This window comes from Pseudomonas sp. TNT3, assembly GCF_010095445.2.
Classification (GTDB): Bacteria; Pseudomonadota; Gammaproteobacteria; order Pseudomonadales; family Pseudomonadaceae; genus Aquipseudomonas.
This window is the reverse complement of the sequence record NZ_WFGV02000002.1, coordinates 55,676-111,901: the sequence shown is the minus strand read 5'-3', so window position 1 is coordinate 111,901 and position 56,226 is coordinate 55,676. Positions and strand designations below refer to the sequence as shown.

53 protein-coding genes and 1 pseudogene (2 of these 54 only partly in view) are annotated in these 56,226 nt (G+C 58.6%); 22 read left to right on the top strand and 32 right to left on the bottom strand.

What is annotated here, in order from left to right; translation table 11 throughout:
- The 4 genes from GBC55_RS02095 to GBC55_RS02080 form a co-directional block, all read right to left on the bottom strand.
- On the bottom strand, positions 1-78 hold the start of the coding sequence (locus tag GBC55_RS02095; protein ID WP_162436638.1) for a GAD-like domain-containing protein. Its footprint begins 540 nt before the window's first position; the window shows 78 of its 618 coding nt (coding positions 1-78); the start codon lies at positions 76-78; the stop codon falls past the left edge of the window.
- An 86-nt stretch (positions 79-164) separates the two neighbouring features.
- Positions 165-782 carry a GAD-like domain-containing protein gene (locus tag GBC55_RS02090; protein ID WP_162436639.1) on the bottom strand — a complete coding sequence of 206 codons (618 nt, stop codon included), beginning with the start codon at positions 780-782 and terminating at the stop codon, positions 165-167.
- 11 nt (positions 783-793) lie between these two features.
- Positions 794-2,143 (bottom strand): DUF6861 domain-containing protein, encoded by a 1,350-nt coding sequence (locus GBC55_RS02085; protein ID WP_162436640.1) that lies wholly within the window; start codon positions 2,141-2,143, stop codon positions 794-796.
- Between the two features lie 210 nt (positions 2,144-2,353).
- On the bottom strand, positions 2,354-2,635 hold the full coding sequence (locus GBC55_RS02080; RefSeq protein ID WP_162436641.1) for a DUF6124 family protein: 282 nt from the start codon (positions 2,633-2,635) through the stop codon (positions 2,354-2,356).
- A gap of 520 nt (positions 2,636-3,155) precedes the next feature.
- On the opposite strand from GBC55_RS02080, the gene GBC55_RS02075 reads away from it, so the two are divergent.
- Positions 3,156-3,539 carry a helicase gene (locus tag GBC55_RS02075; protein ID WP_162436642.1) on the top strand — a complete coding sequence of 128 codons (384 nt, stop codon included), beginning with the start codon at positions 3,156-3,158 and terminating at the stop codon, positions 3,537-3,539.
- Between the two features lie 193 nt (positions 3,540-3,732).
- Here the strand turns inward: GBC55_RS02075 and GBC55_RS02070 are convergent, their stop codons facing one another.
- The 6 genes from GBC55_RS02070 to exbB all read right to left on the bottom strand — a co-directional run bounded on the left by GBC55_RS02070 (position 3,733) and on the right by exbB (position 10,653).
- Positions 3,733-5,133 (bottom strand): aminoacyl-tRNA deacylase and HDOD domain-containing protein, encoded by a 1,401-nt coding sequence (locus GBC55_RS02070; RefSeq protein ID WP_162436643.1) that lies wholly within the window; start codon positions 5,131-5,133, stop codon positions 3,733-3,735.
- 78 nt (positions 5,134-5,211) lie between these two features.
- Entirely contained in the window at positions 5,212-7,287 is a 2,076-nt protein-coding gene (recG, locus tag GBC55_RS02065; protein ID WP_162436644.1) for an ATP-dependent DNA helicase RecG, read from the bottom strand.
- Between the two features lie 9 nt (positions 7,288-7,296).
- Entirely contained in the window at positions 7,297-8,226 is a 930-nt protein-coding gene (locus GBC55_RS02060) for a hydrogen peroxide-inducible genes activator (RefSeq protein WP_162436645.1), read from the bottom strand.
- Between the two features lie 271 nt (positions 8,227-8,497).
- Positions 8,498-9,247 (bottom strand): energy transducer TonB, encoded by a 750-nt coding sequence (locus GBC55_RS02055; protein ID WP_162436646.1) that lies wholly within the window; start codon positions 9,245-9,247, stop codon positions 8,498-8,500.
- Entirely contained in the window at positions 9,244-9,672 is a 429-nt protein-coding gene (gene exbD, locus GBC55_RS02050) for a TonB system transport protein ExbD (protein ID WP_162436647.1), read from the bottom strand. The genes GBC55_RS02055 and exbD overlap by 4 nt, the downstream gene beginning before the upstream one ends.
- A 6-nt stretch (positions 9,673-9,678) precedes the next feature.
- The gene (gene exbB, locus GBC55_RS02045; protein ID WP_162436648.1) at positions 9,679-10,653 is read right to left on the bottom strand and encodes a tonB-system energizer ExbB; all 975 of its coding nucleotides are present in this window, start codon (positions 10,651-10,653) and stop codon (positions 9,679-9,681) included.
- A 189-nt stretch (positions 10,654-10,842) separates the two neighbouring features.
- Between exbB and GBC55_RS02040 the strand changes: the two genes are divergently transcribed.
- Positions 10,843-11,700, top strand: a complete 858-nt coding sequence (locus tag GBC55_RS02040) for an SDR family oxidoreductase (RefSeq protein ID WP_162436649.1) — start codon at positions 10,843-10,845, stop codon at positions 11,698-11,700.
- A 141-nt stretch (positions 11,701-11,841) separates the two neighbouring features.
- Here GBC55_RS02040 and GBC55_RS02035 read toward each other — a convergent pair whose 3' ends face one another.
- The 6 genes from GBC55_RS02035 to GBC55_RS02010 form a co-directional block, all read right to left on the bottom strand.
- Complete coding sequence (locus GBC55_RS02035) at positions 11,842-12,582, bottom strand: hypothetical protein (protein ID WP_162436650.1); 741 nt, start codon at positions 12,580-12,582, stop codon at positions 11,842-11,844.
- Between the two features lie 55 nt (positions 12,583-12,637).
- Positions 12,638-13,018, bottom strand: coding sequence for a RidA family protein (locus GBC55_RS02030; RefSeq protein ID WP_025130815.1), 381 nt, complete (start codon positions 13,016-13,018; stop codon positions 12,638-12,640).
- 24 nt (positions 13,019-13,042) lie between these two features.
- Complete coding sequence (gene spoT, locus GBC55_RS02025; protein ID WP_162436651.1) at positions 13,043-15,148, bottom strand: bifunctional GTP diphosphokinase/guanosine-3',5'-bis pyrophosphate 3'-pyrophosphohydrolase; 2,106 nt, start codon at positions 15,146-15,148, stop codon at positions 13,043-13,045.
- A 57-nt stretch (positions 15,149-15,205) separates the two neighbouring features.
- A complete protein-coding gene (gene rpoZ, locus GBC55_RS02020) occupies positions 15,206-15,469 on the bottom strand; it encodes a DNA-directed RNA polymerase subunit omega (RefSeq protein ID WP_007894670.1) in 264 nt (87 codons plus the stop codon).
- A 167-nt stretch (positions 15,470-15,636) separates the two neighbouring features.
- Entirely contained in the window at positions 15,637-16,257 is a 621-nt protein-coding gene (gene gmk, locus GBC55_RS02015) for a guanylate kinase (protein ID WP_162436652.1), read from the bottom strand.
- Positions 16,258-16,269: 12 nt separating this feature from the next.
- A complete protein-coding gene (locus GBC55_RS02010) occupies positions 16,270-17,133 on the bottom strand; it encodes a YicC/YloC family endoribonuclease (RefSeq protein ID WP_162436653.1) in 864 nt (287 codons plus the stop codon).
- 260 nt (positions 17,134-17,393) lie between these two features.
- Here GBC55_RS02010 and rph point away from each other — a divergent pair, with 260 nt between their 5' ends.
- The 3 genes from rph (at position 17,394) to gltS (ending at position 20,158) form a co-directional block, all read left to right on the top strand.
- Positions 17,394-18,116 carry a ribonuclease PH gene (rph, locus tag GBC55_RS02005; RefSeq protein WP_162436654.1) on the top strand — a complete coding sequence of 241 codons (723 nt, stop codon included), beginning with the start codon at positions 17,394-17,396 and terminating at the stop codon, positions 18,114-18,116.
- A gap of 28 nt (positions 18,117-18,144) precedes the next feature.
- The gene (locus GBC55_RS02000; protein ID WP_162436655.1) at positions 18,145-18,513 is read left to right on the top strand and encodes a DUF4870 domain-containing protein; all 369 of its coding nucleotides are present in this window, start codon (positions 18,145-18,147) and stop codon (positions 18,511-18,513) included.
- Between the two features lie 439 nt (positions 18,514-18,952).
- Entirely contained in the window at positions 18,953-20,158 is a 1,206-nt protein-coding gene (gene gltS, locus GBC55_RS01995) for a sodium/glutamate symporter (RefSeq protein WP_162436656.1), read from the top strand.
- Between the two features lie 165 nt (positions 20,159-20,323).
- Here the strand turns inward: gltS and GBC55_RS01990 are convergent, their stop codons facing one another.
- Positions 20,324-21,103, bottom strand: a complete 780-nt coding sequence (locus GBC55_RS01990; protein WP_007934608.1) for an exodeoxyribonuclease III — start codon at positions 21,101-21,103, stop codon at positions 20,324-20,326.
- 82 nt (positions 21,104-21,185) lie between these two features.
- Between GBC55_RS01990 and pyrE the strand changes: the two genes are divergently transcribed.
- Positions 21,186-21,830 (top strand): orotate phosphoribosyltransferase, encoded by a 645-nt coding sequence (gene pyrE / locus GBC55_RS01985; protein ID WP_162436657.1) that lies wholly within the window; start codon positions 21,186-21,188, stop codon positions 21,828-21,830.
- A gap of 204 nt (positions 21,831-22,034) precedes the next feature.
- Here pyrE and argB read toward each other — a convergent pair whose 3' ends face one another.
- The 4 genes and pseudogenes from argB to coaBC form a co-directional block, all read right to left on the bottom strand.
- Positions 22,035-22,940: an acetylglutamate kinase gene (argB, locus tag GBC55_RS01980; RefSeq protein ID WP_045059191.1), complete on the bottom strand. Its 906-nt coding sequence runs from the start codon at positions 22,938-22,940 to the stop codon at positions 22,035-22,037.
- A gap of 38 nt (positions 22,941-22,978) precedes the next feature.
- Positions 22,979-24,343: pseudogene (locus tag GBC55_RS01975) on the bottom strand (phosphomannomutase/phosphoglucomutase); the annotation flags it as partial.
- 371 nt (positions 24,344-24,714) lie between these two features.
- Positions 24,715-25,170, bottom strand: coding sequence for a dUTP diphosphatase (gene dut, locus GBC55_RS01970; RefSeq protein ID WP_028622393.1), 456 nt, complete (start codon positions 25,168-25,170; stop codon positions 24,715-24,717).
- Between the two features lie 5 nt (positions 25,171-25,175).
- On the bottom strand, positions 25,176-26,384 hold the full coding sequence (gene coaBC, locus GBC55_RS01965) for a bifunctional phosphopantothenoylcysteine decarboxylase/phosphopantothenate--cysteine ligase CoaBC (RefSeq protein ID WP_162436659.1): 1,209 nt from the start codon (positions 26,382-26,384) through the stop codon (positions 25,176-25,178).
- 134 nt (positions 26,385-26,518) lie between these two features.
- Between coaBC and radC the strand changes: the two genes are divergently transcribed.
- The gene (gene radC / locus GBC55_RS01960) at positions 26,519-27,193 is read left to right on the top strand and encodes a DNA repair protein RadC (RefSeq protein ID WP_162436660.1); all 675 of its coding nucleotides are present in this window, start codon (positions 26,519-26,521) and stop codon (positions 27,191-27,193) included.
- A gap of 66 nt (positions 27,194-27,259) precedes the next feature.
- Here radC and GBC55_RS01955 read toward each other — a convergent pair whose 3' ends face one another.
- On the bottom strand, positions 27,260-28,846 hold the full coding sequence (locus GBC55_RS01955) for an ABC transporter substrate-binding protein (protein WP_162436661.1): 1,587 nt from the start codon (positions 28,844-28,846) through the stop codon (positions 27,260-27,262).
- A 446-nt stretch (positions 28,847-29,292) separates the two neighbouring features.
- Between GBC55_RS01955 and rpmB the strand changes: the two genes are divergently transcribed.
- Together rpmB and rpmG are read left to right on the top strand one after the other, a co-directional pair.
- Positions 29,293-29,526, top strand: a complete 234-nt coding sequence (rpmB, locus tag GBC55_RS01950) for a 50S ribosomal protein L28 (protein ID WP_007894701.1) — start codon at positions 29,293-29,295, stop codon at positions 29,524-29,526.
- Between the two features lie 11 nt (positions 29,527-29,537).
- Positions 29,538-29,693: a 50S ribosomal protein L33 gene (gene rpmG, locus GBC55_RS01945; protein WP_007894709.1), complete on the top strand. Its 156-nt coding sequence runs from the start codon at positions 29,538-29,540 to the stop codon at positions 29,691-29,693.
- A gap of 82 nt (positions 29,694-29,775) precedes the next feature.
- Here the strand turns inward: rpmG and GBC55_RS01940 are convergent, their stop codons facing one another.
- Together GBC55_RS01940 and GBC55_RS01935 are read right to left on the bottom strand one after the other, a co-directional pair.
- The gene (locus GBC55_RS01940) at positions 29,776-30,054 is read right to left on the bottom strand and encodes a peptidase inhibitor (RefSeq protein ID WP_162436662.1); all 279 of its coding nucleotides are present in this window, start codon (positions 30,052-30,054) and stop codon (positions 29,776-29,778) included.
- 193 nt (positions 30,055-30,247) lie between these two features.
- Positions 30,248-30,610 carry a cupin domain-containing protein gene (locus GBC55_RS01935; protein ID WP_162436663.1) on the bottom strand — a complete coding sequence of 121 codons (363 nt, stop codon included), beginning with the start codon at positions 30,608-30,610 and terminating at the stop codon, positions 30,248-30,250.
- Between the two features lie 228 nt (positions 30,611-30,838).
- Here GBC55_RS01935 and GBC55_RS01930 point away from each other — a divergent pair, with 228 nt between their 5' ends.
- Both GBC55_RS01930 and GBC55_RS01925 read left to right on the top strand, forming a co-directional pair.
- Positions 30,839-32,332, top strand: coding sequence for an aldehyde dehydrogenase (locus GBC55_RS01930; RefSeq protein ID WP_162436664.1), 1,494 nt, complete (start codon positions 30,839-30,841; stop codon positions 32,330-32,332).
- Positions 32,333-32,592: 260 nt separating this feature from the next.
- Positions 32,593-33,735, top strand: coding sequence for an MFS transporter (locus GBC55_RS01925; protein WP_162436665.1), 1,143 nt, complete (start codon positions 32,593-32,595; stop codon positions 33,733-33,735).
- Between the two features lie 156 nt (positions 33,736-33,891).
- Here GBC55_RS01925 and GBC55_RS01920 read toward each other — a convergent pair whose 3' ends face one another.
- Complete coding sequence (locus GBC55_RS01920; protein ID WP_162436666.1) at positions 33,892-35,463, bottom strand: phospholipase D family protein; 1,572 nt, start codon at positions 35,461-35,463, stop codon at positions 33,892-33,894.
- 60 nt (positions 35,464-35,523) lie between these two features.
- Complete coding sequence (locus GBC55_RS01915; RefSeq protein ID WP_162436667.1) at positions 35,524-36,957, bottom strand: PLP-dependent aminotransferase family protein; 1,434 nt, start codon at positions 36,955-36,957, stop codon at positions 35,524-35,526.
- 179 nt (positions 36,958-37,136) lie between these two features.
- Here GBC55_RS01915 and GBC55_RS01910 point away from each other — a divergent pair, with 179 nt between their 5' ends.
- Entirely contained in the window at positions 37,137-37,382 is a 246-nt protein-coding gene (locus tag GBC55_RS01910; protein WP_162436668.1) for a DUF1127 domain-containing protein, read from the top strand.
- Between the two features lie 142 nt (positions 37,383-37,524).
- Here GBC55_RS01910 and GBC55_RS01905 read toward each other — a convergent pair whose 3' ends face one another.
- A complete protein-coding gene (locus GBC55_RS01905) occupies positions 37,525-38,838 on the bottom strand; it encodes an FAD-binding oxidoreductase (protein ID WP_162436669.1) in 1,314 nt (437 codons plus the stop codon).
- Between the two features lie 147 nt (positions 38,839-38,985).
- Between GBC55_RS01905 and GBC55_RS01900 the strand changes: the two genes are divergently transcribed.
- Positions 38,986-39,339: a YkgJ family cysteine cluster protein gene (locus GBC55_RS01900; protein WP_007947437.1), complete on the top strand. Its 354-nt coding sequence runs from the start codon at positions 38,986-38,988 to the stop codon at positions 39,337-39,339.
- Positions 39,340-39,384: 45 nt separating this feature from the next.
- Here GBC55_RS01900 and GBC55_RS01895 read toward each other — a convergent pair whose 3' ends face one another.
- Complete coding sequence (locus GBC55_RS01895) at positions 39,385-39,873, bottom strand: Lrp/AsnC ligand binding domain-containing protein (protein ID WP_003177284.1); 489 nt, start codon at positions 39,871-39,873, stop codon at positions 39,385-39,387.
- Positions 39,874-40,029: 156 nt separating this feature from the next.
- On the opposite strand from GBC55_RS01895, the gene dadA reads away from it, so the two are divergent.
- From dadA to GBC55_RS01865, 6 genes are all read left to right on the top strand, one after another.
- Positions 40,030-41,334 (top strand): D-amino acid dehydrogenase, encoded by a 1,305-nt coding sequence (gene dadA, locus GBC55_RS01890; RefSeq protein ID WP_162436670.1) that lies wholly within the window; start codon positions 40,030-40,032, stop codon positions 41,332-41,334.
- Positions 41,306-41,659 (top strand): RidA family protein, encoded by a 354-nt coding sequence (locus tag GBC55_RS01885; RefSeq protein ID WP_162436671.1) that lies wholly within the window; start codon positions 41,306-41,308, stop codon positions 41,657-41,659. Before dadA ends, GBC55_RS01885 begins: the two co-directional genes overlap by 29 nt.
- 88 nt (positions 41,660-41,747) lie before the next feature.
- Complete coding sequence (alr, locus tag GBC55_RS01880) at positions 41,748-42,821, top strand: alanine racemase (protein WP_162436672.1); 1,074 nt, start codon at positions 41,748-41,750, stop codon at positions 42,819-42,821.
- A gap of 126 nt (positions 42,822-42,947) precedes the next feature.
- A complete protein-coding gene (locus tag GBC55_RS01875; RefSeq protein ID WP_064680419.1) occupies positions 42,948-43,496 on the top strand; it encodes a cupin domain-containing protein in 549 nt (182 codons plus the stop codon).
- Between the two features lie 182 nt (positions 43,497-43,678).
- On the top strand, positions 43,679-44,092 hold the full coding sequence (locus GBC55_RS01870; RefSeq protein ID WP_162436673.1) for a c-type cytochrome: 414 nt from the start codon (positions 43,679-43,681) through the stop codon (positions 44,090-44,092).
- A gap of 135 nt (positions 44,093-44,227) precedes the next feature.
- Positions 44,228-46,150 carry an acetyl-CoA hydrolase/transferase C-terminal domain-containing protein gene (locus GBC55_RS01865; RefSeq protein WP_162436674.1) on the top strand — a complete coding sequence of 641 codons (1,923 nt, stop codon included), beginning with the start codon at positions 44,228-44,230 and terminating at the stop codon, positions 46,148-46,150.
- A gap of 129 nt (positions 46,151-46,279) precedes the next feature.
- On the opposite strand, the gene GBC55_RS01860 is transcribed toward GBC55_RS01865, so the two are convergent.
- Positions 46,280-46,852 (bottom strand): xanthine phosphoribosyltransferase, encoded by a 573-nt coding sequence (locus GBC55_RS01860; protein ID WP_150745167.1) that lies wholly within the window; start codon positions 46,850-46,852, stop codon positions 46,280-46,282.
- A gap of 69 nt (positions 46,853-46,921) precedes the next feature.
- Positions 46,922-48,931 (bottom strand): DNA helicase Rep, encoded by a 2,010-nt coding sequence (gene rep, locus GBC55_RS01855; protein ID WP_123367140.1) that lies wholly within the window; start codon positions 48,929-48,931, stop codon positions 46,922-46,924.
- Between the two features lie 263 nt (positions 48,932-49,194).
- Here rep and GBC55_RS01850 point away from each other — a divergent pair, with 263 nt between their 5' ends.
- Positions 49,195-50,868 carry a bifunctional diguanylate cyclase/phosphodiesterase gene (locus GBC55_RS01850; protein WP_162436675.1) on the top strand — a complete coding sequence of 558 codons (1,674 nt, stop codon included), beginning with the start codon at positions 49,195-49,197 and terminating at the stop codon, positions 50,866-50,868.
- Positions 50,869-50,976: 108 nt separating this feature from the next.
- On the opposite strand, the gene GBC55_RS01845 is transcribed toward GBC55_RS01850, so the two are convergent.
- Positions 50,977-52,374, bottom strand: coding sequence for a NorM family multidrug efflux MATE transporter (locus tag GBC55_RS01845; RefSeq protein ID WP_162436676.1), 1,398 nt, complete (start codon positions 52,372-52,374; stop codon positions 50,977-50,979).
- A gap of 158 nt (positions 52,375-52,532) precedes the next feature.
- Between GBC55_RS01845 and GBC55_RS01840 the strand changes: the two genes are divergently transcribed.
- Positions 52,533-53,453, top strand: a complete 921-nt coding sequence (locus tag GBC55_RS01840) for a LysR substrate-binding domain-containing protein (RefSeq protein WP_162436677.1) — start codon at positions 52,533-52,535, stop codon at positions 53,451-53,453.
- Positions 53,454-53,638: 185 nt separating this feature from the next.
- Positions 53,639-55,615, top strand: coding sequence for a methyl-accepting chemotaxis protein (locus GBC55_RS01835; RefSeq protein WP_162436678.1), 1,977 nt, complete (start codon positions 53,639-53,641; stop codon positions 55,613-55,615).
- Between the two features lie 129 nt (positions 55,616-55,744).
- Here the strand turns inward: GBC55_RS01835 and GBC55_RS01830 are convergent, their stop codons facing one another.
- Positions 55,745-56,226: the end of a YifB family Mg chelatase-like AAA ATPase gene (locus GBC55_RS01830; protein ID WP_162436679.1), read on the bottom strand. 1,012 nt of this gene lie beyond the right edge of the window; the window shows 482 of its 1,494 coding nt (coding positions 1,013-1,494); its start codon lies off the right edge, out of view — the gene reads right to left on this strand; the stop codon is at positions 55,745-55,747.

Below are 56,226 nucleotides of genomic sequence, written 5' to 3'. Positions count from 1 at the left end.
AATGCTTGACGGCGGCACCTCTCTTCGATCAATAGGGTCACCAATTTTCTCTATAAATCTAGCAAATACTTTATCCACGTAATGGCCCGTTGAATGTTGGAGCTTATGTGGTTAAGCCTAAAGAATTGATGCATCCCCACGCGCGAGCGAGGCAATCATCGCTTTTAAAGGTCTGAAAAACTGTAGGGCTGAAGCTCGGCGATTTGCGACAGAATTGTCAGGTGTTCTATGGCTTTTACTTTTTCCAGATGATTGAGGGTATCCGGGCCGCCAAGCATGAACGCTGGAACAAAACCATACATCTCGTCGTGGCGTAGGGTGCCGAGCTTTTTCTTCGCCGGCTTGAACAGGTTGCCGTAATCATTAGAGTCAACTTGCCTAGACAGCAGGAAAGAGCGAAGCCCCTTATCCATTTGCTCTCCCGTATATATAGATGTGTGTGTTGTAAAACGAGAAAGGATGCTGGTTATCTTGAGCGAGGCACCCGTTCGCTCGCCCCAAAGATACAAATCGCCAAAGGCACTGCGTGCAATTAAATGGTAAGTATCAAACGTCTCAAATTTCGTACCTTCAAGCCAGGACGCCACCACGCCCTCATATTCTTGCGGGTTCACTATCCAAAAAATGCCGTCAGCATAACCGCACCAACCATGCTCCTCCCAGTATTCAAGTAACTGATTGGGTAACTTTCCTCTGTAGCGTTCTATGCTGGATATCGGCACTTCTTGTCGGTCGATTGGCTTGCCAAACGTCTCCAAAAATATGGAAAATATCTCATCCATTACTTTTCCCCTTAGCACTTATGAAGTTTGACATTGAGGTATGTTCTTTTGCGTAAAGAGGCAGGTGTTGTTTCTACACTTTCTTTCAAACGTGCGATTTTTGACCGCCATTGAGGGCCGATACTAGAGTTGACCTGTCGATCACCAAAGTCCGAAATGACATCTCTGCCTCCTGCGCTCAAATCAGGATTATGAAGCCCTGCAAGGTTCGACATGGTTTCCTTAGCTTGATCTATGCTCTCTGTTCTTGCAGCTTTGGCGCTCATCGTCTGCAAAAGCTCTTCTTGAATACGTTCTTGCAACTTATTTTGTAGATCCTTTCTAGCCCGCCTAGCAGCTGCCGGACTTCGCTTCACCGGATTCGCAATATTCTCCAAATACTCATCAACCGTCAGCCGATTCAGCCCATCCTCTTGCCCTTTCAGCTGCCGCTCGAACTCTCCGATTTTAGACGCTGGCATCTTGTCTGCTTTGAAGCATTCGACTTTATGAAGCGGCATGGCGTTCGGTTTGTCACGGGTAGAGTTTTTGTCTTTGTCAGAGGGATGATGTGCCGGTGGTGCAGGCTCCTGCGTGCCGACTGCGCCTTTGCGCGGTGTTGCGGTTTGCAGGTCGGGACGTTTTTTCAGTGCGTCTTCGTGCTTGAGCATCCACTGGGCTAACTGCGCACCCTTGGGGCTCGCTCGCATTTCCTGGGCAAGGACATTTGCGTTTCCTCGACCACGGGTGATGTAAGCAACGATGGCTCCCAGCAGCAGGGCGACAACTTCCACATGCCCCTGCGCGATGTGATGGGCGGCCCTGTTCTGTGCGAATGGATCGTCCTGGCTGAACGGGTTTAACCCTTCCTCGCCACGTGGCCCTTCCCACGCGATGTTGATGCCGGTCAGGTAATACTCGCCAATGCGCGGCAAACCCTCGACGAAAAACTCGGCAATGGACGTCAGGCCGAGTATCCCCAGTATCCAGGTGCTGACTTGCAAGCCCATTGTGGCGCCAGCGGCACCCATGGGGAGGGCGCCGATTCCGCCGAAAAGCGCGCCTGTACCCGCGCCGATGGCGCCACCGACCAGTACGCTGCCGGCAACGATCATTGCCATCTGCGTGACGACTTCAATCAGTTCGTTGAGGACGCTGGCGATATCGAGGTCAGAGAACCGTTGCCTCAGTAAGCGGCCAGCTTCCCACTCGGCTTGAATGAATGCAGACCTGACACTGTTGATACGACGGATGTTGAGAGAGAGGGAAGGTGCCCGCTCATTAAAATGCGTGCGATAGGTGGCTCCTCCCTGGAAACCCATCTGATCAGTAATACGGCTTTCTATCTCGTGCCAACTGGGCACGATTCGCCCTAAAAACATTCGAGTGTCTCCCTGACAATTTCGCCCGTTAGTGCACCAAAAACGTCGGTGTCCATCGCCGGAAGACGCTAACAAGCTATTGAAAGGGGAGATGTAGGAAGGATCTCTGACTGAGGTGGGACGCTTCCGATATTTCAGAATGTTGCATCCGCGACATCCAACACGCGCTGTCTGTGGGAGCAAGCTTTGCTCCCACAGTTGGATATCTTTTTATGCTTTGACTGGAGGCACCGCTGGGTTCGGTGAGTCGATGTTGTCCAGTGCGCGTTCCACTAATAGATACACGCCGTCGGCCATTCTGCTGATACCCAAGGCCACAGACCGGTTTCGATCATCGATATCGTCGGCCAGATTGGCGGCTATGGTGCTGATGGACAGCAGGTCTTCGGAGGCGTTGGCGAGGAGGGCTTCAGTGGTGAGGTCGAGCGCGACAGTAAAGAGCTCACCGTTTCGGCGCTTGTGTTTTGGGGGATTGGGTGATGGCTTGATCATGGGCATAGCTTCCTGAGATTAAGAAGCTGACACCGTTTCGCTTGCACTTCGAAAGAGGTGGCAGCTGTGCGTTGGTGTGCAAGACCGGTCCAGGAACCCGGCAGACTCGAGAGTCTCCGACGCACAGCCGCCATAACGATTCGCGAGCATAGGAAAACCCTCGACGAATTGCCATAACCGTTGTGTGCCTGGATCGGACTTGCACGTCCGCGTCACCGATTTTTTCGGTGGCGGGCTGAGGTTATCGGCGAATGCAATGGGTGAATAGTTCATGAATGTCGCCGCGTATCGTGGGAAATTTCCGAGAACATTGAAGGGATTAAGATCAAAAGATCGCAGCCTGCGGCAGCTCCTACAGAAGCGTCTGAGTTGTTGATGAGTCAATGTGTCTCGTCAATGACTTGGTAGTCATCAGCGTCAAAAACAACGCCATCTTCCTCTAACGCTACGCGATGGTGGCGTTCCTGGATGAAGCCGCTACACTGCGCCGGCCGTTCATTTTTCTCTTGAGGCTGTGCGCATGAAATTTCGTTTTCTTCTGTGGATGCTGGGTTTGTTGATGGGTAAAGCCAGTCGGACTAATCCTGCGTTTCAGCAGCAGTTGGGTGACAAGGAGTTGGTGTTTCAGCTGCAAACCCTGGATGGGAAAGTGGCGCGGCATTTCCGGGTGAAAGATCAGCGGATCACCAGTAAGTCAGGCATGTATGCCGAGCCGGCGTTTGCGATTGCCTTTAAAGATGCCGCGTATGGCTTCGCCACAATGCAGGCGAAGAACAAGCAGTTGGCATTCATGACGGGGATTCAGGACAAGTCGATCCAGATCAAGGGCAACCCGGCGCTGGTGATCTGGTTTCAGGGTTTGACCAAGTATTTGAAGCCGAGGAAGGCCAAGCCTAAGGCTTGAAATCGGTTCTTAAATAGAAGCGCTATTGTGGCGAGGGAGCTTGCTTCCGCTGGGATGCGCAGCGTCCCCAAAGACCTTGATTATATCTCACGCACCTTGTTGGCTGATTTGCGGCTGCTGCGCAGCCGAGCGGGAGCGAGCTCCCTCGCCACAGGGTTTCGTATGTTTTTTAGTTGGCCTTATTGGAATGCTCTCAGTGCGAACTGAACTGCGAAGCCAGTTCGCGCAGCAGCACTTCGGCTTCGAGGACTTTGCTGGCGACGTCGTTGGCTTTGTCGCGGCTCAGGCCGAGGCGTTCAAGAAGAGCGTCAGGGATGTCTTCGATCGGGCCGGAGCCGATACCGCGGCTGCGCAGCAGGCGCACTGCCAGGCACACAAGGTTCGGGTACTCGGCGTAATCGCCGTCGTAGGTCGGGTCGTGCTGGAAGCGCAGGGCAGTGGCCAGTTCGTCGGGCATGTCCCAATAGCGCATCAGCCAGGAACCGATTTGCTCGCGGCTGATGCCCAGCAGGTGTTGCTCGATATAGCTGTGGCACAGGTGCGGGTTGACCTCCAGGTGGCGGCAGATCAGCGAAAAGTGCGGCGGGAATACGTGGGCCAGCAGCAGATAGCCAAAGTTGTGCAGCAGGCCGGCAAGGTAGGTCAGGCCAGCTTCGGGGCGCTGTGCGCGGGGCATGGCGCGGGTCAGGCCTTCGATGACGGCGGCGGTGTAGATCGATTGCTGCCAGTAAGGCGTCGTGTGTTGCGGGCGATCCTTGGGCAGGCTCAGGGTTTTGCCCAGTGCCAGGCCCAGCGCCAGGTTGATGACCAGGTCGAAACCCAGGACCCGGACGATGGCGTCTTCCACTGAACGAATCTTGCCCGGCGAGGCGTAATACGGCGAGGCCGCCCAGCTGACGACTTGTGCGGCCAGGGCCGGGTCGGTTTCGACGACGCCGGTGATGTCATCGATGGTGGCGTTGGGATCGACCCGCAGCTTGATGATTTTCTGGGCGGTGGCGGCCAGTGGTGGAATTTCGATGGTCGCTTCCAGACGTTGCTGAATGCGTCGCGCGGTGAAGGCCTGGACCGCCTGGGTGATTTCCTCGCGGTCATCGTCGGGGCGGTCGAGGTTCGGGCGAATGCTGGTCAGCGCTTCACCAAAGTTGGCGGCGCTGGCTTTGGTCAGCAGGGTCTTGAAGTCTTCGCGGGTAACTTCCAGCAACACCCCAGGCGTGTCTGAGTTGATCAGCAGCTTGGGCTCACGCAGCAGGCTCTCTTCGTAGAGGCAGGGTGCAGTGGTGAGCGATGGCAAACCCGGCAGCATGCTCAGATTGTGTTTGCCGAGCAGGCGCTCAAGGCGTTCCGTCGACACGGCCGTGAGGCGTCGACCGGTCAGTTCGGCGAGGCGATTGAGGTCCAGCAATTGGCTCTGCGGGAACAACACCATGAGTGAGCCGACGGCATCGTCCACCAGGACTGCCTGCACTTTGCGCGCAGCGTTTAAACCGTGGTGGTCGACGACTTCATCGAAGGCAATGCCCACCTTTTCCAGCAGCAGCCGAACGGCAGACGGAGCAGGCGTGGTTTCCGGGGCGAGGGCAGCGTCAGTCATGGGTTGGATCCGTTCTCGAACAGTTGCAGGAGTATAACCATCATGTTTAACACGGTGGTCCGGAAACTGCGACGGTGCTCACACTTGGCCGTATTGCTGCCCATGGCGAAGCCAGCGGTCGAGCAGCGGGCTGACATGATCCGGCCAGCGCTCGAGCAAGGCCTGGGCGGCGTCGCGCACGGCGGGCAACAAGTCGGCATCGCGCATCAGGTCGGCGACCTTGAATTGCAGCAGGCCGGTCTGACGGGTGCCGAGCATTTCGCCGGGGCCGCGCAGTTCAAGATCCTTTTCGGCGATGACAAAACCGTCGTTGGTTTCACGCATGATGCCCAGGCGCTGACGTCCAATCTGTGACAGTGGTGGATGGTAGAGCAGCACGCAATGACTGGCGGCACTGCCTCGGCCGACGCGACCGCGCAATTGATGGAGTTGCGCGAGCCCAAGGCGTTCGGGGTTTTCGATGATCATCAGGCTGGCGTTCGGTACGTCGACGCCCACTTCGATCACGGTGGTGGCGACCAGCAATTGCAGGTTGCCGGCTTTGAATTCGGCCATTACCGCCGCTTTCTCGACAGGCTTCATGCGGCCATGAATCAGCCCGACCTTCAGTTCACCAAGGGCGGCAGTGAGGTCTTCATAAGTGGTCTCGGCAGCCTGGCAGGTGAGCTCCTCAGACTCTTCGATCAGCGTACAAACCCAGTAGGCCTGACGACCTTCAGCGCAGGCACCGCGCACGCGTTCGATGACCTCGACGCGCCGGGTGTCGGTGATCAACACAGTGTTTACCGGTGTACGACCAGGCGGCAGTTCGTCGAGGATCGAGGTGTCGAGGTCGGCGTAGGCGCTCATGGCTAGCGTCCGGGGGATGGGGGTCGCGGTCATGATCAGTTGATGCGGACACATCCGCCCACCGACGCCTTTCTGCCTTAATGCCAGGCGCTGCTGCACACCAAAACGGTGTTGTTCGTCGATGATCACCAGCGCCAGGTTCTTGAACTTCACTTCGTCCTGAAACAGCGCGTGCGTACCCACCACCATAGGTGTACCCCCGGCGATTTGCTCCAGGGCTGCCACGCGGTTCTTGCCCTTGAGTTTGCCCGCCAGCCAGGCGACTTCGATGCCCAAGGGTTCGAGCCAGCGCTTGAAGGTGATGAAATGTTGCTCGGCGAGGATCTCGGTGGGCGCCATCAACGCAACTTGATAGCCGGCCTCCAGCGCCTGTAACGCAGCCAGGGCTGCGACCACGGTTTTGCCCGCGCCGACGTCACCCTGAATCAGCCGCAGCATGGGCTCGCGCTGACTGAGGTCGTAGGCGATTTCGTTGCCCACGCGTTGCTGGGCACCGGTCGGTGCGAAGCCGAGATTGGCCAGGTATTTCGCTGGCAGCTTTGTCGCCTTGGGCATCGCCGGCGCGCGCAAGGAGCGCATGCTCTCGCGTAAACGCTGCTGGGACAGTTGATGCGTCAACAGCTCTTCGAAGGCCAGCCGGTGTTGCGCCCAGTGATGCCCGAGGGCGAGCTCGTCAACATCGGCATCGGCTGGCGGGTGATGCAGGTAACGGATAGCATCAGCCAGCGGCGCGAGTTGATAGTCGCGGGCCAGTTCGGTCGGCAACCAGTCGGGCAGGCTGGTGGGGCCGAGCAACGTCAGGGTCTGCATGCACAACTGACGCAAGCGCTGTTGGGTCAGGCCTTCGGTAAGCGGGTATACCGGGGTCAGGGTCTCATCCACCGGCGGCGGTTCGTCGCCTGTAATGGCGCGATATTCCGGGTGATAGATCTCAAGGCCTGACGCGCCGGGCCGCGCTTCGCCGTAGCAGCGAATCCGCGTGCCGCGCTTAAGGCCTTCTTTCTGGGCGTTGCTGAAATGGTAGAAGCGCAGGCTGAGCCCGCCGGTTCCGTCCTGCAGGCGCACGACAAGGCTGCGGCGACGGCCCATGACCACGTCGGCGCCACTGACGGTGCCTTCGATCACGGCATCCTGGCCCGGTCGCAAATGACCGATCGGGACCACGCGTGTGCGGTCCTGATAACGCAACGGCAGGTGGAACAGCACGTCCTGGAGATTCTCCAGGCCGACCTTGGCCAGCTTCTCGGCCATGGCTTCGCCGACACCCTTGAGTGCCGTCACCGACACTTGCGACAACTCGGTCATGGCCGCAACTTAACCGGCAACCACCGGCGCTGGCGGCTTGGCCACCGAGCACAGGCGAATCGAGTCGGCGAGGATTTCAATGGCCTTGGGACGCGGAAAGCTGGCGCGCCAGGCGATGGCCACGGTGCGGAAGGGGACGGGCGGCGTCAGTGGGCGCACTTCGAGCACGCCGGGGGCGTAGTGGTGACTGTCCACCGCCGAGAGCGGCAGGATCGAAATTCCGAGGCCGGAGGCGACCATGTGGCGAATGGTTTCCAGCGAACTGGATTCCACCGTGGTGTGCTTGGCGCCGTCCTTGCCGTTGGCCAGGGTCGGGCAGGCTTCCAGCACCTGATCGCGGAAGCAGTGACCTTCGCCGAGCAGCAGCAGGCTCTTGTCGTTGAGCAGGCTGGCGTCGATGGACTCTTTCTGTGTCCACGAATGTTGGGCCGGCATCAGGACGTAGAACGGCTCGTCATAGAGCTGCAACGTCAGCACGTCGGCTTCGTTGAACGGCAAAGCGATGATGATCGCGTCGAGCTCGCCGTTGCGTAGCTTGTCGCGCAGGATGTGGGTGAAGTTTTCTTCGATGTACAACGGCATCTGCGGGGCAACCCGGTGCAGTTGCGGGATCAGGTGCGGGAACAAGTAAGGGCCGACGGTGTAGATCGCGCCGACTTTCAGCGGGGCGGTCAGCTGGTTCTTGCCGGCCTGGGCCAGTTCACGGATGCCTTGGGCTTGCTCCAGGACTTTTTGTGCCTGGGCAACAATGCCTTCGCCGACCGGCGTCAGGCGCACGGCGCTCTTGCTGCGCTCGAAAATCAGCACACCGAGTTCGTCTTCAAGCTTTTTCACGCCCACCGACAGGGTCGGTTGACTGACGTGGCAACGCTCGGCCGCATGGCCGAAATGCTGCTCTTGGGCGAGGGTAACGATGTAGCGTAATTCTGTGAGAGTCATAGCTAGCGTCCATGAAGTTGCGAGCCAAGCATAACGGCTGCAATCGATAGACGCACGTTATCAGACTGGGAGTGTTGAGTGACACATGGCAATGCAGTTTGCAGGCGGCGGATACGCAAAAGGCACCTTTCGGTGCCTTTATGGCTGGTGCATGACCTGTTGCATCACCTGTGGGAGCCGAGCGTGCTCGCGATAGCGGTATCACCGTCAACAAAGATGTTGAAATTGATGGCCTCATCGCGAGCAAGATCGGCTCCTGCAAGGGCAGTGTTTAACGCCGGCGTTTCTCCAGCGAGTAAACAAACGGTGCAACTATTTCGATGGAGCCGTTGTTCAGCATATCGGCCGGTGGCTTGGGCAGCGGCTGGGCGCGGCGGATCATTTCCATGGTCGCTCGGTCCAGATCGGCATTGCCGGAACCACCCACGAGTTCGAACGACAGCACGTTGCCTTCAGCATCGACCACGAAGCGCAGACGGTTCATGCCTTCCTTGCCCCGTGCCTGCGCACTGGCCGGGTACTTTTTGTACTTGGCCAAGTGAGCGAGCAGGGTGCCCTGCCAGCTGGCTTTCGCCGCCTGTTGCGCGGGCGATGGGCCGGGTGCCGGCTGAGCGGATTTATCCGTCGGTGCCTGGGTCGGTTGCGCGTCGCTTGGCTTCTCTTCCGACGGCTTCTCTTTCGGCGGCTCCGGTTTTTTCTCCACAGGCTTGGGCGGTTGAGGCTTTGGCTTGGGTTTGACCGGTTTCGGTACGGAGATCGTCGGTTTCGGCGCTTCAGCGAGTTTTGGCAACGGCAGTTCTTCCACCGGGGCCGGTGGCTGTGGCGGCGTTATCACCTTCGGCGGTGCCGGTGGTGGCGGGGCTGGAACGGGCGCCAGCTCGACCATCATTGCCTGCGGTGGCAACTCGATCGGTGGGCGCGCGGTCCAGTTCAGCGCCAGCGCAATGGCCAGCGCATGGACGCCCAGCACCACGGCCAGGCTCCCGCTGTAACGCGTCAGCTTATGGCGCGTCGTGATCATTTTTTGGCTGCCGTCTCGAGTCCGACCAGGCCAACCTTCAGGTAACCGGCAGCACGCAGAGCATCCATCACGCTCATCAGGTCGCCGTAGTCCACGCCTTTATCGGCCTGGAAGAAGATCGTCGTGTCTTTCTTGCCCTGGGTCTTGGCGTCCAGCGTGGCGCCGAGTGATTCGGCTTTCACTTCGTCGTCACCAAGGAACAGACGCTGATCGGCTTTCACGCTGAGGAACACCGGCTTCTCTGGCCGCGGCGCGGGTTTGGCGCTCGAGGCCGGCAGGTCAACCTTGATGTCCACGGTTGCCAACGGAGCGGCCACCATGAAGATGATCAGCAGTACCAACATCACGTCGATGAACGGCGTGACGTTGATTTCGTGGTTCTCGGCGAGATCGTCGTCTGCGCCTTCTTTCAAATGCAAGCCCATGGCTGATTACCCTACTTTGACCACGTGGGGTTGCGCGGAGCGCTCGGTGGTCGGCAGGTGATCGAGGTCACGGCTGACCAGCAGCAGGACTTCGGCCGAGGCATCGGACACTTGCGCCTTGTAACCGGCGATGGAGCGGGCAAAGACGTTGTAGATCACAACGGCCGGGATCGCGGCCACCAGGCCCAGGGCAGTTGCCAGCAGGGCTTCGGCGATGCCGGGTGCCACGACTGCCAGGTTGGTGGTCTGGGTTTTAGCGATGCCGATAAAGCTGTTCATGATGCCCCACACGGTACCGAACAGGCCCACGAACGGCGCGGTGGAACCGATCGTTGCGAGAACGCCGGTGCCGCTGCTCATGTTGCGACCGCAGGCTGCAACCAGGCGCTCAAGACGGAAGGCGACGCGTTCCTTGATGCCTTCTTTCTCGCGGCTGTTGACCGAAAGGCGCATTTCTTCCAGGGCGTCGTGCACCAGCACGTTGGCGAGTGTGCCTGGCTTGGTTGCCGTTGCGCTGGCTTCTTTAAGGGTTCTGGCTTTTTTCAGGTGGACGATTTCAGTGCGCAGACGACGCTTGGCGCCCATCAGCTCAAAGCCCTTGGCGATCCAGATTGTCCAGGTGATGATCGACGCGATGGCCAAACCGATCATCACGATTTTCACGATGATGTCGGCGTTCTGGTACATGCCCCAAGGCGACAGGTCATGGGCCATGCCCAGGGTGTTGTCGGCTTCGAGTGCTTCCGGCACGTCTTCGGCGTTGGTGTCGACTGCCTGGGCCGGGTCCGTTGCAACCGGCGTCACTGCAGGCGCCGCATTTTCAGCTGGTGCTGGAGCTTCAGCAGCGGCCGGTGTGGCAGGTGCCTGTGCGTCGGCGAATGCGGCGGTCGGCGCCAACATCAAGCTGAGCAGCAAGGCAGCCACAGCGCTCCAGGCGCGAGGTCGTTTGGTTGGCGAAGCGGGGGATTGATTGCGTGTCATGCTGGCCGGACCTGAGAGAAAAAGACGGTAAATGTTCTTCCAGGCCTCGCAAGGCCGAGAACAAAAGTGGCGGGCATTATTGCAAGTAATTCTTGTTAACAAAAGTAATAGAGTATCTTTTTTTCCTTCATTGCTAGCCGCTCGTCCTTTGTCGACGCTAGTCTGTGCCTTTGCGAGAGGAGTTTTCTGATGTCCGCACCTTCTGTTTTGATTGCCGGTTGCGGCGACGTCGGCAGCCGTTTGGCCAAGCAACTATTGGCAAAAGGATGGCAGGTTCATGGCCTGCGTCGGGACGTTTCACGTTTGCCTGACGGTGTGATCGGTGTTGCCGGCGACTTGTTCATTGAAGACTGCCCTGAGACATGGCCGGTGGGTGCGGTGGATTACCTGGTGTATTGCGCGGCGGCCACCGATCACGATGAAGCCGGTTACCGCGCTGCTTATGTGCAGGGTTTGCAGCATGTGCTGGAGTGGCTGAGCGACTATGGGCAGGTGCCTGATCGGCTGCTGTTTGTTTCCAGCAGCAGTGTGTATGGACAGCAGGACGGTGAGTGGGTCGACGAGACTTCGCCGACCCTTGCAACAGGCTATTCGGGTCGACTGATGCTGGAGGCAGAGCAAGTAGCGCTGCAGAGCGGTATCCCGGCCAGCATCGTGCGCCTGACCGGCATTTACGGTCCGGGTCGTGAATGGCTGCTGACTCAGGTTCGTCGCGGTTATCGTGTGGCAGTCGATCCGCCGTTGTACGGCAATCGTATTCATGCGGATGACGCTGCAGGGCTGCTGGCGTACTTGCTGGACGCGGATAGCCGTGGTGTAGCGCTGGATGATGTTTACATCGGTGTGGACGACGCGCCTGCACCGCTGGCGGAAGTGGTGGGCTGTTTGCGTGAGTATCTGGGTGTGACTGAGTGGAGTGAGGAGGAGAGCGTGCGTCGCACTGGCAGTAAGCAGTGCAGTAATGCGCGGGCTAAAGCCTTGGGGTGGGAGCCGAAGTACCCAAGTTATCGCGAAGGTTACGCCGCCATTCTTGAAGGCAGCAGCTAATCCCTCTACACCCTGAAACAACTGTGGGAGCGAGCCTGCTCGCGATGAGGCCCAAACATTCAACATCTTCGTTGACTGTTGTTCCGCCATCGCGAGCAGGCTCGCTCCCACATGGGGACCTGCTTTGCAGTTAGATCCGGGTTACTGCTTTTCCAGCAACCATTTGCGATCGCCCGGCGTGAACTGCGGCATTTCGTCCGCCTGCGCGGTATTGGCGGCCTGGAAAATCTCCAGCTCCTTGCCCTTGCGCGCAAAAATCCAGGTATTGCCCTGGCCGTTCAGTTGCAGCCACATATTGTCGTTGCCGCCACTCATTGAGGCGCAATCGCCGGCCAGACACAGGGCGTAGCGATCCGCTCCGGGCAGTCCGGCAACCTGGCCATCGGCCTGGAACTGTACGGTATTGCCTTCACCGGGGCCGCTGAGCACTTTCCAGCTACCGCCCATATAGGCCGAATACAGTGCGCGTTCGAAGCTGGCGCCCATCGGTGCGCCTTCCGGCACAGGGATCACTGCGCGGTCGAAAACCTGCTCGGGCTCATTGTCGCTGGCGGCCTGGGTCATTTGCTTGCCGTCACGCTTGAGCTCGCTGGCAGAACTGCCATAAAAGTCGACTTTCCAGGCGCCGGACTCTTCGCCCAGCAGCTTGCCTTCGACGTTTTCGAAACCGTTGGTGTAGCGGGCCTGCAGGGCCTTGGTATTGACGTCCCATTCCAGGTTCGGGCCATAGGCCTGGAGCGCTTCACGCAGGGGAGTGCCTTTGGAGGCAGCGTCGATCGCCACCTGATTGATCCAGGTGCCGCTGACGTCACGGTCGGCAGGGTTGCTGGCACATCCGCCCAAGAATAGGGCGACCAGCGAAAGAGCTAGCGCGTGGCGCATTGTGAAATCCTTTCAGAACGAAGACGGCGCAACCCTTGGGGCTGCGCCGGACGCATTACTCGATGACCAGAATGGCATCCATTTCAACCTGCGAACCCTTTGGCAGGGCGGCCACGCCGATGGCGGCGCGAGCAGGGTAAGGCTGTTCAAAGTACTTGCCCATGATCTCGTTGACCTTGGCGAAGTGGCTCAGGTCGGTGAGGAAGATGTTCAGTTTGACGATGTCCTTGAAGGAGCCGCCGGCTGCTTCAGCCACGGACTTCAGGTTCTCGAATACCTGAACGGTCTGGGCTTCGAAGCCTTCAACCAGTTCCATGGTTTTTGGGTCCAGAGGGATTTGACCGGACATGTAGACGGTGTTGCCAGCCTTGATCGCCTGGGAGTAAGTGCCGATGGCGGCCGGGGCCTTGTCGCTGGTGATAACAGTCTTGGTCATGAATGACTCCTTGTAATGGGTGGGCTATGCACGCATGCGGGTGATGCGAATCACCCCGGTTAACGCGCGCAGTTTCTTGATCACACGGGCCAGATGCACGCGGTCGTGCACGCTGACCACCAGTTGGACCACGCTGATACGACCGTCGCGTTCGTCCATGCTGATTTTTTCAATATTGCCATCGGCCGCGTTGACGCTGCTGGCGAGCAGAGCGATCAGGCCGCGCTGGTGTTCCAGCTCGACGCGCAACTCGACGTTGAATTCGCCGGTGACATCCTTGGCCCATGAGAGCTGGATGCATTTTTCCGGGTTGTGGCGGATTTCGCTGATATTGCGGCAGTTGTCCAGGTGCACAACCATGCCCTTGCCCGCGGACAGGTGACCGACAATCGGGTCGCCCGGGATCGGTGTGCAACACTTGGCGTAGCTGAGCACCAGTCCTTCGGTGCCGCGAATGGCCAGTGGGCCTTCCGCACTCGGCAACTGTTCGCCTTCGCCGAGCAAGCGTCGCGCGACCACGTAGGCCATCCGGTTGCCCAGGCCGATGTCTTCCAGAAGGTCTTCGATCAGTTCGAGGCGGTATTCGGCAAGCATTGCTTTGACGCGCTCGTCTGGAATTTTTTCCAGCGAGCTGTCGAAGCCGTTAAGGACCTTGTTCAGCAGGCGTTCGCCCAGGCTGATGGATTCTGAGCGACGTTGCAGTTTCAGCGCGTGACGAATGTGGGTACGCGCCTTGCCGGTGACCACGAAGTTGAGCCATGCCGGATTCGGTCGTGCGCCGGGAGCACTGACGATCTCGACCGTGGAGCCGCTTTGCAGCGGTTCGGACAGCGGTGCGAGGCGACGGTTGATCCGACAGGCAATGCAGCTGTTGCCGACGTCGGTGTGCACCGCGTACGCGAAGTCGACCGCCGTGGAGCCTTTTGGCAGCTCCATGATCCGGCCTTTTGGCGTGAAGACGTAGACCTCGTCCGGGAACAGGTCGATCTTGACGCTTTCGATGAATTCCAGCGAGTTGCCGGCCCGTTGCTGCATCTCCAGCACGCCTTTGACCCACTGGCGCGCGCGAGCGTGAGTGCCTTTGGGCTGCTCGTCGCCACTGGATTTGTACAGCCAGTGAGCTGCGATGCCGTTGTTGGCCATCTCTTCCATTTCACGGGTACGGATCTGAATCTCGATCGGAACACCGTGCATGCCGAACAGCGTGGTGTGCAGCGACTGATAGCCGTTGGCCTTGGGGATCGCGATGTAATCCTTGAATCGCCCTGGCAACGGTTTGTACAAATTATGCACAGCGCCTAGCACGCGGTAGCAGGTATCGACCTTGTCGACGATGATCCGGAACGCATAGACGTCCATGATCTCGTTGAAGGCCCGACGCTTGCCGCGCATTTTCTTGTAGATGCCGTAGAGGTGTTTCTGGCGACCGCTGACTTCGCCCTGAATCTCGTCGATGGCCAGGCAGTGGCTCAAGGACTCTTCGATCTTGTTGACGATTTCCTTGCGGTTGCCCCGGGCGCGCTTGACGGCCTGGTAGATTCGCGCGGAACGCATCGGGTGCATCGCTTTGAAACCCAGGTCTTCGAATTCTATGCGGATGGCGTGCATGCCCAGCCGGTTGGCAATGGGCGCATAGATTTCGAGGGTTTCTTTCGCAATCCGGCGGCGTTTTTCGCCGGACAGGACTTCCAGGGTGCGCATGTTGTGCAGGCGGTCGGCGAGTTTCACCAGGATCACGCGAATATCGCGCGCCATGGCCATCGCCATCTTCTGGAAGTTTTCAGCCTGGGCTTCGGCCTTGGTCTCGAAGTTCATCTGGGTCAGTTTGCTGACCCCATCGACCAGTTCGGCCACGGTTTCGCCGAATTGCGCTTGAAGCGCTTCCTTGGCAATACCGGTGTCTTCGATCACGTCATGCAGCATGGCCGCCATCAGGCTCTGATGGTCCATATGCATGTCGGCAAGAATATTCGCAACCGCGAGTGGGTGCGTGACATACGCCTCGCCACTGCGGCGGCGCTGGCCGTCGTGGGCTTGTTCGGCGTAGAAATACGCTCGGCGGACCAGGTTCACCTGGTCCTTGCCGAGGTAGGTCGATAAGCGATCGGCGAGGGCGTCTATGCTCGGCATGATGACTCCTGCCGTTCGCTGTGACCCCGCGCCGTGCTACGTCGACCAGGCATAGGCTTAGACGGCCTCGTTGGACTCGTCCTCGAACGCTGCGAACAGCGGTTCGTCTTCGACGATTTCAGCGTTGGCGATGAACTCGTAGCTCATCAGGCCTTCAGCGATTTCACGCAGGGCTACAACGGTAGGCTTGTCGTTTTCCCACTGGACCAGTGGCTCTTTGCCGCCGGTGGCCAGTTGACGGGCACGCTTGGTGGACAGCATGACCAGCTCAAAGCGGTTTTCCACGTGGTTCAGGCAGTCTTCAACGGTTACGCGGGCCATGGTATTCCTCGGAGCGAATGCAATATGCGCGCTGCCCGGTTGGGCGAGCGGACTCAACAGTTTAAAAAATCACCAGCGTTTAGGGAAGCGCTGATTTTTTGATCAAGCTCTTCAACGCGCTGCAAGTGCCAATGTAAAGCCCTTGCAGCTGTTTTGGGAAGAGCTGTTCAACCCAGTAATTCAGCCAGCAATTTGCCGTTACGTTGCTGCTGGCGTTTCTGCTGGAGCTGATTTGCGCGGAAAATCGCCTGCAAATCGCTCAGCGCATGGGCGAAATCGTCGTTGATGATCAGGTAGTCGTAGTCGACATAGTGGCTCATCTCGCTGACGGCTTCACGCATGCGGCCATCAATGATCTCGTCGCTGTCCTGGCCGCGATGGGTCAGGCGCTGGTGCAATGCCTGCAAAGACGGCGGCAAAATGAAGATCGAGCGGGCCTGGGGCATCAGTTTGCGTACCTGTTCGGCGCCCTGCCAGTCGATTTCCAGAATCAGGTCGTGGCCCTCATCGAGGGTCTGCTGCAGATGACTTTGCGAGGTGCCGTAGAGATTACCGAACACTTCGGCGCGCTCAAGGAAATCCCCGTGCTCGATCATCTTCACGAACTCGCTGCGTTCGACGAAGTGATAATTCACGCCGTTCGATTCGCCGGGGCGCATGGCGCGAGTCGTGTGTGAGACGGAGACGCGGATCTCCGGATCAGCGTCGGTCAGGGCTTTGACCAGGCTGCTCTTGCCCGCGCCAGAAGGCGCAGAAATGATATACAGGGTGCCGGTGCTGTGGGTCATGTCGGGTTTGCCTTACTCAATATTCTGCACTTGTTCGCGCATCTGCTCGATCAACACTTTGAGGTTGACCGCTGCTTGGGTGCTGCGTGGATCGAAAGCTTTGGAGCCTAATGTGTTGGCTTCGCGGTTGAGCTCCTGCATCAGGAAATCCAGACGCCGACCAGCAGCACCGCCGGATTTGAGCACCCGGCGAACTTCAATGATGTGCGTGCTCAGGCGATCCAGTTCTTCGGCAACGTCGCTTTTTTGGGCGAGCATGACCATTTCCTGCTCCAGACGCTGAGGGTCCATCTCGGCCTTCATATCGGCAAAGCGGTCGAGGACTTTCTGGCGCTGGGTCGCGAGCATCTGCGGAACCAGTTCACGCAGGGTGACCACGTCTGTTTCGATAGAGGTCAGGCGATCGTTGATCAATCGGGCCAGCTCTGCACCTTCGCGCTCGCGGCCGGCTTTGAGTTCTTTCAGGCCCTCGTTGAACAGCGCCAGCGCTTCGGCATTCAAGGCTTGCGGGTCGGACGCGTCGCCCACCAGTACACCGGGCCAGGCCAGAACTTCAAGCGGGTTCAGTGCCGCCGGGTTTTTGATCAGGCTGGCGATCGTCTCCGCGGCGGCGACCAATTGAGCGGCACGTGCGCGGTCGACTTGCAGGGGCTTGTCAGCGTTTTCTTCGGTGAAGCGCAGGGTGCATTCGAGCTTGCCCCGGGACAAGCCCTGGCGCAGCGCTTCGCGGACCGCGCCTTCGAGATCTCGAAAGGATTCCGGCAGGCGCAGGTGAGGCTCGAGGTAGCGGCTGTTGACCGAGCGCAGTTCCCAGCTCAGGGTGCCCTGGGTGCCGGCTTTTTCGACGCGGGCGAAGGCGGTCATGCTGTGCACCATGGAGGTACCTCGCAATGCAGATCCAGGCGTTACCCAAAATCCGCTATCTATGAATTTAAGCCCAGAGGCAGCAAAGGCGCAGGATTGTAGCTCAGTGGGGCGGATGCGCCCAAACACACGGCGTGACAAAGAGCTGCAGGCCGTCGGTAAAGCGGCTTTTAGCGGTCTCAGTCGTCGGGAGGATTTTTTAGAAGTGCCCAGTCCGGGCGTGCGGCTCTATAATGCTCGGCAGTTTTCCGTCCTCCGTACAGGTATTCCCTATGAAACGTCCAAGTGGTCGCGCTGCCGATCAGCTCCGCTCGATCCGCATTACCCGCAACTACACCAAACACGCCGAGGGATCTGTACTGGTCGAGTTCGGTGATACCAAAGTCATCTGCACCGTCAGTGTCGAAAACGGCGTGCCGCGTTTCCTCAAAGGTCAGGGCCAGGGTTGGTTGACTGCCGAATACGGCATGCTGCCGCGCGCGACCGGTGAGCGGAATCAGCGTGAAGCGAGCCGTGGCAAGCAAGGCGGGCGTACGCTGGAAATCCAGCGCCTGATCGGTCGTTCCCTGCGCGCTTCGCTGGACATGTCCAAGCTGGGCGACGTTACCCTCTACGTCGACTGCGACGTAATCCAGGCTGACGGCGGAACCCGCACCGCGTCCATCACCGGTGCCATGGTTGCGTTGGTTGATGCCTTGAAAGTGATCAAAAAGCGCGGCGGCCTCAAAGGCGGCGACCCGCTCAAGCAAATGATCGCTGCTGTCTCCGTTGGCATGTATCAGGGCGAACCTGTGCTCGACCTCGACTACCCTGAAGACTCGGCTGCCGAAACCGACCTGAACGTGGTGATGACAAGCACTGGCGGATTCATTGAAGTTCAGGGTACTGCCGAAGGCTCGCCGTTCCAGCCTGAAGAGCTGAACGCCATGCTTGAGTTGGCGAAGAAGGGCATGAACGAAATCTTCGAACTGCAAAAGGCTGCACTGGCCGACTGATCGCAATCGCTCCAGCAAGGAGAACGCCATGAGTGACGAGCAACAGCTACTTCCCATCCCGAGCAAAGAGGTTCGGCAGTGGGCGATGTTTTGTCATCTCTCGGCCCTGCTGGGGATCTGGATTCCGTTCGGTACGCTGATCGGCCCGTTGATTCTCTGGCAGATGAAGCGCGAGATGGACCCATTCGTCGATGCGCAGGGTAAGGAAGCGCTGAACTTTCAGATCACTGTCGCCATTGCCTCTGCTATTTGCTTCCTGCTCATGGTGGTGATTATCGGGTTTTTCATGTTGGGTCTGGTGGCGATTGGGGCATTAGTGTTGACGATCATTGCGGGCGTCAAGGCCAATGAAGGGGTGCCGTATCGTTATCCCTTTACGTGGCGATTGATCAAGTAAAGAAGTCGTGTACTGGTGAGGCACGGTTCACCAGCCTTTCAAACAAATGCCCCGAATTTACGGGGCATTTGTTTTTTTGAAATTAAATATAATTCCTCAGCCAAATGCAGCAATTGCCATTGGCGGTATTCGGCTATCGCAGGTTTTTGTGGATTAGTCTTACAAGGCATTACCGTTAATTCCTTATATTAAAGCTGTTTTCGTTGTTCTTACACTTTTAGTCACAACTACGGCCCGCGGGGCGCCCCATAGGCTTGGCAATGAGACTGGGCGATTGATAAAGTTGCTCGACGTAATATTTATCAGCGGTATTACGCCTTGTTCACACCATTGACGGTCCCTGAATCTAAAATCAACCCGTGTTGATACGTCTCAACCAATTCAACAGGCGTGCCCAGGTAAAAAGTTCGCCTCTGAATGTGCATGTAAGCATTTCCCAATGATTGAACTCGATTTTTACGGAACACTTGTGGCCGCCTCTTTAGTACTTTTACTGGGGAGAGGACTTGTTACTCGTGTCGGATTTTTACGCGCCTACAATATTCCCGAGCCTGTAGCCGGCGGGCTGGTGGTCGCGTTGGTTCTCTTGACGCTACGAGCCATCGAAGTTGAGGTCCGTTTCGATACATCGTTGCAGGCGCCCCTGATGTTGGCGTTTTTCGCCACCATTGGCTTGAGCGCAGACTTTGCAAGCCTGAAGAAAGGCGGGCGTGTAGTAGGGATTTTCGTACTGGCAGTCACAGGGCTCCTGGTGGTTCAGAACGCCATGGGCATCGGGCTCGCCACTTTGTTAGGTCTTGATCCATTGATGGGGTTGTTGACCGGCTCAGTGACGTTGGCGGGTGGGCACGGTACCGGCGCTGCATGGAGTTCGACTTTCAGCGAGAAGTACGGCCTGGCTTCCGCCTCTGAGCTGGCGATGGCTTCTGCAACGTTTGGTTTGGTGCTGGGTGGTTTGATTGGCGGTCCGGTTGCTCGCCTGCTCATCAAGCGTGTTCAAACCCCGGGTCTCGAACACGGAAAGCCTCAATGTCCAAAAGGCTTCGAGCAGCCCAACAAGGAGCGCTCGATCACACCCTTCTCGTTCATCGAGACCCTTGCTTTGATCGCCGTCAGCTTGCTGGCGGGTAATCTCTTGAATGGCCTGCTGCACGGAACTGCGTTTGAGCTGCCGACCTTCGTTTGCGTCTTGTTCGTGGGAGTCCTGCTACGAAATGGTCTTTCAGCACTGGGTCTGTATCAGGTGTTTGAGCGTGAAGTGTCTGTACTGGGGAATGTCAGCCTGTCGCTATTCCTCGCCATCGCTCTGATGTCACTCAAGCTGTGGGATCTGGCCGCACTGGCTTTGCCGATCTTTCTGATCCTGGCTGCGCAGACTTTGGTCATGGCACTGTTTGCGATTTTCGTGACGTTCAGGGTAATGGGCAGGAACTATGATGCGGCCGTGCTGGCAGCGGGGCACTGTGGTTTTGGGCTGGGCGCGACGCCAACGGCCATTGCTAACATGCAGGCAGTGACACAGCGCTATGGACCTTCGCAAATCGCGTTCCTGGTGGTACCAATGGTGGGTGCGTTCTTCATCGACATCATCAATGTGATCGTGATCAAGTTGTACCTGGCGTTGCCGTTTTTCGCCGCGGGTTGAGGCTCATGCCACGTGACCTTGTTATGAAAGGGCCGAACCTCAAGCGAAAAAAAGCGTAAAAAAAATGCCCGTATCATGCGATACGGGCATTTTTTCGTCTGGCAAACAGGTTGCTGAGTGTTCACGCAATCTGAGTAACGCCAGTTCTTGCCTTCGAAACAACGCTTAGATAGTCAGCGTCCAGTCGTAGTCGACGATCAGCGGTGCGTGTTGCGAGAACCGTGGCTGACGTGGCAAACGTGCGCTGCGTACGAAGCGGCGCAGACCTGGCGTCAGCAACTGGTAGTCGAAACGCCAACCGAGGTTAAGCATTTCAGCCTGTTCGTTGTCCGGCCACCAGCTGTACTGATCGCCCTCACGACTGACTTCGCGCAAGGCATCAACGTAGCCCATGTTGCCGACAATCTCGTCCATCCAGGCACGTTCAGGCGCCAGGAAGCCCGGAGATTGCTGGCTGTCGCGCCAGTTCTTGATATCCAGCTTCTGTTGCGCAACATACAGCGAGCCACAGTAAATGTACTCGCGACGTTTGCGTCGCTGTTTATCCAGATAACGGGCGAAATCGTCCATTAGCTTGAACTTCTGGTTCAAGTCTTCATCGCCGTTCTGCCCCGAAGGAAGCAGCAAGGTCGCGATGCTGACCTTATCGAAATCGGCTTGCAGGTAGCGCCCGTAGCGGTCGGCCGTCTCGAAGCCGAGACCGCTGATGACAGCCTTCGGTTGCAACCGCGAATACAAAGCCACGCCACCCTGGGCGGGAACTTCGGCTTCGCAGGCATAAAGGAAGTAGCCATCCAGTTGGAAGGCTGGATCGTCCAGTTCAAAGGCGGAGGCGCGGGTGTCCTGCAGGCAGATGACGTCGGCATTCTGTGCTTGCAGCCAACTGAGCAAACCTCGCTCCACTGCAGCCTGAATACCATTGACGTTCACACTGATGATCCGCATAAATGGCCCCAAAAATCGCGTGCGTGTATGATACACGGCGTCAACCTAATTAGCTAAATCCGTGGTATTTGGGGTTTTTTTCATGCAAGCGTATCAGCGCGATTTCATTCGTTTTGCCATCGATCGCGGCGTTTTGCGCTTCGGTGAGTTCACCCTGAAGTCCGGGCGCACCAGTCCTTACTTCTTCAATGCCGGCTTGTTCAACTCGGGTTCGGCGCTGGCGCAACTGGGTCGTTTCTATGCGGCAGCCATCGTCGAGAGCGGTATTTCCTTCGACGTGCTGTTCGGCCCAGCCTACAAAGGCATTCCGCTGGCAGCGACCACTGCGGTAGCCCTGGCTGAGCACCATGAGCGTGATTTGCCATGGTGCTTCAATCGTAAAGAGGCCAAGGCCCACGGCGAAGGCGGCAGCCTGGTCGGCGCGCCATTGACTGGCGAAGTCTTGATCATCGACGACGTGATCACCGCCGGCACCGCGATTCGTGAAGTGATGCAGATCATCGCTTCCCAGGACGGCGCCAAGGCGGCAGGCGTGCTGATCGCCCTGAACCGTCAAGAGCGCGGTAACGGCGAGCTGTCGGCGATCCAGGAAGTGGAGCGTGATTTCGGTATTCCGGTTATCAGCATCGTTTCGCTGAACCAGGTACTCGAGTTCCTGGCGGACGATCCGCAGCTCAAGCAACACTTGCCTGCCGTAGAAGCGTACCGCGCCCAGTTCGGCGTCTAGCACCGATCTCCCTGTGTGGCGGGACTGTGTGGCGAGGGTGCTTGCTCCCGCTTGAGTGCGCAGCGCTCACAAGATTTTGGGGCTGCTGCGCAGCCCAGCGGGAGCAAGCTCCCTCGCCACAAATAAATCGTTTGCCCGCAGGTATCTCAGGCAAAAAAAGACCCCGCTCAGTCTGGCTGAGCGGGGTCTTTTTGTATGTGCCGCTTAAGGGCGCTTGCGATTGCTGATCAAGGTACCCACACCGGTATCGGTGAAGATTTCCAGCAGAATCGCGTTCGGTACGCGCCCGTCAATGATCAACGAGCTGCCCACGCCACCCTGTACCGCCTCCAGCGCGCAACGGATCTTCGGCAGCATCCCGCCGTAAATGGTGCCATCGGCGATCAGTTCGTCGACCTGCTGAGTGGTCAGGCCCGTCAAGACGGTGCCCGACTTGTCCATCAGGCCGGCGATGTTGGTCAGCAGCATCAGCTTTTCAGCCTTCAATGCTTCGGCAACTTTGCCGGCTACCAGGTCGGCATTGATGTTGTACGACTCACCATTGGCGCCGACGCCAATTGGCGCGATCACCGGAATGAAATCGCCTTTGACCAGCAGGTTCAGCAAGTCGGTGTTGATCCCGACCACTTCGCCGACCTGGCCGATGTCGATGATTTCCGGTTGGGTCATCTCCGGCGTCTGGCGCGTGACGGTGAGCTTTTTCGCGCGAATCAACTCGGCGTCTTTACCGGTCAGGCCGATGGCGCTGCCGCCATGACGGTTGATCAGGTTAACAATGTCCTTGTTCACCTGGCCACCCAGGACCATTTCCACCACGTCCATGGTCTGTGCGTCAGTGACACGCATGCCATCAATGAAGTGGCTCTCGATCGACAATCGCTTGAGCAGGTCGCCAATTTGCGGGCCGCCGCCGTGCACCACCACCGGGTTGATACCCACGGCTTTCATCAGGACGATGTCGCGGGCGAAGCCGGTTTTCAGCTCCTCGCTTTCCATCGCGTTGCCGCCGTATTTGATCACCAGCGTCTTGCCGACATAGCGGCGAATGTAAGGCAGCGCTTCGGACAGGACCTTGGCGGTGTTGGCGGCGGCTTCGCGTTCGAGGGTCATTCAGGGCTCCGGCACTTCAATAAAGGCGCTTCGTTAAATCAAAACGGTAGTTGGAGATCAGGTGCAACACGCTTCAACTGGACTTTGAATACATCCTTGATGCGCTGCAACTCAGCCTCGTCATCGGCCTCGAAACGCAGTACCAGCACCGGTGTGGTGTTGGACGCGCGAACCAGGCCCCAGCCTTTGGCGTAATCGACTCGCACGCCGTCAATGGTGGTCAGGTCAGCGCCTTCGCCCCACTTGGCATCGTGCAGCGCATCAATGATGCTGAATTTGCTCTCTTCGGTCACATGGATATTGATTTCCGGCGTAGAAATATCATTCGGGAAGGTCGCAAACAGCTCTTCCGCGGTGGATTTTTCTTTGCTGAGGATCTCCAGCAACCGCGCGGCGCTGTAAATGCCGTCGTCGAAACCGAACCAGCGCTCCTTGAAGAAGATATGGCCGCTCATTTCGCCGGCCAGCAGGGCGCCGGTTTGTTTCATTTTCTTTTTGATCAACGAGTGACCGGTCTTCCACATTAGCGGGCGACCGCCATATTCCTTGATCAGTGGCGTCAGGCGACGGGTGCACTTAACGTCGAAGATGATTTCTGCATCCGGGTTGCGCGCCACGACGTCGCGGGCGAAGAGCATCAGCAAGCGGTCCGGGTAGACGATGCTGCCGGTGTTGGTCACGACGCCCACGCGGTCACCGTCACCGTCGAATGCCAGGCCCAAGTCAGCGTTGGTTTCCTTGACCTTGGCGATCAGGTCGACAAGGTTTTCGGGTTTGCCCGGGTCCGGGTGATGGTTCGGGAAGTTGCCGTCGACTTCGCAGAACAGCGGAATGACTTCGCAGTTCAGCGCTTCGATCAGCTGTGGGGCAATCACGCCGGCAGCGCCGTTGCCACAGTCAACGACGACTTTGAGGCGGCGAGCCAGTTTGACGTCCTGAACGATTTCAGTGTTGTAGCGGTCGAGAATCTCGACCTTGGTGATGCTGCCATTGCCGCTGCTCAAGTTGTTGGTCTTGAGGCGTTCGTGCAGGGCCTGAATTTGTTCGTTGGCCAAGGTGTCGCCAGCGATAACGATCTTGAAACCGTTGTAGTTTGCAGGATTATGGCTGCCGGTCAGCATCACGCCGGATTTACCGGCCAGGACGTTGGCGGCGTAGTACAGCGCAGGCGTTGGCACCAGGCCGACGTCGCTGACGTGGCAACCGCTGTCGGCCAGGCCTTTGATCAGTTGCTCGACCAGTTCGGGGCCTGACAGGCGACCGTCACGGCCGACGGAAACATTCGGTTCATCCTGTGCCAGGCTCTGGGAGCCAATGGCGCGACCGAGCCAATAAGCGGTCTCAGCATTCAAGAATTCCGGGACGGTGCCGCGAATGTCATAGGCGCGGAAAATGCTGTCGGGGAACTTGGGTGGGACTTGGGCTGGGTTGCTCATTACTGGAAATGCTCCATCTTGAAAGTGATTGGGCTTGCCGGCGAAGAACTCGCCGGCAGTCTCAAACTGAAGGGTATGACGGCGTTTTCCACAGAGAGTTCGTGGTGCGAAAAGGCCATGACGCCGGTTTTGCTGAGCATTTGGCCGTCCATTGCCTTGATTTCCAGTGTTAAAACTGTCGCCGATCCTGATGCAATCTTTGTGGCAAGCCAGCTCTACTGTAGGAGCTGCCGCAGGCTGCGATCCTTTGATCCTGTTCTTGATCTTGAGAAAACTAGATCAAGAGATCGCAGCCTCGTTTCACTCGACAGCTCCTACAGGAATGTGGCGTTTATCGATCAATGGCTGCCTGAATGCCCAAAACCACCCGCGCCGCGCTCGGTTTCGACAAATTCTTCGACCATCTCGAAATGCGCCTGCACGACTGGCACCAGAACCAGTTGAGCCAGACGTTCGCCGACAACCATATTGAAGTCGGTCTGGCCGCGGTTCCAGCAGGACACCATCAACGGGCCCTGGTAGTCGGAGTCGATCAGGCCAACCAGGTTGCCCAGCACGATGCCGTGTTTATGACCCAGGCCCGAACGCGGCAGAATCAATGCGGCGAGGCCAGGATCGCCGATGTACACCGACAGTCCGGTGGGGATCAGCAACGTTTCACCTGGTTTGATGACGGTGTCTTTTTCCAGCATGGCGCGCAGGTCCAGGCCGGCGGAACCTGGGGTAGCGTACTGTGGCAGCGGGAATTCGCTGCCGATGCGTGGGTCGAGGATCTTGGCTTGCAAAGCGTGCATGTAAATTAAACCTGGTTCAGACGTTCGGCGATAAAAGTGATCAGCTGGCGGGCAATTTTGCTCTTGCTGGTCTGGGCGAAAAGTGTGGCGTGGAGTTCACGATCAATCACGCTGCAGGCGTTTTCCTCGCTGTTGAAGCCAATACTCGGGTTGGCGACGTCGTTGGCGACGATCAAATCGAGATTCTTGTCTTTCAGCTTGCGTGCGGCGTAATCGAGCAGGTGTTCGGTTTCGGCGGCGAAACCGACACTGAACGGACGGTCGGGACGGGTAGCGATGGTGGCCAGGATGTCCGGGTTACGCACCATTTGTAGCAACAAGCCGTCGCCGCTCGTAGGATCTTTCTTGAGTTTCTGTGGCGCGACGACTTCCGGGCGGTAGTCGGCAACCGCAGCGGAGGCAATAAACAGATCGCACGGGATTGCGGCTTCGCAGGCGGAGAGCATATCGCGGGCGCTGACCACATCGATTCGCGTCACGCGATCCGGCGTTGGCAGGTGGACCGGGCCCGTAATCAGGGTCACTCGGGCACCCGCCTCAACCGCTGCTTCGGCCAGGGCAAAGCCCATTTTCCCCGAACTATGGTTGGTGATGTAGCGAACCGGATCAATGTTTTCCTGGGTTGGGCCGGCCGTGATAAGCACGTGCTTGCCGGTCAACGCCTGACGCTGGAAGCAGTCCGCCGCGCACTGGGCGAGGTCGTTGGCTTCGAGCATGCGACCCATGCCGACATCGCCGCAAGCCTGGCTGCCGGAGGCTGGGCCGAAGACTTTCAGGTCGCGACTTTCGAGGGTCTGCAGGTTGGATTGGGTTGCCGGGTCGCGCCACATGGCTTGATTCATGGCGGGCGCCACGGCAACAACAGCATCAGTGGCCAGCACCAGCGTGGTCAGCAGGTCGTCGGCAATCCCCTGTGCCAAGCGCGCGATCAAGTCTGCGGTAGCGGGGGCGATCAACACCAGATCGGCCCATTTCGCCAGCTCGATGTGGCCCATTGCGGCTTCGGCTGCCGGGTCCAGCAGGTCCAGATGCACCGGGTGTCCGGACAATGCCTGCATGGTCAGCGGCGTGATGAATTCGCTGCCACCCCGGGTCATGACCACGCGCACTTCGGCGCCCTGGTCGATCAGTCGGCGAACCAGCTCAGCGCTCTTGTAGGCCGCGATGCCGCCGCCGACGCCCAGAACAATGCGTTTCCGATACAGCCGCTGCATAGGTCTGCCTTTCAATTCGTTGGTGACTGCATGGCGAAACCCCCTCCCCAGGGTGAATTCGCCTGCAAAAAAGATGGGCTAAGATATCACAGCGACCGCTATGGAACAGCGGCGCCCACAGACAGGGAGGTGCTATGAGTATTCGCGATTGGCCGGCGGCCGAGCGACCGCGGGAAAAGCTTCTTGAACAGGGCTCGGCGAGCCTTTCAGACGCAGAGTTGCTGGCAATTTTTCTACGAACCGGTGTCTCCGGCAGGAGTGCAGTGGACGTTGCGCGTCACTTGCTGAGCAAGTTTGGCAGCCTGCGTGCGTTGCTGGAGGCGGATCAGTCGACGTTCAGCAGGGAGTTGGGGCTCGGTCCCGCCAAGTTCGCACAGCTGCAAGCGGTTCAGGAAATGGGTCGACGGCACATGGCCGAGCGTTTGCGCAACAAGTCGGTGCTGGAAAATCCTCAAGCTGTTCGTGAGTACCTCAAAGCCTTGCTGCGCCATGAGCTGCATGAGGTATTCGGTTGTCTGTTTCTGGACTCCAGGCATCAGGTGCTGACCTTTGAAGCACTGTTTCACGGCTCCATCGACAACACCAGCGTCCATCCTCGACAGGTGGTCAAACGTGCGTTGGCCAACAACGCGGCAGCAGTGATCCTCTGCCACAACCACCCATCGGGTAACTCCACTCCCAGCCAGGCCGACCGAAAATTGACCAAACGTCTGCAAGAGGCGTTGCTGCTGGTGGATGTGCGAGTTCTTGACCACTTCATCGTCGGTGACGGCGACCCGCTGTCCATGGCCGAGTACGGCTGGATGTGACTGTGGTGAAAATGAGATTCCTGTAGGAGGGAGCGCGCTCGCTCCCACAGGTAGTCTCGAAGTGGATTACTTCAGGTTGACCTTCGAGTAGTCCTGGCGACCAAACGGGCTGACAGCGTATCCCTCGACTTGCTTGCGCATCAGGGCGAATGCAGTGGGGTGCGCCAGCGGCAGCCATAGCGCCTGTTGCTGGATCTGCGCCTGAGCCTGCTCGTAGAGCTTGGTGCGCACGCCTTGCTCCCCGGTGGTCTTGCCGGCGCTGATCAGCTTGTCCAGATCCTGGTTGCAGTAGCGCGCAAAGTTGGTGCCCGACTTGACCGCGGCGCAGGAAAACTGCGGGGTGAGGAAGTTATCGGGGTCACCGTTGTCGCCGGCCCAGCCCATGAACAGCAGGTCATGTTCGCCCGCTTTGGCGCGGCGGATCACTTCACCCCATTCGATCACGCGGATCTCGGCCTGAATGCCGATTTGAGCCAGGTCGGATTGCAGCATTTGCGCGCCGAGACTTGGGTTCGGGTTAAGCAAGCTGCCGGAAGGGCGGGTCCAGATAGTGGTCTGGAAACCGTCCTTGAGACCTGCCTTGGCCATCAGGGCGCGGGCTTTTTCAACGTCGTGAGCGTAGCCGGGCAAGCCTTTGGCGTAGCTCCAGATGTTGGGTGGGTAAGGCCCGCTGGCAGGCTCGGCAGTGTCCTCGAACACCGCTTTGATGTAGTTGGCCTTATCGAAGGCCAGGTTGATTGCCTGGCGTACTTCCGGCTTGTCCAGCGGGGGATGCTGGCTGTTGATGGCAACGAAAGCGGTCATGAACGCGTCAGTCTTTTCTACTTTCAGTGTCGGCTCTTTCAGCGCGGCCTGTACGTCCAGAGGCTTGGGGGACAGGGCGATCTGGCATTCGTTGCGACGCAATTTCTGCAGGCGCACGTTGGCATCCGGGGTAATGGCGAAGATCAGCGGGTCGACCGCAGGCTTGCCACCGAAGTAGTCCGGATTGGCCTTGTAGCGAATTGACGCATCTTTCTGAAAGCGCGTGAAAATGAACGGCCCCGTGCCGACTGGCTGACTGTTGAGCTTTTCCGGGGTGCCGGCCTTCATCAATTTGTCAGCGTATTCAGCGGGATAGATCGAAGCGAAGCCCATGCTCAAGGTCGGCAGGAAGGTCGAGTCAGGGTGATCAAGCGTGAAGCGCACCGTCAGTGGGTCCAGCGCATCGATCTTCTTGATCAGCGCAGGCAGCTGCATCGACTGAGCATGCGGGAAGCCGCTCTGGGCAACTTTGTGCCACGGGTTGGCCGGGTCGAGCATGCGGTCGAAGCTGAACTTCACGTCCTCTGCGGTCAGGTCGCGGGTAGGGGTGAAGTAGTCCGTTCGATGGAATTTCACATTGGGGTGCAATTTGAAGACGTAGGTCAGACCGTCGGGTGTGACTTCCCAGCTGTCCGCCAGGCTGGCGACCACTTTGCCGCTGGCTGTATCGAAGTCCACCAGCCGGTTCATCAGCACATCAGCGGAAGCGTTGGTGGTGGTCAGCGAGTTGTACTGCACCACGTCAAACCCTTCAGGGCTGGCCTCGGTGCAGACGCTCAGGGCTGCGGCCATTGCCTGCGGGCTGAGCAGAAGCGGGGCGAGTAACAGGGGTAGGGCAGCGAGGCGCATGGTCGGATTCCTTTACAGATCGAAGGCCCATCTGCAAGTGCAGTCTGGAAAAGGCTTACCCTAGATGGCTCTTTTGCAAATGACTATCCCCTTTTTCATTTTGGGGGGACTATGTGCGACTGATTTCCGTGTGCACAGATCGAGAAAATGTGGAATTGGCCCATTGGCCGATTCTCTGCGACGAGCGGTCGATATCGGTCACAGCCTTTATCCAAAGCACTCACCGCCCGAAAAATGGGGTTTTTATCAACTCAACGCACACAGAATGTTGTTGCTCTGTGGTCTTTCTGGTATAAAGCAGCGCTCTTTTCTAGGGGCCCGGTTCCTTCACCTGGAGGTGTAGCCGGTAAGACCTCTAAAGAAACGCGGCGCCTGGCGCCAAATGACTGAGAGATTAAGCGGCCAACCCATGCCGGGTTGGGCATGTGGTTTTAGAGGGCTGAGGCATGTCGAGAGTATGTCAAGTTACCGGTAAGGGTCCGGTGACTGGGAATAACATTTCCCACGCAAATAACAAAACCCGTCGTCGTTTCCTGCCGAACCTGCAGCATCACCGCTTCTGGGTTGAAGAAGAGAAACGTTTCGTGCGTCTGCGCGTATCTGCCAAAGGCATGCGTATCATCGACAAGCGTGGCATCACTGTCGTGCTGGCCGAAATCCGCAAAGCTGGCAAGATCTAAGGGAGCTAATCATGCGTGAATTGATTCGTTTGATTTCGAGCGCCGGTACTGGTCACTTCTACACTACCGACAAGAACAAGCGCACTACTCCGGACAAAATCGAGATCAAGAAATTTGATCCGGTTGTTCGCAAGCACGTGATCTACAAAGAAGGCAAAATCAAGTAATTGATTTTTCTCTCTTACGAAAAAGGCCCGTATCGCGAGATACGGGCCTTTTTTGTTGCCAGTTTTCCGGTGTTACGCCGAATCAGCCGCAGCACATCCGGATGACCATGCCGTTGATATCGGTGAAAATTCGTAAGCGTGTGGGCTCGAATTCCGGAGTACTGCGATTGACCACGACACTGGCCGCACGCGAATCCACGCGGGCCTTCTCCTTGTTTTGCTGAGTGAGGTACTGGCCGATCAGGTCTTCTTGCGCCCATCGTGTATTGCATTGCTGCGGTGAAGCATCGGCCTGAGCCGACGTCAGGGTGGCTGCAAAAGTGAATCCAGCCAGCAGGCTCGCAGTGAAAAATGTGCTCATGTTAATTCGCTTCCCTGTGAATAATGAGGTTCTGGCTACTGGTGCCAGTAGCTGAAACAGCATCCGGTATGGTCCGTAACCGAGTGCAGTAACTATGTATGCCACTCGGCGTAGGCCGGTCCGGATTCACGCGACAGGTTCACGAAAAAAGCCCGTCGCGATGGACGGGCTTTTTGGGAAAGCGGGGCTGGTGTCAGGCTTTTGGTTCAAACGCCACATAGATCTTGCGGCACGGCTCCAGCACTTCCCAGGTACCGCGGAATCCGGCCGGAATGACAAAGCGATCACCCGCCCGCACCGTTTTGCTGTTGCCGTCGTTGTCGCGCAACACTGAAACACCCTGAACAATTTCGCAGTACTCATGCTCGGTGAAGTTCACATGCCATTGGCCAACCGCGCCTTCCCAAACACCCGCATTCAGCTGGCCACAGAGACTGTTGTAGTGGTTGTACACCGCTTGCTCAGGATCGCCCTTGAGGATTTTTGCCGGGTCTGGCCGGTAACGATCGGGCTGAGTGTTGGCTTGGCTGAAATCGACGATGTCCTGGATGCTCATTGTTGTAATCCCCAGTGATTGCGTTGGAAAGCGCAAAGTCTATGTTTATTAAAATGAACATCGCAAGGCCGTTTGCCGGCCTTATGTCAAATATATTGAAACTTCACCTGTCGCTGGTTTAGGGTGGCGGTTGCCTTTGGCCGAACACGCTGGCTGGCCGGGCAGAATTCCTGTGAGCGTCTGCGAAGAACGCTGGGCGCTCGTATTCAACAAGAGGAGGACACTCGTATGACCACCCTGACTCGTGCCGATTGGGAACAACGTGCTCGCGATCTGAAGATCGAAGGCCGCGCCTACATCAATGGCGAATACACCGATGCTGTCTCCGCCGAAACCTTCGAGTGCATCAGCCCGGTCGATGGTCGTCTGCTGGGCAAGATCGCCAGCTGTGACGCCGCCGATGCCCAGCGCGCTGTTGAAAACGCCCGCGCCACGTTCAATTCCGGCGTCTGGTCGCGCCTGGCGCCGACCAAACGCAAAGCCACGATGATTCGTTTCGCCGGCCTGTTGAAACAGCACGCCGAAGAGTTGGCGCTGCTTGAAACGCTGGACATGGGCAAGCCCATCAGTGATTCCCTGTACATCGACGTTCCAGGCGCGGCGCAAGCCCTGAGCTGGAGCGGTGAAGCCATCGACAAAATCTACGACGAAGTTGCCGCTACCCCCCATGATCAGTTGGGTCTGGTTACTCGCGAGCCGGTCGGTGTTGTGGGCGCGATCGTGCCGTGGAACTTCCCGTTGATGATGGCCTGCTGGAAACTCGGCCCGGCCCTGTCCACCGGTAACTCGGTGATCCTCAAGCCGTCCGAAAAATCCCCTCTGACTGCCATTCGCATCGCTGCGCTGGCCGTGGAAGCCGGTATTCCGAAAGGCGTGCTGAACGTCCTGCCAGGCTACGGTCACACCGTCGGCAAGGCCTTGGCCCTGCACAACGATGTCGACACGCTGGTGTTCACCGGTTCGACCAAGATTGCCAAGCAATTGTTGATCTACTCCGGCGAGTCGAACATGAAGCGCGTCTGGCTGGAAGCCGGCGGCAAGAGCCCGAACATCGTGTTCGCCGATGCCCCGGACCTGCAAGCGGCCGCCGAATCGGCTGCCGGCGCCATCGCCTTCAACCAGGGTGAGGTCTGCACCGCCGGTTCCCGTCTGTTGGTCGAGCGTTCGATCAAGGACAAATTCCTGCCGCTGGTGATCGAGGCACTGAAAACCTGGAAGCCGGGCAATCCTCTGGACCCAGCGACCAACGTTGGCGCGCTGGTGGATACCCAGCAGATGAACACCGTGCTGTCGTACATCGAATCCGGTCATGCCGACGGCGCCAAACTGGTCGCCGGTGGCAAGCGCATTCTTCAGGAAACCGGTGGCACCTACGTTGAACCGACGATTTTCGATGGCGTCAGCAATGCGATGAAGATCGCCCAGGAAGAGATTTTCGGCCCGGTACTGTCGGTTATCACCTTTGATAGCGCGGAAGAAGCGGTCCAGATTGCCAACGACACACCGTACGGTTTGGCCGCTGCCGTTTGGACTGCCGACATCTCCAAGGCTCACCTGACCGCCAAGGCGCTGCGCGCCGGTAGCGTCTGGGTCAACCAATACGATGGCGGCGACATGACCGCGCCGTTCGGTGGCTTCAAACAGTCGGGCAACGGTCGCGACAAATCGCTGCACGCCTTCGACAAATACACCGAACTGAAGGCGACCTGGATCAAGTTGTAATTTGTAGCAGCCCCCGGTGAAAACCGGGGCTGAATACAACGAAGATCCCCTGTGGGAGCGAGCTTTTGTGGTGAGGGGATTTATCCCCGTTCGGCTGCGAAGCAGTCGCAAAACCAGTACACGCGGTGTGTTTGATACTGCGTTGTTGCAGGTTTTGGGGTCGCTGCGCGACCCAGCGGGGATAAATCCCCTCGCCACAAAGGCCCGCTCCCACACTGTTTTGTGCCGTCTGAAAAATAATATCCACAGGAGCGTGGAGCATGCGTTGGGCGACATATTTCGCCGTGTTGGCGTCTGTCTTGAGTGTTGGCCTGGCCTTGGGCGTCAGTATGCCGTTGGTGTCGTTTCGCCTGGAAAACTGGGGTTACGGCTCGTTCGCGATCGGTGTCATGGCAGCAATGCCGGCGATTGGCGTATTGCTGGGGGCGAAGATTTCCAGCCATCTGGCGGCGCGTCTGGGTACGGCCAATCTGATGCGTCTTTGCCTTTGGGCCGGTGCGCTGTCCATCGGTTTGCTGGCGATATTGCCCAGTTATCCCGTCTGGCTGGTGCTGCGGCTGATGATCGGGGTGATCCTGACCCTCGTGTTCATCCTTGGCGAAAGCTGGATCAATCAACTCGTGGTCGAGCAATGGCGTGGACGCCTGGTGGCACTCTATGGCAGCGCCTACGCATTAAGTCAGCTGGCAGGGCCGTTGTTGCTGGGCGCCGTGGGGACTGATCACGATTATGGTTTCTGGGTCGGCGTCGGCTTGCTGACGGCGGCACCGTTCCTGTTGCTGGGCCGTAGCGGGGCGCCCACCAGCGAAGCATGCAGCGTGACCTTCAAGGATTTGCTCGGCTTCTGTCGCGGATTGCCTGCGATCGCCTGGGCGGTCTCACTGTTTGCGGCGTTCGAAGCAATGATCCTGACCTTGTTGCCGGTTTATTGCCTGCGGCAGGGGTTCACAACCGAAATCGCCCTGGCGATGGTCAGCACCGTGGTCGTGGGCGATGCCCTGCTGCAGTTGCCGATTGGCGCGCTGGCGGATCGCTTGTCGAGGCGCACGTTGTTCACCGGTTGTGCGGTGATTCTGTTGGTGTCCAGCCTGGCGATCCCGCTGTTGATCGATACGCTGCTGATCTGGCCGTTATGGGTACTGTTTGGTGCCAGCGCGGGCGGTCTGTTCACCTTGTCGCTGATTCTCATCGGTGAACGCTATCGTGATGATGCGCTGGTCCGCGCTAACGCCCATATCGCGCAATTGTGGGGGATCGGTTGCCTGATCGGGCCACTGGCCGCGGGTGCGGGCAGCCAGTGGATCAGCGGCCACGCGCTGCCGTTGTTAATGGCGGCGGGGGCGTTCGGATTAGTGATTCTACTGTTGCGACAAGGTGCATTTGGCGCCGTACAGCCCGCGTAAACCCGTAGCACCTGGCGTCCGGCTGCTATGTGGTGAGGGGATTTATCCCCGTTGGGTCGCGCAGCGGCCCCAACATCTTACGACTGCTGCGCAGCCGAACGGGGATAAATCCCCTCGCCACATAGCGGCCAAGCGCAGGCTGTTACAGGACTGCGGTCACAACATCCTTTCCAGGCCGACTGCCGTACTGAACCAGGCGTTGAAGCGGCGCCACATACTGCCCGGTTCCTTGGTCAGGACGTGCATCTTGCCATCGTCTTCTGTCTCCCAGACGAGGCGATCATCGACCAGTTTCACCTGATAACTCAGGGGCGGCGCCATCCCTTCCAGTGCTGATCTGCGCACATGTGCGGCGAGCTCGGGGCTGTCCACCAACACCCCGACTTCGGTGTTCCATAACACCGAGCGCGGATCGAAATTGAACGAGCCGATAAAGGATTTCTGCTGATCGAAAATCATCGCCTTGCTGTGCAGGCTGGAGTCAGAGCCCCGATAGGATTTGCTGTAGAAAATATGCGGTCCGCTGCCGCCACCTTCGCCAGGCTGGCGGCGCAATTCATACAGCTTCACGCCGTGCTCCAGCAGCGCCTTGCGATAAGGCGCATAACCGCCATGCACCGCCGGTACGTCAGTGGCCTCCAGTGAGTTGGTCAGCAGGCTCACCGAGACGCCGGCATCGGCACGACCGGTCAGGTACACCAATCCAGGCTGGCCCGGAACGAAGTAAGCCGAAATCATGATCAGCTCTTTGCTCACACCCCTGAGCTCGGGTGCCAACTGAGTGGTCAGCAGCAGATGCGGGTCGGGGTCTCCCTTGGCCAGGACCTTGCTCGGTGCGTCCCACAATGCCTGGTTCCAGGCCCAGATCAGCTCCCGACGCCAGATATCCAGACGCGGATGGGTGGTGTAGGTCATCAGTTGCTGATACAGCGCATGGTTCTGCTTGCGGGTTTCTTGCAGCGATGCTTCCAGTTGCATCCGGGTATCTTGCAGGTCTTTCTGCGTCGGTTTGCTGGACAGGAATGCCTCGATGGGTTTGCTCAGCGCGCTGTTCCAGTATTGATCGAAGCTGTGACCGAGCTGTTCGGCAACCGGGCCGACGCTGAGCATGTCGATGTCGGTGAAATTCAGATTGGGCTCGGCGTCGAAATACTCGTCACCCAGATTGCGACCGCCAACGATGGCCACGCTGTTGTCCGCCAGCCACAATTTGTTGTGCATGCGTCGGTGTTGCTGCGACAGATTGAGCAGCCGGCCCATGGCCCGCGTGACGCCTGTTGCACGCCCCAGGTGCAGCGGATTGAACAGGCGGATCTGGATGTGTGGATGCGCTGCCAACGTGGCAATAGTCCAGTCCAGACCATCGCTGGTGGTGTCGTCGAGCAGGATTCTCACCCGCACGCCACGGTCGGCCGCCTTCAACAATTCCTCCACCAGCATGCGGGTGCTGATGCCGTCATGGACGATGTAGTACTGCAGATCAAGACTGCTCTGGGCGTTGCGGATCAGCTCGGCGCGGGCCATGAAGGCTTCGCTGCTATTGGTGAGCAAACGAAAGCCCGACTTCCCTTCGTAGGGCGCGGCCTGAGCCTGAATTGAACGACCAAACGACGAATCGCTTGCGGGCAGCGCCTGGCTTGGTTCGCGTTGAACATCGAAGCTGGTACAGCCGCTCAGGAGCAGCAAGGCGAATATCAGAAAAGCGAGCAGAGGCTGTCTGGCTCTCACGTAGGGTCGTTCCGTTTGGCGGCTGGGGTCGGCATATGGACGCTGGTTTCCGGATAAAGGTCAGTCGTTGTTGCCGTCAGTTTCTGCCAGCAGCTTGATGGCCGCCGCGCCCACCTTGCGAACAGCTTCTTCGATCAGGGGCGTCGGTTTGGCAGCGTAGTTCATCCGCAAACAATTGCGGTATTTGCCCGAGGCGGAAAAAATGCTTCCGACGGCAATCTGTACGCCTTCATCGTGCAGCGCGCGATTCAGTTTCAGGGTGTCGAACCCCTCCGGCAATTCGACCCAGAGCATGAAGCTGCCCTGGGGCCGACTGGCGCGAGTACCGGCCGGGAAATAGCGTGTGACCCAGTCAATCATCAAGTCGCGATTGCGTTGATATTGTGTGCGCATCCGTCGCAAATGCGGCTCGAAGTGTCCTGCCTTGAGGAATTCTGCTATCGCGATTTGCGGCTGCGGAGCCGTTGAACCGGTGCTGATGTATTTCATGTGCAGCACGCGTTCCAGATAGCGCCCCGGCGCCACCCAGCCGATGCGCAATCCGGGCGCCAGGGTTTTGGAAAACGAACTGCACAGCAGGACGCGGCCGTCTTCGTCGAAGGATTTGATCGTGCGCGGACGTGGATAGGTGTAGGCCAGTTCGCCATACACATCGTCCTCGATGATTGCCACGTCGAAACGCTGTGCGAGGGTCAACAACGCCCGTTTGCGTGACTCCGGCATGATGTAGCCCAGCGGGTTGTTGCAGTTGGGGGTCAGCTGTATGACCTTGATCGGCCATTGTTCCAAAGCCAGTTCGAGCGCATCGAGGCTGATCCCGGTGAGCGGATCCGTGGGAATCTCCAGGGCCTTCATGCCCAGACCCTTGAGGGTTTGCATGGCGCCATGAAAGCTCGGCGAATCCACCGCCACGATGTCACCCGGCTCGCAAATCGCGCGAATGCTGGTGGACAGGGCTTCGTGGCAGCCAGTTGTCACCACCAGCTCGGCGGCACTTAACTGGCAACCGGAGTCGAGCATCAAGCGTGCAATCTGCTCGCGCAATTCGAGCGTGCCGTGAATGTTGTCGTAGTACAGGCCGGGCATGTCCTGCCGACGGCTGATTCGGGCGAGGCTGCGCAGCAAGGGTTTCATGGTCGGGGTGGTGATATCGGGCATGCCCCGGCCCAGTTGCACCACATCCTTTCGCGGTACTGCGCGAATGAGCTCCAGCACCTGGTCCCACTGGGAGATATCCACCGGGCGCTGAGCGGGTCGGCCGATCGCCGGCAGCTCCGGCAGGTCACGACTGACTGGAACGAAGTAGCCGGATTTGGGTTTCGGCATTGCCAATCCGCTGTCTTCCAGCACCCGATAGGCTTGCTGCACCGTGCTCAAGCTCACGCCGTGCTCGACACTCAATGCCCGCACCGACGGCAGCCGGTCACCGGGGCGATAGAAGCCCTGTTCAATACGCGTGCCGAGCAATTCGGCGAGGTTGACGTAAAGGGTCATGGCGCAGTCTCGGTGTGGGTGATTCGGTTAACCAGTACAGATGAGACGAAAATATTGGATTCAGACGCTTAAATGCGAAATCTGTATGGAGTTAATACAGGGTCGCTGAATCTGTATTGCTTTTCGCCTCCCGCGCATCATGAAAGCTCTGGCTACCCAAGTAAACAGGAGCAATCAAAATGAACGGCTTGAGCGATGTGCGGCTGACGTTACACAGTCAGGAACTGGCGGCAGGGCAAAAAAACGGCACGCGCGAGGCGATGTTGCGCAATGCGCCGTCCTGCCTGAGTCGCTGGGACTTGTTCTGGCACCGTTTGCACACGCGCAAGGCGTTGCTGGACTTGACGCCGGAGCAGTTGAAGGATGTCGGACTGAGTCGGGAGCAGGCGCGGGAGGAGGGGCTTAAACCCTTCTGGCGGATCTGAGTTTTGTGCTGTTCTTCCGATCGCCATCGCGGGCAAGCCCGCTCCCACAAGAATTTGCGGCGTACACATATTATGTGAACAGCTCTGAAGCTGTGGGAGCGGGCTTGCCCGCGATGAGGCCGGTAAGTCTGCAGCTAACCAGTCAAACCAACTCTTTAAGTCGATGCCACATCATTCCCAGCGCCAACAACGGTGAGCGTAAATGCTTACCGCCCGGGAACGTGATATGCGGCACTTTGGCAAACAGATCGAACCCACCACCCTGTTGACCACTGATCGCCTCAGCCAACAACTTGCCCGCCAAGTGCGTGGCATTCACTCCATGCCCCGAGTAAGCCTGGGCGTAATACACATTCGGCTGCTCCTTGAGCCGGCCGATCTGCGGCAGGCGGTTGGCGCCGATGCCGATCATGCCGCCCCACTGAAAATCGATCTTCACATCGCCCAATTGTGGAAACACCTCGAGCATCTTCGGTCGCATGTACGCGGCGATGTCTTTCGGATCGCGTCCTGAATAGTGGCAGGCGCCGCCAAACAGCAAGCGTCGGTCTGCCGAGAGGCGGTAGTAATCCAGCGCCACCCGTTGATCACACACCGCCATATTTTGCGGCAGTAGCGCATGGGCCTGTTCTTCGCTCAAGGGTTCGGTGGCGATGATGTAGCTGCCGGCGGGCAGCACTTTGCCACTGAGATCGGGATTCAAATCATTGAGGTAGGCATTGCAGCCTAGCACCAGCGTTTTGGCGCGTACCGACCCGTGGGCGGTATGAACCTTCACCTCTGGGCCGTAGTCGATGCGCGTCACCGTTGATTGCTCGAACAGCTTCACTCCGAGTTGCTGGGCGGCCGCCGCTTCGCCAAGCGCCAGATTGAGTGGATGCAAATGCCCGGAGCCCATGTCGATCAGGCCGCCGACGTAGCGGTCCGACCCTACCACCGAGTGCATTTCATTGGCTTGCAGCAGGCGGGTTTCGTAGCGATAGCCGAGGCTGCGCAATTCTGCGGCGTCTTCAGCGAAACCTTCCAGATCACCTGGCTTGTTCGCCAGATCGCAATAGCCCCAGGTCAGGTCACACGGAATCTGGAAGCGCTCGACGCGTTGACGGACGATTTCCACGGCTTCCAGCCCCATGAGCTTCATCTGGCGCACACCGTCCGCGCCGATCACGTTGGTAAATTGATCGAGGCCGTGGCCGACGCCGCGAATCAATTGCCCACCGTTGCGTCCGCTGGCACCCCAGCCAATCTTGCGGGCTTCAAGCAGCACCACATTGAAGCCCCGATCAGCCAGTTCAAGCGCGGTGTTCAACCCGGAAAACCCGCCGCCGACCACGCACACATCGGTGACCACTTCGCCTTCGAGCATCGGTAGATCAGGCTGCGGCAGGCTGCTGGCGGCGTAGTAAGAGGCCGTGTGCTGATGGCCAGGAGCAGGTTGCTGGGCACGGGCATTCATGTGCGTGTTCCTGATTCTTGTGTTTGGAAAATTTGACGGAGCATAAGCCGGACCTTCAAGCACGGGCAACACTGGTCGGTTGCTGCTGTCTGGATCGGGGTTTTTGCGTCAGAATTGCGCTCTATTTCGCAATCGGTCATCGCTTCGATGAGCTGCAACAGTCAGAAAATTCGCACCCTGCGACAGCAGATACCCTCTTTCGAGTGCGTGCCCGGCTGTCATGATTGCTGCGGTCCGGTGACTACTTCGCCGGAAGAAATGTCCCGCCTGCCGCGCAAGACCCGCGCGGAACAGGATGCCGCGATGGATGAACTCAACTGTGTCCACCTCGGTCCGAATGGCTGCACGGTGTATGACGAGCGTCCGTTGATTTGCCGACTGTTTGGTACTACCAAAACCTTGCCGTGCCCCAATGGGCGCGGGCCGGTGGAGCTGATTCATCCGCGGGTCGAGAAGCAGATTCATGAATACATGGCGTCGACCCGGCAAGTGTTGGTTTAGGCATTGATCGTTCCCACGCAGAGCGTTGGAACGAACAGTGGGAGCTCAATCCGGAATCGGCAAACTCAAGCTCTCTTTAACCTCTTCCATCACGATATAACTCTTGGACTCGCGCACATGCGGCAGTTTGAGCAGGATGTCGCCCAGCAATTTGCGGTACGAGGCCATCTCGGAAATTCGCGCCTTCACCAGATAGTCGAAATCTCCTGACACCAGGTGGCACTCCAATACGTGGGGCAGCTTCAGCACCGCACGCCGGAATTCTTCGAACGTATCGCCGGATTTGTAATCGAGGCTGATCTCTACGAACACCAGAAGACTCCCCTTGAGGTGTTGCGGATTGAGTCGGGCGTTGTAGCCCATGATGATCCCTTCGCGCTCCAGCCGCCGGACCCGCTCGGTACAGGGCGTGGTCGAGAGCCCGACCTTTTCCCCAAGCTCCGTAAACGAGATGCGTCCGTCCGCTTGCAGGATCCGCAGGATGTTGCGATCTATCTTGTCCAGCTCACGTTTGGTCTGAGTGTTGGTACGCATAGGGGATGCGCCTCCGTGAAAAGGGTTTTTGCCGAGAATTGTCGCCAAATATAGGCACTTATATAGTGAAATGCACTGCCTAAACTTTTTTACACTGCGCACATCAATGCTGAATACAACAAACGTCAGCGGTAAACCGCGATGAGGGATATGAAAATGCGCGTTATGGTCTTGGGTAGCGGCGTCATCGGTACAGCCAGTGCTTATTATCTGGCCCGTGCCGGATTTGAAGTGGTGGTGGTGGACCGTCAGCCGGCCGCTGCGATGGAGACCAGTTTCGCCAACGCCGGGCAGGTATCGCCAGGTTATGCCTCGCCGTGGGCTGCACCGGGCGTTCCGCTCAAGGCCATCAAGTGGCTGTTGGAGCGTCACGCACCGCTGGCGATCAAAGCCACCGCCGACATCGATCAGTACCTGTGGATGGCGCAAATGCTGCGCAACTGCACCGCCAGCCGTTACGCGGTGAACAAGGAGCGCATGGTTCGCCTGTCCGAGTACAGCCGTGACTGCCTCGACGAATTGCGCGCCGAAACCGGCATCGCCTACGAAGGCCGCAGCCTCGGTACGACCCAACTGTTCCGCACCCAGGCCCAGCTCGATGGCGCCGCAAAAGACATCGCCGTGTTGAAAGAGTCCGGCGTGCCGTTCGAATTGCTCGATCGCGCCGGTATTGCTCGGGTCGAACCGGCCCTGGCCAGCGTCACCGACATCCTTGCCGGTGCACTGCGCCTGCCGAATGACCAGACCGGCGACTGCCAGATCTTCACCACCCGCCTGGCTGAGATGGCCGTGAAATTGGGTGTGGAATTCCGCTTTGGCCAGGACATCCAGAAGCTCGACTACGCCGGTGATCGCATCAACGGCGTATGGATCGACGGCAAGCTGGAAACTGCTGACCGCTACGTGCTGGCCCTCGGCAGCTACTCGCCACAACTGCTCAAGCCGCTGGGCATCAAAGCCCCGGTGTATCCGCTCAAGGGTTACTCCCTGACTGTGCCGATCACCAACCCGGCGATGGCCCCGACCTCGACCATTCTCGACGAGACCTACAAGGTCGCGATCACCCGTTTCGACAACCGCATCCGCGTGGGCGGTATGGCTGAAATAGCCGGTTTTGACCTGTCGCTGAACCCGCGTCGACGCGAAACCCTGGAGATGATCGTCAACGACCTCTATCCTCAGGGCGGTGATCTGGCCCAGGCGAGCTTCTGGACCGGCCTGCGTCCAACCACGCCGGACGGTACGCCAATCGTGGGTGCCACCCCGTTCAGCAATCTGTTCTTGAACACCGGTCACGGCACGCTTGGCTGGACCATGGCGTGTGGTTCCGGTCGCTTGTTGGCCGACCTGATGGCAAAGAAAACGCCGCAGATCAGCGCCGAAGGCCTCGATATTTCCCGTTACGGCAAAAAAATTCAGGAGTCCGCAAAACATGGCAATCCAGCGCCAGCTCACCAATGAGCGCATGAGTCAGATCGTCGCTCATAACGGCACCGTGTATCTGTCGGGGCAGGTCGGCGACGATTTAAACGCCGGGATTGAACAGCAAACCCGTGAAATACTCGCCAACATCGAGCGTCTGCTGGATCTGGCCGGGACCGACAAGGGCCACCTGCTGTCGGTGACGATTTACCTGAAAGACATTGATGCGCACTTCCAGGGCATGAATGCGGTGTGGGACACGTGGCTGCCAAAAGGCGTCGCTCCGGCCCGTGCCACCGTCGAATCGAAGCTGTGCAACCCGCAAATCCTGGTTGAGCTCTCGGTTGTAGCCGCTCTGCCATAAGCAAGATCCCTCTCCCGGTGCTACTGGCGGTTCACGCCGTCAGCCAGCGCCGGTTTTTATTCCATTGACCGACCAGAAGTCTGCCGCCATGCGACCTGCCCGTGCCCTGATCGACCTTCAAGCCCTGCGTCATAATTACCAGATTGCCCGCGAAATCACCGGGGCCAAGGCCCTTGCCGTGATCAAAGCCGATGCCTACGGTCATGGCGCGGTGCGTTGTGCCCAGGCGTTGGAGGCCGAGGCGGACGGGTTTGCCGTGGCCTGTATCGAAGAAGCGCTCGAACTGCGTGCTGCGGGTATTCGTGCCCCGGTGTTGCTGCTGGAAGGTTTTTTCGAGGCTGATGAGCTGGCGTTGATCGTCGAGCATGATTTCTGGTGTGTCGTGCATTCGTTGTGGCAGCTTGAAGCCATCGAAAAAGCGGCACTGGGCAAGCCCATCACCGTCTGGCTCAAGCTTGATTCGGGCATGCACCGGGTCGGCCTGCATCCGGCGGATTATCAGGCGGCGTATCAACGGCTCCTGGCCAGTGGCAAAGTCGCGAAGATTGTCCTGATGAGCCACTTCGCCCGTGCCGATGAGTTGCACGATCAAAGCAGCGCTGATCAGGTCGCTGTATTTGAAGCCGCGCGCAAAGGGTTGTCGGCCGAAATCAGCTTGCGTAACTCGCCGGCGGTGATGGGTTGGCCTCAGGTGCCAAGCGATTGGGTACGCCCCGGCATCATGCTCTACGGAGCGACGCCGTTCGAAGAAGCCAACACCGTAGCTTCGCGCCTGCAACCGGTCATGACGCTCGAATCCAAGGTGATCTGCGTACGTGAGCTTCCCGCTGGCGAACCGATTGGTTACGGCGCCAAATTCATCACGCCGAAACCGATGCGTGTGGGCGTGGTTGCCATGGGTTATGCCGATGGTTATCCACGTCAGGCGCCCACCGGCACGCCGGTGATGGTTGCCGGGCAGCGCAGCCAATTGATCGGCCGGGTTTCGATGGACATGCTGTGCATCGATTTGACCGATGTGCCGCAAGCCGGGCTGGGTTCGACTGTCGAGTTGTGGGGGAAAAACATCCTCGCCAGTGAAGTGGCCGCAGCCGCCGACACTATTCCTTACCAGATATTCTGCAACCTGCGCCGAGTGCCGAAGCTCTATTCCGCGGTTTAAAGCGCCAACAGGCCTGCCAGGAATGACGTAGTGGAACCGGATTCAGGACCAAGTGTTGTAAATACTGAACGCTGTCGCCATGATAACGCTCAATATTTCAACAACCTGAATTCTGGAGGCGCAAGCTTGGACGTCGGTGAACGACTGCAATCTATCCGAAAGCTCAAAGGCCTTTCCCAGCGTGAGCTCGCCAAACGTGCGGGCGTCACTAACAGCACCATTTCGATGATCGAGAAGAACAGCGTCAGCCCCTCGATCAGTTCGCTGAGGAAAGTACTGGGCGGAATTCCCATGTCCATGGTCGAGTTCTTTTCCGAAGAAATCCTGCAGGAAAAACCGACTCAGATCGTTTACAAAGCCAACGAGCTGATCGATATCTCCGATGGTGCAGTGACCATGAAACTCGTCGGCCGGGCTCACCCGAGTCGCGCCATCGCCTTCCTTAATGAAATCTATCCACCGGGCGCCGATACCGGTGAAGAGATGCTCACCCATGAGGGCGAGGAAACCGGAATTTTGCTGGAAGGGCGGCTGGAACTGGTGGTCGGGCTTGAAACTTTTGTGCTCGAAGCTGGCGACAGCTACTACTTTGAAAGTACCAAGCCGCACCGTTTCCGTAATCCGTTCGATGCGCCGGCGCGACTAATCAGCGCAGCGACGCCCGCGAACTTTTAAGAGAAGAGGCGCCCTGCCAGCATCGCCGAGGCGCCCGAACTGTTTTAACGCCGTGCGACAAGACCCCTTCGACTTTGGGGTTGTTTCAGTGTGACGGGCTTACCGTTATACTTGCGCCCGCCTGCGAACCGTGGCCGTAGGCGTGACTAGCCACCATTGAGGGTGAACGCGTGAATCTAATTATGAAAATGCTGGCTGCACCAGCAACTGTATTGGCCCTATGGGCTGTCAGCGCTCAAGCTGCGACCTCCGACGATATTGCCAAGCGCCTTGCGCCAGTTGGCCAGGTCTGTGTAGCAGGTCAAGAATGTAAGGGTATGGAAGTTGCGGTTTCTGCCGGCGGCGGTGATGCCAAGACCCCTGACTCGATCATTGCAAAGCATTGCAATGCTTGCCACGGCACCGGTCTGCTGGGCGCGCCAAAAATTGGTGACACTGCGGCCTGGAAAGAACGTGCTGATCACCAGGGCGGCCTCGACGGTATCCTGGCCAAAGCGATCACCGGGATCAATGCAATGCCGCCAAAAGGCACCTGTGCCGATTGCTCGGATGCGGATCTCAAAGGCGCCATCGAAAAAATGTCCGGCTTGAAATAAGCGTTCATTTTTCAGCAAAAAGCCGCTTTCGAGCGGTTTTTTTGTGCCTGCGATTTACGTTCCGAGACTGTTCATTGCAGCAAAGACGCGGCAAGCTCGGTCCAACCCAATTCACGGAATGTAAGGGAGGATCAGATGGTGCAGCTGTGTTCTATCGAGCAAGCGGTCGATGATGTCCTGGCGCGGTTGCCGGCACATATCCACATGGGCCTGCCTTTGGGGTTGGGTAAGCCCAACCACTTCGTGAACGCGCTGTATCGGCGCGTCGCGCAACTGCCTGAGCGCCAGCTGACGATCTATACCGCGCTGTGCCTGGGTCGGCCTTCCTTGGGCGACGGCTTGCAAAAGCGTTTCCTTGAACCCTTTATCGAACGGGTTTTCGGGGACTATCCGGAATTGGCATTTCTCCCGGACCTGCAAAAAGACAACTTGCCGCCCAACATTCATATCCAGCAATTCTTCATGCAACCCGGCAGCCTGCTTCACAGTGCATCGGCGCAACAGGACTATGTCAGTAGCAATTACAGCCACGCAGCGCGCGACATCAATGCCGCCGGGTTGAACCTGATCGCCCAGTTGGTGGCCAGCCACAGCGAACACCCCGACCGTCTTAGCCTGAGCTGCAACCCGGACATCACCCTCGACTTGTTTCCGATGATCGCCAAGCGCCGAGAAGCGGGAGAGACGATCCTGATGGTGGGCCAGGTGCACAACGACTTGCCCTACATGCCCGGTGACGCCGAAATCGGCATCGATGCGTTCGACTTTTTGATCGACGCAAAGGACAGCACCACCCTGTTCTCGACGCCCAACATGCCCGTAGGTTTTCAGGATCACTTCATCGGATTGCATGCCAGCACGCTGGTGCGCGATGGCGGTACCTTGCAGATTGGTATCGGTTCCATGGGGGACGCGCTGACCGCCGCACTGCTGGCGCGGCAAGCCGATAACGACGGTTACAAGGCACTGCTGGCGGATATCAATCTCAGCCAGTGGGCGCAACTTATCGACCGCGAAGGGGGCGTCGAGCCATTCGCCAAAGGGCTGTACGGTTGCAGTGAAATGTTCGTGAACGGCTTGCTGGTATTGGCCGACGCCGGGATCGTGCGGCGCAAGGTGTATCCCGACGTACCGACGCAGCAACAGGCGAATGCCGGCACCCTGGATGTGGCCGCACAGAGTGACGGCATCTCGGTGCATGGCGGATTTTTCCTCGGGCCGCGCAGCTTCTACGAGCGTTTGCGTGAATTGCCGCAAAGCAAACGGCTCGAATTCAACATGACCCGCATCAGCTACATCAACGAACTCTACGGCCAGGAAGAACTCAAGCGCTTGCAGCGCCTGGACGCGCGTTTCATCAACACGGTGTTCACCATGACCCTGATGGGCGCCGGTGTAGCCGATCAGCTGGAAGACGGGCGGGTGCTCAGCGGGGTGGGCGGGCAATACAACTTCGTCGCCCAGGGCCATGCGCTGGAAGGGGCGCGTTCGGTGCTGATCTTGCGCAGCTGGCGAGAGGCGGGCGGGGAGGTCAGCTCAAACATTGTTTGGGAATATGGCCATTGCACCATCCCACGGCACCTGCGCGACATCGTGGTCACCGAGTACGGCATCGCTGATCTGCGCGGCAAAACGGATGCGGCGGTCATCGAGTCGCTGCTGAACATCTGCGATTCTCGCTTTCAGGCGGACTTGATCGAGCAGGCGCAGAAGGTCGGGAAATTGCCCAAGGATTTCCGCATGGATCCGCGATTCACCGACAACACTGCGCAGCGTTTGCAGGACATTCAGGCACGGCATCCGCAGCTGTTTCCCGAATATCCGCTGGGGTGTGATTTCACCGCGCAGGAACGGGATGTGTTGCGGGCGCTGAACTGGTTGAAGAGCAAGTTCAAGCTCACGGAGATACTGGAACTGGGCAAGGCTGCGCTGGATGCTCCGCCAGCGTCGGAATTTCCCGCGCATCTGGAGCGGATGCAGCTGACGAGTCCGGAGGGGTTGAAAGAGGATCTGTTTCAGCGGCTATTGCTCACCGGCCTTAAAGCCACCGCGCAATAACGCCCATCGCAAAACCAACTGTGGGAGCCAGCCTGCTGGCGATGGCTGTCTGTCAGTCATGAAGAGTGTGACTGACACGATGCCATCGCCAGCAGGCTGGCTCCCACAGGGGTAACGCGCAGTGGCGGATTACTCGATAAACGTAACAACGCCATCTTTCAACGACAGCACCCGGGCCAGGGATTCAACGCGGTAACCCTGCGCATCCAGCTCGGCACGGCCACCCTGGAACGACTTCTCGATCACGATCCCCAAACCGGCCACGGTCGCGCCGGCCTGTTTGATGATCGAGATCAGCGCCTGGGACGCCTTACCGTTGGCCAAAAAGTCATCGATGATCAGTACGCGGTCGCTGCTGGTCAGGTGACGCGGCGAGATCGCTACCGTGCTTTCGGTCTGCTTGGTGAACGAGTACACGGTCGCCGACAGCAGGTTTTCGGTCAGGGTCAGGGACTGATGCTTGCGCGCAAAGATCACCGGCACGCCAAGGTTCAGGCCCGTCATGATGGCCGGAGCAATGCCCGAGGCCTCGATGGTCACGATCTTGGTGATGCCCGAGTCCTTGAACAGCGTGGCGAACTCGTCGCCAATCAGCTTCATCAGGGCCGGGTCGATCTGGTGGTTCAAAAAGGCGTCGACCTTCAGAACCTGATCGGAAAGCACGATGCCTTCTTCGCGAATTTTCTTGTGCAGTGCTTCCATGAAGCTTTCCTCTACTGACGCGGTATGCGCCTAGCTTGTAAAAAGTGTTTGGTTAAAAAGTGCTCAATTCTAGCGCTTTAACATCGCGCGTATATCCGCCAGTGCGGTATTACCGCGAACGGCTTTGACTTCAACGGGCGTGTCGTCGTTGCCTTCCCAGGCCAGGTCGTCCGGCGGCAGTTCATCGAGGAAGCGGCTCGGTGCGCAATCGATGATCTCGCCGTACTGCTTACGCTTGGCTGCGAAGGTGAAGGCCAAAGTCTGACGCGCGCGGGTAATGCCGACGTAGGCCAGGCGGCGTTCTTCTTCGATGGTGTCGGCTTCGATGCTGGAGCGGTGCGGAAGGATTTCCTCCTCCATGCCCATGATGAACACGTAGGGAAATTCAAGGCCCTTGGAGGCGTGCAAGGTCATCATCTGCACACCTTCGGCACCGTCTTCCTCTTCCTGCTGCCGTTCCAGCATGTCGCGCAGCACCAGTTTGCCGATGGCATCCTCGACGGTCATTTCGCCTTCCTCGTCCTTCTCGAGGGTGTTTTTCAACGCCTCGATCAGGAACCAGACGTTACCCATGCGGTAATCGGCGGCCTTGTCGCTGGAACTGTTGGTGCGCAGCCAGTTCTCGTAGTCGATGTCCATGACCATGCTGCGCAGCGCGGAGATCGGGTCTTCGCCCGCACACTGCTCGCGGACTTTGTCCATGAAGCGTTTGAATCGCGACAGGCGATCGGTGAAACGGGTGTCCAGATGCTCGCCCAGGCCGATTTCATCGGTGGCGGCGTACATCGAGATCTTTCGCTCGGTGGCGTAGTTACCCAGCTTCTCCAGCGTGGTCGAACCGATTTCCCGGCGCGGGACGTTGATCACCCGCAAGAAGGCGTTGTCGTCGTCCGGGTTCACGATCAGGCGGAAGTAGGCCATCAGGTCTTTCACTTCCTGACGTCCGAAGAAGCTGTTGCCGCCAGACAGACGATAGGGAATCTGGTGGTGCTGCAGCTTCAGTTCGATCAACTTGGCCTGGTAGTTACCGCGGTACAGGATCGCAAAGTCGCTGTACGGCCGGTCGGTGCGCAAGTGCAGGGTCAACAGCTCAACGGCCACACGCTCGGCTTCGGCGTCTTCGTTGCGGCAACGGATCACGCGGATTTCATCGCCGTGACCCATCTCGCTCCACAGCTGCTTTTCGAATTCGTGCGGGTTATTGGAGATCAGCACGTTCGCGCAACGCAGGATGCGGCTGGTGGAGCGATAGTTCTGCTCCAGCATTACCACTTTCAGGGACGGGTAATCGTCCTTGAGCAGCATCAGGTTTTCCGGGCGCGCGCCACGCCAGGCATAAATCGACTGGTCATCGTCGCCCACCACGGTGAACTGGTTGCGCGTGCCGATCAGCAGTTTCACCAGCAAATACTGGCTGGCGTTGGTGTCCTGGTATTCGTCCACCAGCAGGTAGCGGACCTTGTTCTGCCACTTTTCGAGAATGTCGGCGTGTTCCTGGAACAGCTTTACCGGCAGCAGGATCAGATCGTCGAAGTCCACCGCGTTGAACGCCTTGAGCGTGCGCTGATAGTGGGTATAGACGATGGCGGCGGTCTGCTCCTTGGGATTGCGCGCGTTTTCCAGAGCTTCGGGCGGCAGGATCAGGTCGTTTTTCCAGGAGCCGATCATGTTCTTGATCTCGTCGACGCCGTCGTCGCCCGAGTATTCCTTCTGCATGATGTCGGTCATCAAGGCTTTGACGTCGGTCTCGTCAAAGATCGAAAAACCCGGCTTGTAGCCCAGGCGAACGTGTTCCTTGCGGATGATGTTCAAGCCCAGGTTGTGGAAGGTACACACCGTCAGGCCGCGGCCTTCGCCGCCCTTGAGCAGGGTGCCGACCCGTTCCTTCATCTCGCGCGCGGCCTTGTTGGTAAAGGTCATGGCGACGATGTACTGGGCGCGAATGCCGCAGTTCTGGATCAAATGCGCGATTTTGCGCGTGATCACACTCGTCTTGCCGGAGCCTGCGCCGGCGAGCACCAAAAGAGGGCCGCCGACGTAGCTCACGGCTTCTTGCTGCCGGGGATTGAGTCGGGACATACGGAATCAGGGAGTCGTTTGCGAAATGGGCCGGCATTTTAACAGGCTCAGCGAATTGTGCTGCTCTCTCCGACTTGTGACGTAACACGCGATCTGTATTTGCCGGTTTTGATACTTTCACGCAGGATGCATGATTAATTTGCGTCTAATGTTCGTAATTCCTGATACAAAAGCCTCGTTTGATAACTGATGTCATTTGGTCATTGGTTATCGGCGCGGCATAATGCCGGTCGCCACCTCTTTGCAGAGTCTAGGGAGCTAGCTTGTCTACGCCTGTCGAACCCTTGCGTTTGCTGCTACTGGCCGAAGAGCCAGCGTGGGCAGCGTTGTTGCGCGAGTGTCTGGCTCCGATGGGGAGCTCGGCCGTGCTGATCAGCGCGCCGAGCTGGGAGTCGGTCAGCAGTCTGTTCGATGACAACCGCAATGCGGTGTTGTTGACGATTCCTGCACTGGCGCCGCTGCCAGGCCAATGCACTCTGCCGACTGTATTGCTGCTCGAACACGAACCCGTTTCGCCACCCGATGGTGTTAGCGACTGGTTGGTGCGTGACGTACTGGATTCGGGCATGTTGCGTCGCTGCCTGCGCCACGTGCGCGAACGCGGACTGCTGGAAAACACCCTGCAGCGCCTGGCCGAGCAAGACCCGTTGACCGGCATCGCCAACCGTCAGGGGTTCCAGACATTGCTGGCGGCGCGCTTGGTGGAAAACGACGGCCGAGGCCTGGCGCTTGGTCACCTGGACCTCGATAACTTCCGCCATGCCAACGACGCCCTTGGCCATCAGGCTGGCGACCGGTTGATCCTGCAAGTCGTCGCGCGGTTGAAAAGCCAGCTTGAGGCCGGCGATCAGCTGGCGCGGCTGGGCAGCGATGAATTTGCCTTGCTGATCGACACCCGTCGCGCCCCTCAACGCGCGGAATGGATGGCCGAGCGAATTACCGAAGCCCTGGCCGAACCTTATTGGGTTGACGGCGAAAGCCTGTTGATCGGTTCCAGCCTGGGCATTGCCCACGCCCGAGCCCAGGCCGGCGCCGATCCGCTGATGTGGCATGCCCACATCGCGATGCAGCAGGCCAAGAGCACGCAGGGCTGCACCTTCCACATCTTCAACGAACGCATCAACCGCAATGCCCGCAGCATGGCCGACCTCGAAAGCGAGCTGCGCCGGGCGTTGCGTCGGGATGAACTGGAGCTGCATTACCAACCCAGGCTGAATCTTGCGGACGGGCAGATTGTCGGCCTCGAAGCCTTGGTGCGCTGGCGGCATGCCGAGCGTGGTTTGCTGCCTCCGAGCGAATTTGTCCCGCTGGCCGAACAAAGCGGTTTGATCGTGCCGCTGGGTTACTGGGTTATTTCCCGTGCGTTGCGTGACATGCAGGCGCTGCGCGAGCGCGGTCTGCCGGCGTTGCACATGGCGATCAACCTGTCATTCCGGCAGTTTCAGGACAGCCAGCTACTGCCGACATTGAGTCGCTTGATCGTCGAGCGCGGCGTCGAGGCGCAGTGGCTGGAGTTCGAGTTGACCGAAACGGCAGTCATGCGCCGCAGCGATCTGGTGAAGCAGACCATGGATGCCCTCGGACGCCTGGGTGTGCGCTTCTCACTGGATGATTTCGGGACCGGGTTTTCGTCGTTCGTGCACCTCAACAGCCTGCCGATTGCCTTGCTGAAGGTCGACAAAAGTTTTGTCGGCGGTATGGAAGAGCGTGAGGAAAATCGCAAACTGGTCCACGCGATGATCAACCTCGCGCACAACCTCAACCTGGAAGTGGTTGCCGAAGGGGTTGAAACCGTGGCACAGCTGGATCTGTTGCGCGGGTTTGGTTGCGATCAGGTGCAGGGATACCTCATCAGCAAGCCGCTGCCGTTGGCGGAACTGGTTGAGTATTTGACGTTTGGTTCGAGCCAGCAGCCTGCATTGGAAGTCGTGAGTTAGCCGATAAACAACTGTGGGGGCGAGCCTGCTCGCGATAGCGATGTATCAGTGGCATTGATGTTAACTGATACGACCTCATCGCGAGCAGGCTCGCTCCTACAGGAAACTTCAGTCAGGCTGGGCGATCTGGAAACTTTCCGCCGAAGACGGCTCCCGCCGGATCATCCGCTTCATCTTCCATTCAAACGCCAGCGTCAGACCCACCGCCGCGCAAGCCAGGCCCAGCGCCAAACCCCACCAGACTCCCGTCGGCCCCCAGTCCAAATGGAAGGCCATCCACCAGGCGGCCGGTGCACCGATCAGCCAATAGCAACCCAGTCCGACAAGGAATGTGGTCTTGGCGTCCTTGAGCCCACGGATGCAGCCCATGGCAATGGTTTGCGTACCGTCGAACAGCTCGAACCACGCCGCCACCGCCAGCAGACTCACGGCTAGCTCAATGACCGGGCGAAACGCCGGGTCGTTGTGGTCCAGAAACAAACCAATCAACTGATTTGGCAGCAGCCAGAACACCATCGCGAAACCCAGCATCGCTATCGCTCCGAAGGCCAGGCCGACCCTGCCTGCCAACCGCGCATCCAGCAGTTGCCCTGCGCCGTAATGCTGGCCGATGCGCATGGTGATCGCATAGGAGAGTCCCGCCGGAATCATGAACGCCACCGAAACGATTTGCAGCGCGATCTGATGCGCGCCCAATTGCGTACTGCCCATCGTACCCATGCACAGCGCGGCAAAGGCAAACAGCCCGACTTCCACCGCATAGGTACCGCCAATGGGCAGGCCCAGGCGCCACAGCTCTTTGAGGTACTGACGATTAGGCCGTGACAGGCCCGCGCGCAGCGGATAAGCGTCGTACGCGGGATGCCGGCGAATGTGCAGCGCGAGTGCCACTGCCATGAGGTTGGCGACAATGGCCGTGACCAGTCCGATCCCGACCAGGCCCAATTTCGGCAAGCCAAACATGCCGGTGATCAACGCATAGTTGAGCAGAAAGTTAGCGACCGTACCGGCGAGGCTGATGACCATGACGGGCGTCGCCCGGCCGATCGCACTGGTGAAACCGCGCAGGGCCATGAAGCTCAGATAGCCGGGCAGGGCGAACGGCAGGATCAACAGAAACTGCCCGGCCATCTGGACGTTGGTTTCGGTCTGACCGAACAGCAACAACACCGGCTTGAGGTTCCACAACAGCAAGCCCGCCACCAGCGCCATCAACCACGCCAGCCACAACCCCGCCTGGGTCAGTCGCGCCGCCCCAACGGTATCGCCTGCACCTTTGCGGATAGACACCAGGGTGCCGACCGCAGCAATTACACCGATGCAGAAAAATGCCACGAAGGAATAGGCCGCCGCCCCCAGACCGCCGCCGGCCAGCGCCTCGGGGCTGAGGCGGGCCATCATCAACGTATCGGTAAGAACCATCAGCATGTGCGCCAACTGTGAGGCAATCAACGGCCCCGCCAGCCGCAGAATGGCCCAGAGTTCAACACGTGCTGGATGCTTCATGATCATCACGCTCAATTTTCAAGGAGAACAGTAGACCGTCGATTCTCGGCGCTCTCAGGGGATTGCACAAAGGGATAAAAAGGATGGGTCGCATGATTTAAACTCATGCAGAATAGTTTGCGTCTGGTTCATGTTGCGCAGTTGCAGGAGCGTTCCCGATGTCCCGTCGTCTTCCTCCCTTGTATGCCCTTCGCGCATTCGAAGCAGCAGCGCGCCACAGTTCGTTCACCCGAGCCGCAGAAGAGCTGTCGATCACGCAGAGCGCTGTCAGTCGGCACATTCGTACGCTCGAAGAGCATTTTGCCTGTCGACTGTTTCACCGCAGTGGCCGAAACCTGCAGTTGACCGAATCAGCCCGTTTGCTATTGCCGGGGATTCGCGAAGGCTTCACTGCGCTTGAACGGGCGTGCAATACCTTGCGCGCGGAAGACGACGTCTTGCGCATGAAGGCCCCCTCGACCTTGACGATGCGCTGGCTGTTGGCACGACTGAGTCGCTTCCGTCACCTGCAACCGGGCAATGAAGTGCAGCTGACCAGCGCCTGGATGGACGTCGACTCGGTGGATTTCAACGACGAGCCCTTCGACTGCGCCGTATTGCTGAGCAACGGGCATTTCCCGCCTGACTGGGAAGCGAGCTACCTGTTTCCGGAAGAGTTGATCCCGGTCGGCGCGCCGAACCTTTTGAACGATCAACCCTGGGATGTCACGCGCCTGGCCAACACTGAATTGCTGCACCCGACCCCGGATCGTCGCGACTGGCGCAACTGGCTGGAACGCATGGATATGGCCGATCAGGTGTCGCTCAAGGGTGGGCAGGTGTTCGATACGCTGGAGCTGGGCATGATCGCCGCTGCGCGCGGGTACGGTGTGTCGATGGGCGATCTGCTGATGGTGGCCGAGGATGTGGCGCAAGGGCGCCTGAGTTTGCCGTGGCCGACGGCTGTCGCCAGCGGTGAGAAATATTACCTGGTCTGGCCGAAAACCCGCCCCGGCGGCGAACGAATGCGCCGACTCAGTGTTTTCCTGCAAGGCGAAGTTCGGGCAATGGAGTTGCCCGATGTCGAGCATTTGAGCTGAATCGATAGAGCCGTCGCAATGACGGCTTTGACCTATCTCCCGGTGAATCACTCAAGTATTCAGCTTTGCCGCCGAAAGTCTGCAGGTGGAACCTTCGTGCAGGTTCGACCGAATTCCCATTATTAGAAATTTTGCTGAGTGTGCGTCGCGATCAGGATGATCCGGTCACTCGGCCAGGAGCAGTCATGTCTCAACCTCGTGCCCGGATCGCCTCACAACTGGGGCTAGCGCTGGCCGTGATACTGGCGGTGGTCATCAGCGGCAGTACGCTGTTCGCGTTGCGCTCGCTGGATACAGCCAACCTCGCCACCCGCGAAGAACATCTGGCCAGTGAAGCCCGGCTGCTGGCCGATCAGTTGAGCACCTTCCACGGTACGTTGCGCGAAAGCACCCAGCGCCTCAGCGGATTGTTCGAAAAGCGTTTCAGCGTCGGCCTTAGCCTGCATCCTGATGAGCCGGTGACAGTGGCCGGCGTACAGACTCCCGGCCTGCACCTGGGCAGCGAAGTGCTGAACAACAACTTCAGCGAAGTGGACGAGTTCAAGCAAATGACTGCCGGCGTCGCCACGTTGTTCGTGCGCAACGGCGATGACTTTATCCGCGTCAGTACGTCCCTGAGCAAACAGGACGGCACGCGGGCCATCGGTACGCTGCTCGATCACGCGCATCCGGCTTATGCACGCCTGATGGCGGGGCAGAGCTACGTCGGTCGTGCCTTGCTCTTCGAACGGTCCTACATGACGCAGTACACCCCCGTACGTGACAGTGGCGGCAAGGTCATCGCCGTGCTGTTTGTAGGATTCGATTACACCGATGCGCAGAATGCGCAATTTGCCAACCTCAAGCGTTTCCGTATTGGTCAAACCGGCTCGTTGGCGTTGCTGGATGAGCAGGGCAAGTGGCTGGTGCCGATCGCTGGCGTGCAAGCGCTGGATCAGGCCGTTCCGGCCATCCTTGCACTGTCCAAGACACCGGGAACGGGCGATTTCTGGAGCGACAAGTCCGAAGCGTTCTACAGCGTGGCGGTGCCGTTTGAGGGCGGCCCCTGGTCGGTGGTCGCGAGCATGCCGAAAGCTGAAATCAACGCGGTGACCTGGAGCGTCGGTATTCGATTGGCAATCGGCAGCCTGCTGGCCATGTTGATTGCGGTGGGTTCGGCGGTCTGGCTGTTGCGTAGCAAGCTCGCGCCGCTGGGCGATCTGGTGCGTCAGGCCGAAGCCTTGGGCGCCGGGGATTTGAGCGTGCGCCTGAACGTGTCGAGCCACGACGAAATCGGTCAGTTGGCCAGGGCCTTCAACCAGATGAGTCAGGCACTGTCGACCATGGTGGAACACATCCGCAAAGCCTCGGAAGAGGTCAACAGGCGCGCGCAGGCGTTGTCCGGGTTATCTGGCGGCGCGTACGAAGGAATGGAGCAGCAGTCGGGCGAAATCACCAGCATGGCCGGCGCGGTGGAGGAGTTCAGTGCGACGTCCCTGAACATTGCCGACAACATGGGCAGCACCGAGCGCCTGGCTCAAGAGAACGCACAACAAACGCGGATAGGTCGTACATCGATGGAGGAAGCGTCCTCGTCTCTGGAACAAATCGCTGGCGCACTGAACAGTACCGCGACCGTTATAAACACCTTGGGTCTGCGTTCACAGGAAATCGGCGGCATCGTCGGGGTAATTACTTCGATCGCCGAACAGACCAACCTGCTGGCGCTGAACGCGGCGATCGAAGCTGCCCGTGCCGGTGAGCAGGGCCGTGGATTCGCAGTGGTGGCGGATGAAGTTCGCAATCTGGCTTCGCGTACGCGTCAGGCCACGGATGAAATTTCGGTGATGATCCAAAGCATCCAGCAAGAGACGGGCAACGCCATCAGCACCATGGAACAGGGCAATGTGCTGATGCAGGAAGGCTTGTCACGTAACGCCAATGTCGCCACGGCGCTGGCGCGGATCGATGAGCAGAGCCGCTCGGCGGGTCAGCAGTTTGCTGCCATCACCACGGCGACCCAGGAGCAGAGCAGCACGGCAACGTTGCTGAGTAGCAACCTGCAAAGCATTGCCTTGGCGAACAGTGAGCAGCGCGAAGTGGTGTCGAACCTGGCGGTGACGGCCAAAGAACTGGAGAGCCTGGCAGCAGAATTGCGTTCCGAGGTTGACCGGTTTCGGTGAGTCGCCTCTGAGATCGCCATCGCGAACAGGCTCACTCCCACAGGGTGTGCGCCGTTCGCAAATCTTGTAAACAACAAAAACCCTGTGGGAGTGAGCCTGCTCGCGATGGGGACGACTCGGTTTCGGCATTTACTGAGTCGCCGGCCGATACTGCAACGCCTCCGCCAAATGCCCCCGAGTAATCTCATCGACCTGCTCAAGGTCCGCCAACGTGCGCGCTACCTTCAGCAGCCGATGAGCCGAGCGCAGCGACAGCGTCAACCGCTCACAGGCAGACTCCAGCCAGCTTTCATCCGCTGTGGATAACGTGCAGTGAGCACGCAAACCCGGCAGATCGAGGAACGCGTTCGCGCAACCCTGACGCTTGTGCTGTCGCTCCCGAGCTTCGGCAACCAGAGCGGCCGCCGTTGCGGTGTCATCGCCCGGTTTGGGCGCGGGATTTAGCGCAGTGGCTTCTCGAGCGACGGTCAGGTGCAGGTCGATTCGATCCAGCAGCGGGCCGGACAATTTGTTGCGATAGCGCTGAATCATGTCCGGCGTGCAGGAGCAGCGGCCCGTGGGCTCACCAAGATATCCACAGGGGCAAGGATTCATCGCCGCCACCAACTGGA

What these genes read in the sequence shown, in the direction of transcription:
- GBC55_RS02090 (WP_162436639.1), bottom strand. Translation starts at nt 782, where the DNA reads ATGGATGAGATATTTTCCATATTTTTGGAGACGTTTGGCAAGCCAATC.
- GBC55_RS02085 (WP_162436640.1), bottom strand. Translation starts at nt 2,143, where the DNA reads ATGTTTTTAGGGCGAATCGTGCCCAGTTGGCACGAGATAGAAAGCCGT.
- GBC55_RS02080 (WP_162436641.1), bottom strand. Translation starts at nt 2,635, where the DNA reads ATGATCAAGCCATCACCCAATCCCCCAAAACACAAGCGCCGAAACGGT.
- GBC55_RS02075 (WP_162436642.1), top strand. Translation starts at nt 3,156, where the DNA reads ATGAAATTTCGTTTTCTTCTGTGGATGCTGGGTTTGTTGATGGGTAAA.
- GBC55_RS02070 (WP_162436643.1), bottom strand. Translation starts at nt 5,133, where the DNA reads ATGACTGACGCTGCCCTCGCCCCGGAAACCACGCCTGCTCCGTCTGCC.
- recG (WP_162436644.1), bottom strand. Translation starts at nt 7,287, where the DNA reads ATGACCGAGTTGTCGCAAGTGTCGGTGACGGCACTCAAGGGTGTCGGC.
- GBC55_RS02060 (WP_162436645.1), bottom strand. Translation starts at nt 8,226, where the DNA reads ATGACTCTCACAGAATTACGCTACATCGTTACCCTCGCCCAAGAGCAG.
- GBC55_RS02055 (WP_162436646.1), bottom strand. Translation starts at nt 9,247, where the DNA reads ATGATCACGACGCGCCATAAGCTGACGCGTTACAGCGGGAGCCTGGCC.
- exbD (WP_162436647.1), bottom strand. Translation starts at nt 9,672, where the DNA reads ATGGGCTTGCATTTGAAAGAAGGCGCAGACGACGATCTCGCCGAGAAC.
- exbB (WP_162436648.1), bottom strand. Translation starts at nt 10,653, where the DNA reads ATGACACGCAATCAATCCCCCGCTTCGCCAACCAAACGACCTCGCGCC.
- GBC55_RS02040 (WP_162436649.1), top strand. Translation starts at nt 10,843, where the DNA reads ATGTCCGCACCTTCTGTTTTGATTGCCGGTTGCGGCGACGTCGGCAGC.
- GBC55_RS02035 (WP_162436650.1), bottom strand. Translation starts at nt 12,582, where the DNA reads ATGCGCCACGCGCTAGCTCTTTCGCTGGTCGCCCTATTCTTGGGCGGA.
- GBC55_RS02030 (WP_025130815.1), bottom strand. Translation starts at nt 13,018, where the DNA reads ATGACCAAGACTGTTATCACCAGCGACAAGGCCCCGGCCGCCATCGGC.
- spoT (WP_162436651.1), bottom strand. Translation starts at nt 15,148, where the DNA reads ATGCCGAGCATAGACGCCCTCGCCGATCGCTTATCGACCTACCTCGGC.
- rpoZ (WP_007894670.1), bottom strand. Translation starts at nt 15,469, where the DNA reads ATGGCCCGCGTAACCGTTGAAGACTGCCTGAACCACGTGGAAAACCGC.
- gmk (WP_162436652.1), bottom strand. Translation starts at nt 16,257, where the DNA reads ATGACCCACAGCACCGGCACCCTGTATATCATTTCTGCGCCTTCTGGC.
- GBC55_RS02010 (WP_162436653.1), bottom strand. Translation starts at nt 17,133, where the DNA reads ATGGTGCACAGCATGACCGCCTTCGCCCGCGTCGAAAAAGCCGGCACC.
- rph (WP_162436654.1), top strand. Translation starts at nt 17,394, where the DNA reads ATGAAACGTCCAAGTGGTCGCGCTGCCGATCAGCTCCGCTCGATCCGC.
- GBC55_RS02000 (WP_162436655.1), top strand. Translation starts at nt 18,145, where the DNA reads ATGAGTGACGAGCAACAGCTACTTCCCATCCCGAGCAAAGAGGTTCGG.
- gltS (WP_162436656.1), top strand. Translation starts at nt 18,953, where the DNA reads ATGATTGAACTCGATTTTTACGGAACACTTGTGGCCGCCTCTTTAGTA.
- GBC55_RS01990 (WP_007934608.1), bottom strand. Translation starts at nt 21,103, where the DNA reads ATGCGGATCATCAGTGTGAACGTCAATGGTATTCAGGCTGCAGTGGAG.
- pyrE (WP_162436657.1), top strand. Translation starts at nt 21,186, where the DNA reads ATGCAAGCGTATCAGCGCGATTTCATTCGTTTTGCCATCGATCGCGGC.
- argB (WP_045059191.1), bottom strand. Translation starts at nt 22,940, where the DNA reads ATGACCCTCGAACGCGAAGCCGCCGCCAACACCGCCAAGGTCCTGTCC.
- dut (WP_028622393.1), bottom strand. Translation starts at nt 25,170, where the DNA reads ATGCACGCTTTGCAAGCCAAGATCCTCGACCCACGCATCGGCAGCGAA.
- coaBC (WP_162436659.1), bottom strand. Translation starts at nt 26,384, where the DNA reads ATGCAGCGGCTGTATCGGAAACGCATTGTTCTGGGCGTCGGCGGCGGC.
- radC (WP_162436660.1), top strand. Translation starts at nt 26,519, where the DNA reads ATGAGTATTCGCGATTGGCCGGCGGCCGAGCGACCGCGGGAAAAGCTT.
- GBC55_RS01955 (WP_162436661.1), bottom strand. Translation starts at nt 28,846, where the DNA reads ATGCGCCTCGCTGCCCTACCCCTGTTACTCGCCCCGCTTCTGCTCAGC.
- rpmB (WP_007894701.1), top strand. Translation starts at nt 29,293, where the DNA reads ATGTCGAGAGTATGTCAAGTTACCGGTAAGGGTCCGGTGACTGGGAAT.
- rpmG (WP_007894709.1), top strand. Translation starts at nt 29,538, where the DNA reads ATGCGTGAATTGATTCGTTTGATTTCGAGCGCCGGTACTGGTCACTTC.
- GBC55_RS01940 (WP_162436662.1), bottom strand. Translation starts at nt 30,054, where the DNA reads ATGAGCACATTTTTCACTGCGAGCCTGCTGGCTGGATTCACTTTTGCA.
- GBC55_RS01935 (WP_162436663.1), bottom strand. Translation starts at nt 30,610, where the DNA reads ATGAGCATCCAGGACATCGTCGATTTCAGCCAAGCCAACACTCAGCCC.
- GBC55_RS01930 (WP_162436664.1), top strand. Translation starts at nt 30,839, where the DNA reads ATGACCACCCTGACTCGTGCCGATTGGGAACAACGTGCTCGCGATCTG.
- GBC55_RS01925 (WP_162436665.1), top strand. Translation starts at nt 32,593, where the DNA reads ATGCGTTGGGCGACATATTTCGCCGTGTTGGCGTCTGTCTTGAGTGTT.
- GBC55_RS01915 (WP_162436667.1), bottom strand. Translation starts at nt 36,957, where the DNA reads ATGACCCTTTACGTCAACCTCGCCGAATTGCTCGGCACGCGTATTGAA.
- GBC55_RS01910 (WP_162436668.1), top strand. Translation starts at nt 37,137, where the DNA reads ATGAACGGCTTGAGCGATGTGCGGCTGACGTTACACAGTCAGGAACTG.
- GBC55_RS01905 (WP_162436669.1), bottom strand. Translation starts at nt 38,838, where the DNA reads ATGAATGCCCGTGCCCAGCAACCTGCTCCTGGCCATCAGCACACGGCC.
- GBC55_RS01900 (WP_007947437.1), top strand. Translation starts at nt 38,986, where the DNA reads ATGAGCTGCAACAGTCAGAAAATTCGCACCCTGCGACAGCAGATACCC.
- GBC55_RS01895 (WP_003177284.1), bottom strand. Translation starts at nt 39,873, where the DNA reads ATGCGTACCAACACTCAGACCAAACGTGAGCTGGACAAGATAGATCGC.
- dadA (WP_162436670.1), top strand. Translation starts at nt 40,030, where the DNA reads ATGCGCGTTATGGTCTTGGGTAGCGGCGTCATCGGTACAGCCAGTGCT.
- GBC55_RS01885 (WP_162436671.1), top strand. Translation starts at nt 41,306, where the DNA reads ATGGCAATCCAGCGCCAGCTCACCAATGAGCGCATGAGTCAGATCGTC.
- alr (WP_162436672.1), top strand. Translation starts at nt 41,748, where the DNA reads ATGCGACCTGCCCGTGCCCTGATCGACCTTCAAGCCCTGCGTCATAAT.
- GBC55_RS01870 (WP_162436673.1), top strand. Translation starts at nt 43,679, where the DNA reads ATGAAAATGCTGGCTGCACCAGCAACTGTATTGGCCCTATGGGCTGTC.
- GBC55_RS01865 (WP_162436674.1), top strand. Translation starts at nt 44,228, where the DNA reads ATGGTGCAGCTGTGTTCTATCGAGCAAGCGGTCGATGATGTCCTGGCG.
- GBC55_RS01860 (WP_150745167.1), bottom strand. Translation starts at nt 46,852, where the DNA reads ATGGAAGCACTGCACAAGAAAATTCGCGAAGAAGGCATCGTGCTTTCC.
- rep (WP_123367140.1), bottom strand. Translation starts at nt 48,931, where the DNA reads ATGTCCCGACTCAATCCCCGGCAGCAAGAAGCCGTGAGCTACGTCGGC.
- GBC55_RS01845 (WP_162436676.1), bottom strand. Translation starts at nt 52,374, where the DNA reads ATGAAGCATCCAGCACGTGTTGAACTCTGGGCCATTCTGCGGCTGGCG.
- GBC55_RS01840 (WP_162436677.1), top strand. Translation starts at nt 52,533, where the DNA reads ATGTCCCGTCGTCTTCCTCCCTTGTATGCCCTTCGCGCATTCGAAGCA.
- GBC55_RS01835 (WP_162436678.1), top strand. Translation starts at nt 53,639, where the DNA reads ATGTCTCAACCTCGTGCCCGGATCGCCTCACAACTGGGGCTAGCGCTG.